General features: G+C 49.2%; 48 protein-coding genes, 17 tRNA genes, 1 rRNA gene and 1 pseudogene (2 of these 67 running past the window's edge). 15 read left to right on the top strand and 52 right to left on the bottom strand.

Annotated elements, in window-relative coordinates:
- The 6 genes and pseudogenes from PAE68_RS18830 to PAE68_RS18855 all read right to left on the bottom strand — a co-directional run.
- Positions 1 to 1,193 carry the 5' portion of an AAA family ATPase gene (locus PAE68_RS18830; RefSeq protein ID WP_281889543.1) on the bottom strand. 742 nt of this gene lie to the left of the window's left edge, so only the first 1,193 of its 1,935 coding nucleotides appear in the window; the start codon lies at positions 1,191 to 1,193; the stop codon falls past the left edge of the window.
- Between the two features lie 298 nt (positions 1,194 to 1,491).
- Positions 1,492 to 3,210 carry a nuclease-related domain-containing DEAD/DEAH box helicase gene (locus PAE68_RS18835; RefSeq protein WP_281889545.1) on the bottom strand — a complete coding sequence of 573 codons (1,719 nt, stop codon included), beginning with the start codon at positions 3,208 to 3,210 and terminating at the stop codon, positions 1,492 to 1,494.
- 4 nt (positions 3,211 to 3,214) lie between these two features.
- Positions 3,215 to 7,408, bottom strand: coding sequence for a sacsin N-terminal ATP-binding-like domain-containing protein (locus PAE68_RS18840; RefSeq protein ID WP_281889547.1), 4,194 nt, complete (start codon positions 7,406 to 7,408; stop codon positions 3,215 to 3,217).
- A 107-nt stretch (positions 7,409 to 7,515) separates the two neighbouring features.
- Positions 7,516 to 9,264 carry an ATP-dependent helicase gene (locus PAE68_RS18845; RefSeq protein ID WP_281889549.1) on the bottom strand — a complete coding sequence of 583 codons (1,749 nt, stop codon included), beginning with the start codon at positions 9,262 to 9,264 and terminating at the stop codon, positions 7,516 to 7,518.
- Positions 9,264 to 11,093, bottom strand: coding sequence for an ATP-dependent nuclease (locus PAE68_RS18850; protein WP_281889552.1), 1,830 nt, complete (start codon positions 11,091 to 11,093; stop codon positions 9,264 to 9,266). The genes PAE68_RS18845 and PAE68_RS18850 overlap by 1 nt, the downstream gene beginning before the upstream one ends.
- A gap of 189 nt (positions 11,094 to 11,282) precedes the next feature.
- Positions 11,283 to 11,630: pseudogene (locus tag PAE68_RS18855) on the bottom strand (IS66 family transposase); the annotation flags it as partial.
- Between the two features lie 162 nt (positions 11,631 to 11,792).
- On the opposite strand from PAE68_RS18855, the gene PAE68_RS18860 reads away from it, so the two are divergent.
- Complete coding sequence (locus tag PAE68_RS18860) at positions 11,793 to 12,296, top strand: hypothetical protein (protein ID WP_281889554.1); 504 nt, start codon at positions 11,793 to 11,795, stop codon at positions 12,294 to 12,296.
- A 52-nt stretch (positions 12,297 to 12,348) separates the two neighbouring features.
- Positions 12,349 to 12,540, top strand: coding sequence for a hypothetical protein (locus tag PAE68_RS18865; protein WP_281889557.1), 192 nt, complete (start codon positions 12,349 to 12,351; stop codon positions 12,538 to 12,540).
- A gap of 4 nt (positions 12,541 to 12,544) precedes the next feature.
- Here PAE68_RS18865 and PAE68_RS18870 read toward each other — a convergent pair whose 3' ends face one another.
- The 4 genes from PAE68_RS18870 to PAE68_RS18885 all read right to left on the bottom strand — a co-directional run bounded on the left by PAE68_RS18870 (position 12,545) and on the right by PAE68_RS18885 (position 14,917).
- Positions 12,545 to 12,733: a hypothetical protein gene (locus tag PAE68_RS18870; RefSeq protein ID WP_281889558.1), complete on the bottom strand. Its 189-nt coding sequence runs from the start codon at positions 12,731 to 12,733 to the stop codon at positions 12,545 to 12,547.
- Entirely contained in the window at positions 12,730 to 13,092 is a 363-nt protein-coding gene (locus tag PAE68_RS18875) for a helix-turn-helix domain-containing protein (RefSeq protein WP_281889561.1), read from the bottom strand. Before PAE68_RS18875 ends, PAE68_RS18870 begins: the two co-directional genes overlap by 4 nt.
- A 298-nt stretch (positions 13,093 to 13,390) precedes the next feature.
- The gene (locus tag PAE68_RS18880) at positions 13,391 to 14,221 is read right to left on the bottom strand and encodes a TrmH family RNA methyltransferase (RefSeq protein WP_281889564.1); all 831 of its coding nucleotides are present in this window, start codon (positions 14,219 to 14,221) and stop codon (positions 13,391 to 13,393) included.
- Between the two features lie 36 nt (positions 14,222 to 14,257).
- Positions 14,258 to 14,917 (bottom strand): potassium channel family protein, encoded by a 660-nt coding sequence (locus tag PAE68_RS18885; RefSeq protein WP_397379078.1) that lies wholly within the window; start codon positions 14,915 to 14,917, stop codon positions 14,258 to 14,260.
- A gap of 141 nt (positions 14,918 to 15,058) precedes the next feature.
- On the opposite strand from PAE68_RS18885, the gene sspI reads away from it, so the two are divergent.
- Entirely contained in the window at positions 15,059 to 15,262 is a 204-nt protein-coding gene (gene sspI, locus PAE68_RS18890) for a small acid-soluble spore protein SspI (protein WP_281889566.1), read from the top strand.
- A gap of 106 nt (positions 15,263 to 15,368) precedes the next feature.
- Here the strand turns inward: sspI and PAE68_RS18895 are convergent, their stop codons facing one another.
- From PAE68_RS18895 to PAE68_RS18930, 8 genes are all read right to left on the bottom strand, one after another.
- A complete protein-coding gene (locus tag PAE68_RS18895) occupies positions 15,369 to 16,445 on the bottom strand; it encodes a LacI family DNA-binding transcriptional regulator (protein WP_281889569.1) in 1,077 nt (358 codons plus the stop codon).
- Positions 16,446 to 16,501: 56 nt separating this feature from the next.
- Positions 16,502 to 17,281, bottom strand: a complete 780-nt coding sequence (locus PAE68_RS18900) for a YheC/YheD family protein (RefSeq protein ID WP_281889571.1) — start codon at positions 17,279 to 17,281, stop codon at positions 16,502 to 16,504.
- 66 nt (positions 17,282 to 17,347) lie between these two features.
- Entirely contained in the window at positions 17,348 to 18,493 is a 1,146-nt protein-coding gene (locus tag PAE68_RS18905; RefSeq protein ID WP_281889573.1) for a glycosyltransferase family 4 protein, read from the bottom strand.
- A gap of 209 nt (positions 18,494 to 18,702) precedes the next feature.
- Positions 18,703 to 20,289, bottom strand: a complete 1,587-nt coding sequence (locus PAE68_RS18910) for a peptide chain release factor 3 (protein ID WP_281889575.1) — start codon at positions 20,287 to 20,289, stop codon at positions 18,703 to 18,705.
- A 52-nt stretch (positions 20,290 to 20,341) separates the two neighbouring features.
- On the bottom strand, positions 20,342 to 21,403 hold the full coding sequence (locus PAE68_RS18915) for a metallophosphoesterase family protein (protein WP_281889577.1): 1,062 nt from the start codon (positions 21,401 to 21,403) through the stop codon (positions 20,342 to 20,344).
- A gap of 125 nt (positions 21,404 to 21,528) precedes the next feature.
- Positions 21,529 to 22,152 (bottom strand): cyclase family protein, encoded by a 624-nt coding sequence (locus tag PAE68_RS18920; RefSeq protein WP_281889578.1) that lies wholly within the window; start codon positions 22,150 to 22,152, stop codon positions 21,529 to 21,531.
- Positions 22,153 to 22,232: 80 nt separating this feature from the next.
- Entirely contained in the window at positions 22,233 to 23,753 is a 1,521-nt protein-coding gene (gene zwf / locus PAE68_RS18925) for a glucose-6-phosphate dehydrogenase (protein ID WP_281889580.1), read from the bottom strand.
- A 58-nt stretch (positions 23,754 to 23,811) separates the two neighbouring features.
- Positions 23,812 to 24,636, bottom strand: coding sequence for a YwmB family TATA-box binding protein (locus tag PAE68_RS18930; RefSeq protein ID WP_281889581.1), 825 nt, complete (start codon positions 24,634 to 24,636; stop codon positions 23,812 to 23,814).
- A 205-nt stretch (positions 24,637 to 24,841) separates the two neighbouring features.
- On the opposite strand from PAE68_RS18930, the gene PAE68_RS18935 reads away from it, so the two are divergent.
- Entirely contained in the window at positions 24,842 to 25,234 is a 393-nt protein-coding gene (locus PAE68_RS18935) for a hypothetical protein (RefSeq protein WP_281889583.1), read from the top strand.
- 80 nt (positions 25,235 to 25,314) lie between these two features.
- On the opposite strand, the gene PAE68_RS18940 is transcribed toward PAE68_RS18935, so the two are convergent.
- Positions 25,315 to 25,773 (bottom strand): GNAT family N-acetyltransferase, encoded by a 459-nt coding sequence (locus tag PAE68_RS18940; RefSeq protein WP_281889585.1) that lies wholly within the window; start codon positions 25,771 to 25,773, stop codon positions 25,315 to 25,317.
- A 331-nt stretch (positions 25,774 to 26,104) separates the two neighbouring features.
- Between PAE68_RS18940 and fliD the strand changes: the two genes are divergently transcribed.
- A complete protein-coding gene (fliD, locus tag PAE68_RS18945; RefSeq protein WP_281889587.1) occupies positions 26,105 to 26,797 on the top strand; it encodes a flagellar filament capping protein FliD in 693 nt (230 codons plus the stop codon).
- A gap of 203 nt (positions 26,798 to 27,000) precedes the next feature.
- Here the strand turns inward: fliD and PAE68_RS18950 are convergent, their stop codons facing one another.
- Together PAE68_RS18950 and PAE68_RS18955 are read right to left on the bottom strand one after the other, a co-directional pair.
- Positions 27,001 to 27,285 carry a hypothetical protein gene (locus tag PAE68_RS18950; protein WP_281889589.1) on the bottom strand — a complete coding sequence of 95 codons (285 nt, stop codon included), beginning with the start codon at positions 27,283 to 27,285 and terminating at the stop codon, positions 27,001 to 27,003.
- Between the two features lie 146 nt (positions 27,286 to 27,431).
- A complete protein-coding gene (locus PAE68_RS18955) occupies positions 27,432 to 27,971 on the bottom strand; it encodes a hypothetical protein (protein ID WP_281889591.1) in 540 nt (179 codons plus the stop codon).
- 172 nt (positions 27,972 to 28,143) lie between these two features.
- Here PAE68_RS18955 and PAE68_RS18960 point away from each other — a divergent pair, with 172 nt between their 5' ends.
- Positions 28,144 to 28,977, top strand: a complete 834-nt coding sequence (locus PAE68_RS18960) for an ATP-grasp fold amidoligase family protein (RefSeq protein ID WP_281889592.1) — start codon at positions 28,144 to 28,146, stop codon at positions 28,975 to 28,977.
- 290 nt (positions 28,978 to 29,267) lie between these two features.
- Here the strand turns inward: PAE68_RS18960 and PAE68_RS18965 are convergent, their stop codons facing one another.
- Positions 29,268 to 29,684 carry a hypothetical protein gene (locus PAE68_RS18965; RefSeq protein ID WP_281889593.1) on the bottom strand — a complete coding sequence of 139 codons (417 nt, stop codon included), beginning with the start codon at positions 29,682 to 29,684 and terminating at the stop codon, positions 29,268 to 29,270.
- A gap of 272 nt (positions 29,685 to 29,956) precedes the next feature.
- Between PAE68_RS18965 and PAE68_RS18970 the strand changes: the two genes are divergently transcribed.
- From PAE68_RS18970 to PAE68_RS18985, 4 genes are all read left to right on the top strand, one after another.
- Positions 29,957 to 30,511, top strand: coding sequence for a hypothetical protein (locus PAE68_RS18970; protein WP_281886586.1), 555 nt, complete (start codon positions 29,957 to 29,959; stop codon positions 30,509 to 30,511).
- A 71-nt stretch (positions 30,512 to 30,582) separates the two neighbouring features.
- Entirely contained in the window at positions 30,583 to 31,968 is a 1,386-nt protein-coding gene (locus PAE68_RS18975) for a DDE-type integrase/transposase/recombinase (protein WP_281889594.1), read from the top strand.
- Positions 31,965 to 32,756 (top strand): ExeA family protein, encoded by a 792-nt coding sequence (locus tag PAE68_RS18980; RefSeq protein ID WP_281886590.1) that lies wholly within the window; start codon positions 31,965 to 31,967, stop codon positions 32,754 to 32,756. Before PAE68_RS18975 ends, PAE68_RS18980 begins: the two co-directional genes overlap by 4 nt.
- Positions 32,757 to 33,271: 515 nt before the next feature.
- Positions 33,272 to 34,429 (top strand): IS4 family transposase, encoded by a 1,158-nt coding sequence (locus tag PAE68_RS18985; RefSeq protein WP_281882888.1) that lies wholly within the window; start codon positions 33,272 to 33,274, stop codon positions 34,427 to 34,429.
- A 148-nt stretch (positions 34,430 to 34,577) separates the two neighbouring features.
- Here the strand turns inward: PAE68_RS18985 and PAE68_RS18990 are convergent, their stop codons facing one another.
- The 9 genes from PAE68_RS18990 to PAE68_RS19030 all read right to left on the bottom strand — a co-directional run bounded on the left by PAE68_RS18990 (position 34,578) and on the right by PAE68_RS19030 (position 42,396).
- Positions 34,578 to 35,630, bottom strand: a complete 1,053-nt coding sequence (locus PAE68_RS18990; protein WP_281889595.1) for a P-loop NTPase fold protein — start codon at positions 35,628 to 35,630, stop codon at positions 34,578 to 34,580.
- A gap of 523 nt (positions 35,631 to 36,153) precedes the next feature.
- A complete protein-coding gene (locus PAE68_RS18995; RefSeq protein WP_281889596.1) occupies positions 36,154 to 36,801 on the bottom strand; it encodes a response regulator in 648 nt (215 codons plus the stop codon).
- Positions 36,782 to 37,858, bottom strand: a complete 1,077-nt coding sequence (locus tag PAE68_RS19000) for a HAMP domain-containing sensor histidine kinase (RefSeq protein WP_281889598.1) — start codon at positions 37,856 to 37,858, stop codon at positions 36,782 to 36,784. Before PAE68_RS19000 ends, PAE68_RS18995 begins: the two co-directional genes overlap by 20 nt.
- A 27-nt stretch (positions 37,859 to 37,885) precedes the next feature.
- A complete protein-coding gene (gene liaF, locus PAE68_RS19005) occupies positions 37,886 to 38,536 on the bottom strand; it encodes a cell wall-active antibiotics response protein LiaF (protein WP_281889600.1) in 651 nt (216 codons plus the stop codon).
- 165 nt (positions 38,537 to 38,701) lie between these two features.
- Complete coding sequence (locus PAE68_RS19010; protein ID WP_281889601.1) at positions 38,702 to 39,406, bottom strand: PspA/IM30 family protein; 705 nt, start codon at positions 39,404 to 39,406, stop codon at positions 38,702 to 38,704.
- Positions 39,407 to 39,408: 2 nt separating this feature from the next.
- Positions 39,409 to 39,933, bottom strand: a complete 525-nt coding sequence (locus PAE68_RS19015; protein WP_281889602.1) for a PspC domain-containing protein — start codon at positions 39,931 to 39,933, stop codon at positions 39,409 to 39,411.
- Positions 39,933 to 40,610: a PspA/IM30 family protein gene (locus tag PAE68_RS19020; RefSeq protein ID WP_281889603.1), complete on the bottom strand. Its 678-nt coding sequence runs from the start codon at positions 40,608 to 40,610 to the stop codon at positions 39,933 to 39,935. Before PAE68_RS19020 ends, PAE68_RS19015 begins: the two co-directional genes overlap by 1 nt.
- Positions 40,611 to 40,653: 43 nt before the next feature.
- Complete coding sequence (locus tag PAE68_RS19025; RefSeq protein ID WP_281889605.1) at positions 40,654 to 40,956, bottom strand: LiaF transmembrane domain-containing protein; 303 nt, start codon at positions 40,954 to 40,956, stop codon at positions 40,654 to 40,656.
- Positions 40,957 to 41,202: 246 nt separating this feature from the next.
- Positions 41,203 to 42,396 carry a GNAT family N-acetyltransferase gene (locus tag PAE68_RS19030; protein ID WP_281889607.1) on the bottom strand — a complete coding sequence of 398 codons (1,194 nt, stop codon included), beginning with the start codon at positions 42,394 to 42,396 and terminating at the stop codon, positions 41,203 to 41,205.
- 473 nt (positions 42,397 to 42,869) lie between these two features.
- On the opposite strand from PAE68_RS19030, the gene PAE68_RS19035 reads away from it, so the two are divergent.
- Complete coding sequence (locus PAE68_RS19035) at positions 42,870 to 44,084, top strand: C40 family peptidase (protein WP_281889609.1); 1,215 nt, start codon at positions 42,870 to 42,872, stop codon at positions 44,082 to 44,084.
- Between the two features lie 151 nt (positions 44,085 to 44,235).
- Positions 44,236 to 44,328: a YjcZ family sporulation protein gene (locus PAE68_RS19040; protein ID WP_281889611.1), complete on the top strand. Its 93-nt coding sequence runs from the start codon at positions 44,236 to 44,238 to the stop codon at positions 44,326 to 44,328.
- 60 nt (positions 44,329 to 44,388) lie between these two features.
- On the opposite strand, the gene moaA is transcribed toward PAE68_RS19040, so the two are convergent.
- The 3 genes from moaA to PAE68_RS19055 form a co-directional block, all read right to left on the bottom strand.
- Positions 44,389 to 45,396 carry a GTP 3',8-cyclase MoaA gene (gene moaA, locus PAE68_RS19045; RefSeq protein ID WP_281889613.1) on the bottom strand — a complete coding sequence of 336 codons (1,008 nt, stop codon included), beginning with the start codon at positions 45,394 to 45,396 and terminating at the stop codon, positions 44,389 to 44,391.
- 104 nt (positions 45,397 to 45,500) lie between these two features.
- Positions 45,501 to 46,307 (bottom strand): pyruvate, water dikinase regulatory protein, encoded by an 807-nt coding sequence (locus tag PAE68_RS19050; RefSeq protein WP_281889616.1) that lies wholly within the window; start codon positions 46,305 to 46,307, stop codon positions 45,501 to 45,503.
- 35 nt (positions 46,308 to 46,342) lie between these two features.
- Entirely contained in the window at positions 46,343 to 47,014 is a 672-nt protein-coding gene (locus PAE68_RS19055; protein WP_281889618.1) for a helix-turn-helix transcriptional regulator, read from the bottom strand.
- Positions 47,015 to 47,204: 190 nt separating this feature from the next.
- Between PAE68_RS19055 and glpX the strand changes: the two genes are divergently transcribed.
- The 3 genes from glpX to PAE68_RS19070 all read left to right on the top strand — a co-directional run bounded on the left by glpX (position 47,205) and on the right by PAE68_RS19070 (position 50,271).
- On the top strand, positions 47,205 to 48,182 hold the full coding sequence (gene glpX, locus PAE68_RS19060) for a class II fructose-bisphosphatase (RefSeq protein ID WP_281889620.1): 978 nt from the start codon (positions 47,205 to 47,207) through the stop codon (positions 48,180 to 48,182).
- Positions 48,183 to 48,249: 67 nt separating this feature from the next.
- Positions 48,250 to 49,068 (top strand): sulfite exporter TauE/SafE family protein, encoded by an 819-nt coding sequence (locus PAE68_RS19065; protein ID WP_281889622.1) that lies wholly within the window; start codon positions 48,250 to 48,252, stop codon positions 49,066 to 49,068.
- A 66-nt stretch (positions 49,069 to 49,134) separates the two neighbouring features.
- Positions 49,135 to 50,271 carry a polysaccharide deacetylase family protein gene (locus PAE68_RS19070; RefSeq protein ID WP_281889624.1) on the top strand — a complete coding sequence of 379 codons (1,137 nt, stop codon included), beginning with the start codon at positions 49,135 to 49,137 and terminating at the stop codon, positions 50,269 to 50,271.
- A 67-nt stretch (positions 50,272 to 50,338) separates the two neighbouring features.
- Here the strand turns inward: PAE68_RS19070 and PAE68_RS19075 are convergent.
- From PAE68_RS19075 to PAE68_RS19160, 18 genes are all read right to left on the bottom strand, one after another.
- Positions 50,339 to 50,418 (bottom strand) — tRNA-Leu (locus tag PAE68_RS19075).
- 3 nt (positions 50,419 to 50,421) lie between these two features.
- Positions 50,422 to 50,498: transfer RNA gene (locus tag PAE68_RS19080), tRNA-Arg, on the bottom strand.
- A 20-nt stretch (positions 50,499 to 50,518) separates the two neighbouring features.
- Positions 50,519 to 50,607: transfer RNA gene (locus tag PAE68_RS19085), tRNA-Leu, on the bottom strand.
- A 6-nt stretch (positions 50,608 to 50,613) separates the two neighbouring features.
- Positions 50,614 to 50,687, bottom strand: a tRNA-Cys gene (locus PAE68_RS19090).
- Positions 50,688 to 50,697: 10 nt separating this feature from the next.
- Positions 50,698 to 50,772, bottom strand: a tRNA-Gly gene (locus PAE68_RS19095).
- Positions 50,773 to 50,779: 7 nt separating this feature from the next.
- Positions 50,780 to 50,851: transfer RNA gene (locus tag PAE68_RS19100), tRNA-Gln, on the bottom strand.
- Between the two features lie 24 nt (positions 50,852 to 50,875).
- Positions 50,876 to 50,951: transfer RNA gene (locus tag PAE68_RS19105), tRNA-His, on the bottom strand.
- A 16-nt stretch (positions 50,952 to 50,967) separates the two neighbouring features.
- A tRNA-Trp gene (locus PAE68_RS19110) sits at positions 50,968 to 51,041 on the bottom strand.
- Positions 51,042 to 51,049: 8 nt separating this feature from the next.
- Positions 51,050 to 51,135: transfer RNA gene (locus tag PAE68_RS19115), tRNA-Tyr, on the bottom strand.
- Positions 51,136 to 51,144: 9 nt separating this feature from the next.
- Positions 51,145 to 51,220, bottom strand: a tRNA-Thr gene (locus PAE68_RS19120).
- A 7-nt stretch (positions 51,221 to 51,227) separates the two neighbouring features.
- Positions 51,228 to 51,303, bottom strand: a tRNA-Phe gene (locus PAE68_RS19125).
- 49 nt (positions 51,304 to 51,352) lie between these two features.
- Positions 51,353 to 51,429, bottom strand: a tRNA-Asp gene (locus PAE68_RS19130).
- 38 nt (positions 51,430 to 51,467) lie between these two features.
- A tRNA-Met gene (locus PAE68_RS19135) sits at positions 51,468 to 51,544 on the bottom strand.
- 9 nt (positions 51,545 to 51,553) lie between these two features.
- Positions 51,554 to 51,629, bottom strand: a tRNA-Val gene (locus PAE68_RS19140).
- Positions 51,630 to 51,633: 4 nt separating this feature from the next.
- Positions 51,634 to 51,708 (bottom strand) — tRNA-Glu (locus PAE68_RS19145).
- Positions 51,709 to 51,718: 10 nt separating this feature from the next.
- Positions 51,719 to 51,806 (bottom strand) — tRNA-Ser (locus PAE68_RS19150).
- Positions 51,807 to 51,809: 3 nt separating this feature from the next.
- A tRNA-Asn gene (locus PAE68_RS19155) sits at positions 51,810 to 51,885 on the bottom strand.
- Between the two features lie 104 nt (positions 51,886 to 51,989).
- Positions 51,990 to 54,780: ribosomal RNA gene (locus tag PAE68_RS19160) — 23S ribosomal RNA — on the bottom strand; it runs 121 nt beyond the window's last position.

Raw genomic sequence — 54,780 nt, forward strand, 5'->3', positions numbered from 1 at the left:
GCGTCATCCATACCCGTGCTGACAAGGACCACCACTTCCGCACCGGATATATAATAGGTGGCCTCTAGCTCTTCGAACGCAACCTTCATTGCTTTGTAAATGTTGGGGTCGAAATTAATGCCTTCTTTTTCCTGCAGCTTCGGAAGTAGCCACTCCCCCAACAAGTCCAGTAAATCGAAAAGATACTTGATTCGGGTCGAATAATCATCCGTATCATATGCGATTCCGTTGATCCGATCGATGTATTCCTGCTCCTCCTCTTTGCTAAGATCGCCTAGCAGGGAATTAAGCCACAGATCCATAACGACAGCTTCCAGGTAGGAAATGATAAACCTGTCCTTGAGACTCCATGGGCTGGGTTGCCTTTTCTTCTTAGGCAATATAGGTAACTTATCGTTCTCGAAAAATAAAACGTTACCTTTGCCTTGATAGAACCGGAAGCCAAGCATCTCAAGCTTATCCTCTTGTGTTGTAAAGTCCGGGAAAATCTTATCGCGCCTTCGAAACTCGCAAACCGCTCTATCGATCGTAAATACGTTCTCCAACTTCTTGTATTCCGCACTCATGAACCGATAAATGCCGGCAAATAACGTATTGTCCAAATATACGCGTTGATAGCCGATAAACGTATCCTGTGCCCCTATATCCTTTACCTGCCGGAACCAGCTCCGTGTGGGAGCCTTCGATTGGTACAAGTAAATAAGTCTTTCGTTTTCAGCCGTTCGGCGGCCGTCATGAAATTCACCCGAGGTGTTTCCCTGAACGGTTATTTGCTGCCGCTCATAACTGAAAGAGATGCACACGCTATAATCCGTGATTCCCTCCGGTAAAACTCGCGCAACATTCTCCAGTAAACCAGGATTCCGGCCCTCGATGACAAATGTATCATCTTCGAGATGATAAACAGCAAACCATTGGGCATGTTCGAAAAATTGATTTCTCTGATACTGTTTCATGCCTAGCAGATCCAGCACCGTTGACTTACCCGAACCGTTCTTTCCGACAATAAGGTTGATATTGCTTATATGGTCTCCCCATAATCCAGCGTACGGATTAGTCCTATTCTTCGTAAGGCTCAACTTCCTATGATGATGGTCATAGTTGATGCGGAAATCGTTTGTGAAAGTAAACTGCTGCTGCCGGAAGCATCTGCCGATTTCGTGAATGTAAAGATACGCTAAAGTCGGGTGCATGTTCTTCTACTCCTTTGGAGGGCATGCCTGCTTGACAAATAACATCATTATAAGACACAAAAAGTAGGCTGACAATTGCTGTCAGTCACTAAAAAGTCAATCTATCGGATTCCGTTTGCTATCTTCCCCGAAAAACGCAAGTTCTAAGTCATCTCCCTTGTTCGACCCCATTCTACAGGTTAGTTCTTCAAATCATTCGTTGTTTTAAGGAATAATAAAAACATCTTTATACTCCTTTTAGATAGATTTGTACGCAAAATGAACACCTCCCAAAAGGTACTCATTTGAGAAATGAAAATTATTCAGTTTGAAAATATGAACAGGTTTGTTTATTTCCAAAAATAACCAGTATAGACTTCGCTCGACTTAAGCCAACATATAATTGTTCTCTGTGTTCCTGAATATCAATAGAATCCATTCCCCATAAAAAAACTATCTCAGACTCTAATCCCTTAAATCTATTAACTGTTGTTACTAACACTGAACTATCATTCCTTTGTTCAATATCTGAAAAGTGATGTCCTCTGGGTAGCGGCTGTTTCTCAAGAGCTTGTAAATATCCCCTTTTGTTTTTAGCATCTACAATTAATATTGCAATTTTACTAGAGTCAACCTGCTCCTCTAATAATAATTTTTGAATTCTAGAATGAATCTTGTTCGCTTGATTATTTATATTCATTGCAACTTCAAACTGCGGTTCTAATCCATCTAAATTAGAATGTTCAACGGGGTCACCATTATAATATCTATATGAAGCCTTATGAATTTGAACAGTGTTTCTACAGTTTCTTGAAAGTGGATATATTTCATCTTCACCTATTGGGAATGTACTCACACGGGAATATAGATTTTGATTATCATCATAAAAGATATAGAAAGGACTAGACTTTTCATCAGACAGCATTAATTCAAGGGGCAACCAGTATTCTTCTCTAAAGTCTTGGCCCTCATCACATACTATTGCATCATATCTATCAGCAATAATATCCAGAGAGCATGCAAGAGCATTTGGAAGTTGCACATCGAACTCATCTTCACCAGGATATGTTTTTTTTGCATCCTCTAATAAGTCAATACCGCTCATTTCTTTTGCTTCTTTGATCTTTGTATGACAAAGTTGATGAAAGCTCATAACAGTTAATCCATTAGTATTTTTACAGATTTCAGACAAATGGTCTGCAAGTGGACGATTATAACATGTTAATAGTGTTGAAAACCCTTCGCTAGCTAATCGTTTCGCCTTTTCCACAGCAAGTATAGTTTTCCCAGTTCCTGCACCACCACTAACTACAACCCGTCGTTTCTTCCTTAATATATCCAACAACTTAACTTGTTCGTTTGTTAGGAGTATCCTTGCTTCTTCTTCAGTTTTTAAACTGTTTGAGATTAGGGGGGTGATAAAGAATGATTTTGCGAAAACCTTTTTAAAGATATCTAGCCCCTTATGCCCAATAGGAGTTGTCATTTGATCATCATCAGTCCAAAAATCCACACAACCTTCTACCCACTTTTTTATATCCGTTAAGTGATTATTTGTTCCAATTAAAACTGCCGGCATGTCTGGCCTCTCTAAAAGTTTTGAATCCCTAATATCCGGGAAAAACACTGCATGTCCGTAGGTGATTTTTTTGACTCCAAATAGTTTCCACTCTTCGGTTTCAAAAAGTTTTGTTCGGATAGAATACTTTGCTTTTAGTGCTTGCCTTATTGGATCTTTTATTAAATTTTTCTGTCCGTAACGATCTGTAGAGAACCATTGATTAGTAGCAGCGTCAAAAGAAAGCCCCCCACCCTTTACTTCTATACACAAGTATCCAAAATTAGGATGCACAATAACAAAATCAGTTTCTCCATCTTTTGCTTCATCATTTTCTCGTTTAAGAATCCATGCAACTTGAGAAAAAACAAAATAACTATTAGGTAATCCTTCTTTTAAAGCTTTATATACCTGAACCTCAGCTTTTGATTCAATCTCAGAAAGTTGTGATTCAGTCAAATCCGGTATCATATTAGCCATTTACTTAATCCTCCAAAATATCCATTTGAGTTACATTAATTGGAATTTTCTTTTCACCGCTTTCAAAATCAACAATTAATAGCTTTAGTTTGCCTTTAATAACTTCACCTTTAATAACTCCTATTCCATGTGTGTGATGATTTATTTTTGTACCTAAAATTAACTTATCTATTGGATTATTTGCTTCTGCTATTGCCCTCCAACCGTAATCAAAAACATAATTTGTAATTTTATTATAAGGATCCTGTATTCGGTTAATTCGAACATGTTGTTCATCCCCGACGAACTCCAAAATGTATAGCCAATATCTATCTGCAAGAACCTTTGCCTTTTTCATTTGGGAGCTTGAAAGTAACACACCATAATTATTCCATTCTCCAGAAAAACCGAATACTTTTATATACCTATTTATTTCCTCAGAATCGCCACTACATGAAATAACGTCATAGTCTTCTTCCATTTCAGATGATAGAGTTGGATTTCTCCCTGTTTTCTCCTCATAATTCAATGTAAGCCTTCTAGATAATAATCGTAATTGTATCTCTTCTTCCCTTTCGACCATTTGCAAAGAAGGTTCAATTAGATCACTTGAAACATATGAGATCAAACGTTTTTTTTGATTATTAGAAATTAAATTATCTACTTTTGTTAGTGAGCCATTAGATGGCTCGTAATTATATGCTTCATCAAAATCATCAAAGTTAACTTTATTAGAATTGCTGTCCTCTTTATAACTTCCTTTTGTAAAATTGAAACTTATGGTTCCATTTTGTCTATTAAGAGCATGCACAATCGCACTATCTTCACCATCTTCTACTTGTATCTCCAAATTACTTCCTTCATCAAGTTGAGGCCAATTCTCATAAAAATAATCTTCGCTGATATTTTCATCATCCCTAAAATCTTCGTAGGACTCATACTGAATAACAGTATATCCCTTCGAATATAACCAGCTTTCAATATCAGCACTAGAAAGTTGTAGTAATAGACCAATCTCTCTATCTTTTCCTTCCATTTCAAAGAGAGAACCTAAAGAACTACTTAAATTATAGAGAGTCAATGGATTTTTAAAATGCCCAACATAATACAAAGAATTCGTGGACACTTCATAATATGAATCAACATTTTGATTGTATATTATAGTGCCGTAATCATCTGCAAAAGATAAAGATAACGAGTCAGCTTTATAAAAGCTAACTTCATTAAGTTTTTTAATAAACTTAGCAAATGTATCGCTTGGATGTTCAGCTTTAATATTTGATAGAAGTGTAGCAAAGTAATTTGCTTTTTTTTGCAAAGCATTTAGTAGCTCAGTATCATGCTCTGCATCTATTACGTTTAGTTTAAGATTATCGTTCTGAATAATTTTAATGTCGAAATAATCAAATAAAATTTCTTTATCCTTTAGTGAATCTGATATTTTCAGAAAATATTTTGAATTAGCGGGCGGTAGATATCCTAAAACGTTAAAAAAGTATAGTGAAGAATTAGATTGAAAAGAATCATCGGTTGCTAATAATTTCATAGTAACACCATTGCGTTCGCCTACCGGCTTATTGCTTATAATTTGTTTGTATATAGCTTCGATCTGCTTAAATGTATTTTTATCAACTGTGCAGTCCTCAATTTTTTTAAGTAAATATACACAATCTTGAAGAGTAACTACTCTTTTAATCCCCAAAAAGTTTTCCTGTTCTTTATTAAAATTGAGAGATTCATGAACAGTGGGATAGTAGTCTCTAACAATACTCCTCAAATTTTCTGAATATACCTCAGTAGATTTGTAACACTGTTTGTTATTAGTAGGTATACTAGGATGATTTTGAACAAAGTATTGGAAATAAGAAACTACCGCTTTTGAACCAACATAAGTATAATAGGTTGTTTTATTGCAATTTGAATGAATCACATCCCATTTTTCACAAATCAATTTCCAATATGATATAGAGAAACTAAAATTATTAGTATACTCTAAATAATCAATGAATAACGCATTTTGCAATCCATGCTGCCCAGAAGATTTATAACGACTAGTTATACTTTCATAATAACTCCCATCATTATCTATATGGTCGAAATACACCTTCATTAAGGGATATTTCCTAATCGCTTCTGTTCTTTCGATTCTTGATACAACATTATATTTTATTTTTTCTTTAACCCCTATTCTAACCATCAAGGATTTCCATCGATAAATTTCCTTTTCATTATCCACGTATCCATTTGTTACGTACTTTCCTTCGGGAAGTATTTCTTCGATTTTTAGCTCTGGATCATAAAAATTAGATAAATAACATTCACTTGGTAACTCTAAAGTTCCTTTTGTGGTTACCAACTTTAATGCTAACAAATTTCTGTAGTCATTATCATCTAGTTTGCCTTGCTGATAAACTTTGAATATAAACCTTCCGATAGGTAATGCATTATTAATGTTTATAAGATTGTTTTTTATCATTTCAACAATTGACTTACGTATTATTTCTATGTCAGAAGGCTCTCTTACTCCTAATATTTTCAACCATTCTAATAACTCTTTGTTACTTTTAAAGGCTTCAAATAATCCTTCATTTATACATGCTAGTCCAACTATATTGTTTATTTCATTATCTCCTTCAGATATCGGAAAATATAAATTTTCTGGAGAGTTTAGCTTATTACTATCACTTAATAAAAATGCTGACGACCTCAGTGTTCGTGACCAATCAAACTTTTGTTTATAAGAATCCTTTTTAAACAGAAACTGAACAAGATTAATATTGAACTCTAAATTAGAATTACATAATTCTATAAACCGAGCAGATTTAAAAATCTCGCATAAATCCTTGATTTCAATCTTCTTTACTCCCAAAACTGACAATTTATTCGGATTAATAATTTCACAAGCAGCAACTTCATAATTATTATTGTAGTGATTTTTAATTATAGAAGTGTTAAACTCTCCACAAAATCCTGTTGTATCCAAAATACTCTGATTAACTTTTAGCAAACCATCTTTATCATGTTTTGGTATAAATGCTGTCTTAGCGATTGCTGCATCTAATCCATCGTTATACGCTTGTTTTAGTTCTGATGATCCGACGGATGTATAATGGGGTTTAATCAACTTTGTAAATTCATATACAAATTTATTATCTTCAACCAATTCAGAGATCCATTGTACTTTGCAAATCGCTATTTGTTTAAAAATAAAGTTATTCCATGCATTCTCAAGTATTTGAGTTCTTTCAGCATTAGTAATAAAGTCACCATTAATCAAAAAGTTGAATTCACTTTTGGCCTTTGTTGGTAAATACGAATAAAATAAAGCATTAGATATTTCTTGTAATTCATCATTTAAGACACAGGCTGAAAAAATTATTTTTGTTTTCGTTGAAAATTTCAATTTATCAGGGCAAACGGTAGAATCAAGAAGCATAACTTTATCTTTCGTTTCTTTATCAACAGGGACAACAAATTCTTTATAAATCCATTTGCTTTTTATTTGTCCACTAACTGATATTTCCTTTGAATCATTCCCAATTTTCTCACAGCTAATTTTCTTTTCTTCTTTATTCTTATCAAAGAATGTGATCTTTTTAACATGGCGCAAAAACAGCATGATTCTTGGGTCCTCTAATACGCTAAGTATCTCCTTCTTTATCTTTTCTCTGTTACTTACCGCAATAATCGTAGTAACATAAGAACTATTAAATTCATTACTTAGTTCACTTTCCAACTCAGTTTTCTCAAACCATATAGGAATTATCTGCCATGGATACTCTTGTGTATTTCTCCACTGATCAAAGTATCTATCGAACTTAAAGGTGAACTTATTTGATATAATAAATACTTGATCACATGTTCCAAAAATCGATTTAAACCCTATCCCTTTATATCCAGTTTTCTCAATATCTTTCGTTTTACCACTGTCACCACTACCTACATTTGATATCCCTCTTACATCTTCTTTTGTAAAGTGCTTTCCATTATGGCTAAATATTAAATAGTTATCTAGAAGTTTTAATTCAATTTCTACATCTCCATGAATATTTGCTCCTGGAGAATCGTCAGCATTCTGAATTAATTCAAAAATAAATCGATTTGCATCTCCAAATACTGTTTTTGTAAGTATATTCAGAAGACTAGCAAGTGATTTCGAATTACTATCATTTTTAGTTTTATCATCATATAGATCTTGTACGAATTTTTTCTCTTCCATGGTGATAATTACTCCTACTTTATATTGAAATAATGAATTTAATCTTCCTTTTAGAAACTTGTCGCCCTGCCGCGGCATCTTCATGCGACTCACGATTCGAGATGTGCTCATTTATCCGGAACATCTAAGCTGCTGAGTTTAGCTAACTCAGTTATACCTGGGCACCAAACACAAAGGAACCTTCTTGCTCTGGTAAAAGCTACAAATCCTACACGGGCCTCTTCTTTATCATTTATTTTAAGCCATCCTTCAAGTTCCTTTAAATCTTCAGCAATAACTAGGATGGAGGTAGCCTCTCTTCCTTTGGCACTGTGTATTGTTGATAGATAGGCTCTTTCAGCCTCATTCGGATCTAGGATGATTTGATCCATTACTTGTTGTACTGTTATCTTTTTGATTTCCCTCTTTTGGCTTGGCCAGTCGTAATCAAGGCTCTTAAGTTTAATACCTATTTTAATCCCTAATCTCTTCTCAGAAAAATCCTTTAGATGCCCCTTTAATGCTTTAAAAAAGCTATCTATAGTCATTACATTGAAATCTTGAGCATTTAACCAAGCAAATACTCCTACCTGTAGTTTCCTCCATACCATGCGATCATACTTTATTTCAGAAAGATTAATAAAATTGGGATTCTTGTTGAATATTACACGAGCCAATGCAAATTCAATTGCTTCAATACTTTTGCCATATTCCTGAGAATGGTTCAAGAGTACTGCTTTCAATAATTGATTAATGATTTCGTATCGTCTATAATCAATTTCTTTTAATTTATTAAGAAATGGAGCCTGTTCGATCTCATGTCCATTAATCTTATGTTGAATTTCTGTAAGCATTTCATGTTTCCTAGACAGAATTAAAAATGGAATATGCTCTTGTTCCGAACCAACTTTTAACCTAAGCTCATGAAAAGCTTCAATGGCTTGTTTTGTATTAGCTTTATCCATAAGAAGAATAACGTCTTGATGTATGCCCGCGTTACTTCCGTTTGCAAATTGCTTAAAAGTAGCTTTCTTGTTATTGAAATCAACAATTGCCGTAGTACTGCGGAAATTATTTGTGAGAGTATATTTCTTAAATGTACCGGGGTTGCTTAACCTACTTTCAAATATTGTTGGTTCAGCCCCCGTAAAACTAAATATCGACTGGTTAGGATCTCCAACAAAAAAGAAGGACGTACTATCTAATAATCGAAATATCTGATCCTGGTAATAAGTTACGTCCTGATATTCGTCAACTAAAATCGCTGAAAAGCGGGAAGTTAGTGCAGCTTTAAGATGTGGGAACTTTGATAAAAGTTGAAATGCAAAATATATTGTATCTTGTTGGTCAATCTTATGATCATCATGTATCAATTTTTTTAATATTGACATTTCACCTTCTGTAATTTTGTTTGACCTATAACAAATTAAATCACCGGATTTATCATATCCGATTGATTCTAGTGCAATAACGTTATCTGGTATTTTAAATTTTCTTGAATCAGAGACACTATTAACATAATATTTAGAGAAACCACGAGGTAACAATTCATAGGTTTGTCCAACTTGCGAAAGTAGATAGCTATAGGGAGCTATCAAATACTCATTTAAAAATGAATGTATTGTCCCAATGAAAGTACCCTGCGGTAAGGAGAACTCATTTTCTTTTTGAAGACGTTCAAGTATTTCATCTTTTGCCGCATTTGTATACGTAATACAAGCAATATTAGAATTAGGTCTGATTGTGTGCTTGCACAAATAAACGAGGCGATCTATTAGTAGCTTTGTTTTCCCGCTCCCGGGACCAGCCGCGACAATAATACTCTCAGTTACAGGAAGAGTAGCAATTTCTTTTCTCAGTTCTTTGGAATCTTTCATTAATCCTCCGAAAGAATATCCAAAATATCTGTAATATATTTTGGAATTTTTATTTCTTCACCTAATATTAATTCATCTAGTACATATTGAGCGGCTTCTCCTTTAGTCTCGGCGACAATGAGGAAAGCCTCCCTTTCAAATTCATGGCCAGTTAATGTTGCAATTTTTTCTCTTTCATCCTTGGTGCCTAATTCGTATTTAGCTATTAGATTTTTGAAAAAGCTATGATTCTCAAGTATAAGGTCATATTCAAATGTTTTTAGGTTTGTTTGTATGAATACGTGAGGTAATCCTTTAAAATCATTTATTAAGTTAGTAGTTCTAGAGCAAGGGCTGGCAGGATTCTGTTTAGTCGGGAACACATCGACCTTGAGTTTTTCATTAGATACTGGATCAATTATCTCACGTTTTTCTGGATCACTATCAGTCAATACTGCACATTTTTGGTTAAGACCAGTTTGTCCAAAAAGATGTAAGAATGGTCGGAAAGCGACTCCATCGACAGATATAATTGATACCCCATAGCCTTCTAATGTTTTTATTGGCTCGTTTTTCTTCCTTCCCTTATTCCAATATATTTCTGCCATTTTGGGAATAAGCAATCTTTCAGCAATACCCTCTACCAAAAGGGTTTTTCTCCCAAAAAATATATTGGATTTTGTAGCATCTAGCCATCTTTCAAGGTGGCGTTTATATTGTTCTGTCTTTTTATCAAAGATACTGCCTATTTGTTTTGACTGTATTTTTTCGCCTTCTCTATACATCAGAATTAATGAATTTAAATTAACGGATGATGAGATGTGGGTCGAATGGGAAGTTACAAGAATTTGGCCAGCTAAAGACTCCTTGAAGAAGTAGTTGCTTAAATACCTTTGTAAATGGGTATGCAAATGCGCTTCAGGTTCTTCAACTGTTAAAATTGGAAATGTATAATCAATGCCCTTTTTATCTTTTTTATTAAAGTATTGCGCCAGCAATAGACTAATAAAAAGCAAATTATTATATCCTAATCCGTTAGTTTCTACTGAGTGGACGTTACCATTATTGGGCCCTATTAAGACTTTTAAATTCTTAAGTAATTGCTCGTAACTACTTTCTGCCATCTGAATTTCAGTACGTTGGTGTAAATGACCTGTTATTTGTTTTAGATAATCATTAATCGTTGTTTTCGCTTTATCTATTTCACTGGATAACTTTATCTGTTTATTTAACTCTTGAATTTTCCTAATCACTTCATCTTTATTTATTTCGTCTTGGTCGTAGGAGCTAATAATTTTATGTAACTTACTTGAGGATCTACTTAAATCGGATGTAGCATCTCTTAAAGCATCCACACTTTCAAAAGTGAATCGTTGAAGCATCTGATGATCAAATATATCATTTGTTTCCTTTTCACCACCAAAAATAACCCATTCATATTGATCAATAGGTATTTTTAAATCTTTAATTAAAGTAGGATTGACTGGTGGTGTTTTTTTACAGTTGCCTTTTGGCCTAAAAATATATGTTAATTTAGCTTGCCCTGGTTCCTTAGTTAGCCACTTATAAGCAAGTGCCATTTCATCTTCAGTAATTATTTCAGATAATGTAACCTCAACTTTAATCGAAGGCCATACTCCATGAACTACTATTTCATTATTAAAATCATCTTGAGTTAATTGTCGGCGTCTCCAACCGTTGTTCGATATAAAAATGAGGGACAATGCATCTAGCATATTTGATTTACCAATATTGTTCTCGCCAATTATCACTGACAGTCCCTGGTTGAATTCTATTGTAAAGTCCACAAAAGATTTATAGTTCTGAATACTCAGCTTAGATATGTACATTCGTTACCCTCCTGCCGGTCCATTTTAATTAAAGAGCTTCTTCCTACAATTTTACACTAAAGCCCTTTGTCTTTCTGTCGATTTTTGTAACCTAATAGAGAATTTTGTTAGTATAGCGCTCAAAGTAATAAAGGTGAGCGTCAAATAGTCCCCACCTAGCGGTGGGAGCGAACCTGATGTATGCTACGATTACTTCTTATTCATACTGCATTCAGCCGGGAGCGATCCCGACCATGGCATGAATGAATCGAGTGTTGATTCATCAAGCGGATCAGGCAACTGAGGCAACTGCTCGAATAGATACTTCAAGTAGTTGTACGGATGCAGTCCGTTTTCCTTGGCTGTCTCAATCACGCTATAGATGACAGCGCTCGCCTTCGCTCCTCGCGGCGTGTTCGCGAACAGCCAGTTCTTCCGGCCGATCACAAACGGTTTAATGGAGCGTTCACTTCGATTGTTGTCGATCTCCAGCCATCCATCTTCCATGAAGGCCGTCAACTTCTCCCACTGGTTCAAGCTGTAGGCGATCGCCTGTCCATATGCCACCCTGTTTCTTTTCTATATTATTGAGTAATTCGACAGAATAGGCTTTGTTTCCTTGTCCCGAGACAACTTAAAATCTATATAGAAGGATTTCCTAAATATTGTGTCGAAGCAAGTATCGTTCAACTGATCGTTTTGAGAATGAGGAGGATTGACATGAATACACAATCCCTTAACCCTTCATTTGAATTTCTTTTTTCATCCGTCTTTCACGATGAAATTGTTCAAGCTGTAATAAAATTGAGGCAACGATATACCTATACTCCAAATAAGTACTTAACTATTAAGGAAGTCTCTTCGATAACTGGAATCGGAACCTATACTTTAAGACAGCTTACTTATGCTAGAGCGATGCCTCATAGGCTTGTTAAGTCTCGGATCATGTTTGTTGAAAATGAAATAAAGGCAACAATTGATTGTTATAAGGATAATGGCTGGGCTGACCCCAATCATGATTGGGATGTCAAAGAAGCTCAAAATGAGATTAATACTTTTCAAAAGTCAAAGGAGGGATCTATTTTGATTGAGGAAATAATCAGGAAGATAATAAGGGAAGAATTAAATAGTTTCTTACGGGAAATTCAGAGCACCAAAAAAAAACGGAGAAAATTTTTATGGAAGAACGATTCTAACTATAAAAGAATCTGCACAGCATTTTAGAACAAGTCCATCGACAATTTATAGTTTAATTAAAGAGGATGGAATGCCTCATTTGAAATTACAGAGCAGGTTCTACGTTGTACTTGAGGAAGCCGAGGCATTTATATGGCGAGAAACGGCGAAATCTTATGCAATTAAAGGGAACATATACTGGCAGAGGATTTTACAAAGACTTGATTGGGAAGAAAAAGAGCGTGAAAATGCATATACAAAAGCTTTGAAAAGACTTGAGGAAGGAATCTAATGGTTCAATCAAGCATCTTTTTCTCAAAATCAAGGCTTATTCGGTATATACCGTAAATTAATGTGCCTATTAAAAAACTTTCAACTTCATGCAAATATTCTCCGGAAAGAATTGACCCTGTTCCCCATCCGACGAATATGACAGTTATTATTTTTAAGATCACTCCTTCATTCTTATCTAACCATCCCATCATTTAGAATCCCTACTCCTCTTCTGTAATTTATAGTCGACAAATTCTACAACACGTTCTTGCTCGTCTAAATTCAACTTTTTAAACATTGACATAAGTTTAATCTCTGCTGAAGTTAGTGAAAAGGCATACTCACCCTCAGGTCGTAATGGATCAGACGACTTTTGAACTCCCTCGATCAACAACCAATTAAGATCAAACCCATATTTGTTTCTCAACGCAATTAAAGTATCGGCGGATGGCTTGCTGTTACCTTTTTCTATTTCATTTAGATTACCTTGTGATATACCAAGAGCTGTTGAAAATTCAACATGGCTTAAATTATGTAATTTTCGAAAAGCCTTTATTTTTTCACCGATCATGATAGGCTCATCCTTTCTTATTCTTTTCCCAAACTAATGGTGAATAATCCTCGTCGAAAATGGAAATGGTTCCTACGGTTTGTCCGAATTATGGATATAAAATTTTACCAGGTCTAAAAGTACCACTTTTTTATCATTCATCTTAGAATTTTTTAAGCTCATGTATAAACCAAATGGCAGCAAATCCTTGTATTACAAGGTTTTTGATGCCATCTGGTTGTCTCGTTTTGATGTTATAAACAATCTCAAACTATCTTATAACCAGTCTCAATTTACGTTATAACTAACAGCTACATGTTCAACTACGTTGGATTCCCCGCTGCCGCATCGCCTCAAACAGCACCACCGTCGCGGCCATCGCTGCATTCAGCGACTCGGCGCGGCCCGCCATCGGGATGAGCACGCGCTTGCTTGCGAGCTGGTCGACCTCGATCGATACGCCTTGTCCCTCGTTACCGATCACGAACCACGTCGACGGTCGCAGGTCGCACGCATACAGCGGCTCAGCTCCGTCCAGACTCATGCTTACGATCTGAATGCCCTGCGCCGCTGCCTCTGGCAAGCATGCCGCCAGCTCCGCCTGCGTGACGATCGGCAGATGGAACAGCGAGCCCATCGTCGAGCGCACCGTCTTCGGATTGTACAGGTCAACGGTCCCCTTGCCGAGCACGACGCCGCTCGCCCCGACCGCGTCGGCGCTGCGAATGATCGTGCCGAGGTTGCCCGGGTCCTGCAGGCCGTCGACGACGACGACGAGCCCGCCCTGCGTGCTGCGCTTCAGCACGTCGCCAAGCTGCCACGGCAGCTTCGGCACGATCGCGAACACCGGCTGCGGCGTCAGCGTGTCTGTACACTTCGCGAGCACCTGCTCGCTAACGGGCACGCACTCGATGCCCAGCTCCCGCGCTTCAGCCAGCACCGCGGCGCATGCGGCCGCCTTCTCCTCTGCGTACACGACCGTCTCGGGCTGCAGCTCCGAGCGGAGCGCCTCCTCGACCAGGTGCAGCCCTTCGATCAGGAAGCGGCCTGTTTTTTCTCTACCTTTGCGGCTGAGCAGCTCCGTCCATTGCTTCACGCGCGGATTTTGCAGCGAGCGGATCGGCTCAGCCTGTTTACCTCTAGCATCCATCAATGTAGCTTCCTCAATTCTGTCATATTCAGCACCTTACTCCGCGAACGTCTTCTCGAACGTCTCCAGATCCTCATTCTTCCCGACGATAACGAGCACGTCGTTCTCCTTGATCAGATCCTCTGCGTAAGGCGCAATATTCATCTTATCTCCGGTCTTGATGCCCATCACGTTGCACCCGAATCTCGCGCGGATGTCCAGCTGTCTTAAGCTGCGCCCGACCATCGGCCTCGACGCCCGAATCTCGACGATGCTGTAATCGTCGGACAATTCGATATGGTCAATAATGTTGGACGAGATCAGGTTGTGGGCAACCCGTGTACCCATATCCCGCTCTGGGAAAATCACCTTGTCCGCGCCTACCTTGCGCAGCACCTTGCCGTGCAGCTCATTCTGCGCCTTGACGATCACCTTCGGCACGCCGATCTCCTTCACGATAATCGTCGTCAGAATGCTTGCCTGTATATCTTGCCCAATCGCTACGACGACGACGTCAAAGTTACGCAGTCCGAGCGAGCGCAGCGTCTCCTCATCCGTCGAATCCGCCTGCACGACATGCGTGACAATATACGATACCTCTTGAATGCGATGCTCGTCACTATCAATGGCAAGCACCTCAAAGCCCATATTCGACAGCGTCTTCGCTACACTGGAGCCGAATCGGCCCATACCGATTACCGCGTACTGCTTCTTCATGAATGCTGCGCCTCCCACTCCCTTGGGTGTTATTTCCATTATATAAGGCAGCTCGCCTTGCGTCCAATAGTTCAGCATGAAATCGAGCAGCCATGCACATACTACAACAGGTACGAATGCCGAGAATCGGAGGTAATAATCATGAACTTAAACTTAAGACAAGCTATTGTTCAGCGTATGCATGATAAGAATGACGAAGAATTGTTCGGCGTCATCGCAGACTCGATCGGTGCCGAGGAACGGGTGCTACCTGGCCTTGGCGTCCTGTTCGAAATTATATGGCAGCACAGCGAGGCAGAGCAGCAGTCGCAGATGGTCACAACGTTGAAGGAGCATCTGCACTAGTTCAGCGTTACGGGAACCTACTACTTGCTTTTCACCAGAACGCACTAGATTCGAACCAACCCCAACCGGCAGCTCACTTCCATCTGGAGGCTGGGCTGCCCTTTCCTCACCTAGTAACATCCGTAGCGCTTGACGCCCTGACGACCAGCTTCGTCTGCAGCCTCTCGTCTATATGTCCATCTGACAGGCTGTCATCCTCTTGGCCGATCCGCTCCAGCACGCGCCTTGCCGCTAGTCGCCCCATCTCATAGAACGGTACCATCACACTGCTCAGCGGCGGGTCCGTCACTCGGGCCGCGTCGGAATTGTCATAGCCGATGATCGCATAGTCGTGTCCTGGAAAATATCCCTGCTCCCGCAAGCCTTGGATGAGCCCGATCGCCATACGATCGTTCGAGGCGAACACCGCATCCAGCTCTTGAATATAAGTCGCCATCTGCGTGGCCGCCCGATAGCCGCTCGTTCGACTGTAATTGCCCTCGTAATACAGCCCCTCGGGCATCTGCGTGTAATCCTCGACATGAGCTTCCAGCAGACCCGCTTCCTTCATCGCCCGCACGTAGCCGCGGAACCGGTCTGCGCTGTTCGAATACTCAGCCGAGCCGTTCAAGAAGGCAATGCGCCTAGCGCCTTGCTCTATTAATGCTCGCACCGCGTCATAGCTGCCTGCCTCATGATCGGCTTCAACCACATGGAAGCGCTCCCCGACGAAGCGCTGATTCACCAGACAGTACGGATAACCGCCCTCGTGCAGACTACGAATCGCTGCTCTCTCGGGGGGCGTATCAGTAGCGCCGAGAATGAGACATGCATCCATCTTGTACGAGCGGAAGAAGGCGCTATAGTTGCTCTCCTCACCCGGCGAGCGGAACATGAGCAGCATATCGTAGCCGGATTCCTTCGACTGTTCGCCGATCCCGCTCAGCACCTCGGAGAAATAATAGGTTGAAAAAATGTGCACCTTCGGCACATACGGCAGCACGACGCCAATATTGCCGCTGCGCCGCCTTGCGAAGCTCTGCGCAATGGCGTTCGGATGGTAATGCAGCTCCTCCGCCGCCTTCATGACGCGTTGCTTGGTCGATTCACGCATCGGGCCGACTCCGTTGAACACACGGGATACCGTCGCCTCCGATACTCCGGCCAATGCGGCCACTTCTTTACGAGTTACGATCGCTCGCACCTCACTTTCATTGTTAAGTAGAGCCTGTCCCCTACAGCGGATGGAAAGGACGGCTGCTAGAGCCGTCCATATGCCTTGGCGTACCGGCTGATGCGCCGGAATACGCTCTTATCTTTAATTTTACGGAATATATAAGGATCGGGGCACGTGTTAACCTCCAAAATCCACGGATACAAGCTCTCATCCAGAGCGATGTCGAGCCCGACCTCCTTCACACCCGGGTACCGCATCTGCATACGTTGTCCAACCTCTACCCCGAGCAGCCGAAGTCTGCGCGTAAGCTGGCTGCGCGCCGCACTGCTTGCATAGGTGCCCAGTAGCTCGTGTAGATCCTTCACCGTGCCGCCGTTATGCACATTCGTGACTGCTTTATCGGGTGCCGCGACACGTCCGGCGATGCCAGTCGTCTCCCATTTGTTCGCAGGCGACTTCTGCGCCATCACTCGCAGGTCGAAGCGGCGTCCTTTATATTTTAACAGATGTATCCCCTTCTGAGCTAAATATTTACGCTTTTTGATCAGCTGAAACAACGAATCGCGTAATTCATCGAACGATTTGAACGTTCGTACGGTCGTACCGGCATGATACGAGTATTCGGCGCGATCGAGATGGTGCTCAATGCGAATGACCCCATCACCGAACATGCCCCGATTCGGCTTAATGTAGATCATCTTGTACTGCTTCAGCATGCTCTGCAGCGTGCCCGGCGTTAAGATTCTCGTATCCGGAACATGCCTTGCAATGGAGCTCTTCTTCATCAGTGCTTGCGTCTTTGACCACTTGCTGGACACATATCGGCAACAACGTATTTTTTTATTTGCTGACTTTCGCTTCACTGTTGACCCGAACCACCTTTCGCTTCATGTACACGTTCGTCTGATTAAGCGAGGCCGACGCCTCACTCAACGCTTCGCCCGGCTGCCCCGCTCCCGGTACAGCTCTGCCAGTCGGCTAGCGGTCAGCTCCCAGCTGAAGCGACTCTTCACCGTACGCCGCCCCGCCTTCGCAAGACGTGCGGCGAGCCTAGGCGACCGCTGCAGCTTCCGGATCGCCGAAGCATACGCCTTAGGCGAGCGGTACTTCGTCACGAGCAGCCCGTTCTGACGATGCTGCACGATCTCGCGGATGCCGCCATTCGCAGCGGCAATGACCGGCACGCCCGATGCCATCGCCTCAACGTTCACGAGGCCGAACGCCTCGTGGCCTTGCGACGGACAGACGAGGCAGTCCGCCTCGCGGTAGACGTCCGGCATCCTCTTATGTGGCACCGAGCCGAGGAATTGCACACGTAGCCGAAGACTTGCGGCGAGCCGCTTGAGCCTTGCGGCATATGGACCCGTTACCGGTCCGCCTGCGATTGTCAGCGACAGGCTCCGTCCTACGCTTGCCGCCTCCGCCTGCTTGACGGCCTTCATCAGCACAGGAATGCCCTTCTGCCGCACGAGCCGCCCGGCATACAGGACGCGGAAGGCGGCCGACCGTGCTGCAGAACGACGTTTCGCCTGGCGGAATGCCTCCGTATCGACGCCGAGCCATACCTCGCGAATGCGCCTTGCGACAGACGGGAACCGCGCCGACAGCTTCTCCCGAAGCGATGCGCTGTTCGCGACGATGCCATGGACCGCCGACAGACAGGCGGAGGCGTTCTTGCGTTTGATTTTGCGAGGCGAGACGAAGGTGAGGGAATGAAGGAACAGCCATACGGGCGTGCCGGGCAGCGCTCGCTGTACAGCGGCAGCCAGCTTCGGTCGATTGTCGACCTGCACGGCATCGAAGCGTCCACCACGGTGAGCACGCTGCTGCAGCGACTGCACCGCCTTCAGCACCGCCTTCTGGTACTCCCCCTCTGAGCCCGACGGCACGCGAACAATGGTCAAGCGGCTGGACATCTCGGACCTGTTCGGATATTTCGGGTGTCTGCGGCTGATGACCGTCACCTCGTGCTTCTTCGCTAGTCTGTTTGCGATTGCCCAGATGCATATTTCGACCGACCCTCCGAGAAGCGGAGGCACCGGAATTTGCTCAGGCGCTATAATTAAGATCCTCACGGGAATGCTCCCTGCCCTTCTGAGGCTGACATACGCTCATCATGATATTGCCCTTAGTATCGTATGCCTGCAGTCGTCTTGGCGTCCGTGTCGTGCGTCTAGATGGGCGCACAAAAAGCCTTCACCACCCGCCCTGAAGGGCGAAAGCAGCGAAGGCTGTTGCAATACGTCATCGAATACTCAGGTCACCACAGTACAGTCGACTCGACTTAAGGCGCCGTCTCTAGAAACTTCAGCGTCGGGTTCTTCTCCGTCGACGTGCGCAGCGCATACTCGTTCTCGAACAGCGCCACGTAGTTGTCGTTCTTGTCCTTCACGAGCTGCGAATTGATGCGGAACTTCGAAGGGTCGATGTCGTCGCCGACGAGCCAGCGGGCGAATTGGTACGTCATGCGCGACAGCTGCACATCGACGCCGTATTCCCCCTTCATCCGGTACTCGAACACCTCGAACTGGAGCTGACCGACGACACCGAGAATGAGATCCTCGAAGCCGATCGTCTTGAAGACCTGAATCGTGCCCTCCTCCGTCAGCTGGTCAACACCCTTCTGGAACTGCTTATGCTTCAGCGCGTTCTTGACCGTCACCTTGGAGAACAGCTCTGGCGAGAACGTCGGCAGCTCGTCGAACTCGAGCACGCCCGCTTGGCTGAGCGTATCGCCGATGCGGAAGATGCCCGGATCGAACAGACCGATGATGTCGCCCGGGAACGCCTCGTCCACGATGTCGCGATCCTGCGCGAGAAACTGCTGCGGCTGCGACAGCTTGATGTCCTTGCCCGCACGCACGTGCTTCACGCTCATGCCGCGCTCGAACTTCCCCGAGCAGATGCGCAGGAACGCGAGACGGTCGCGGTGAGCCGGGTTCATGTTCGCCTGAATCTTGAACACGTAGCCCGTGAACTTCTCATTGAGCGGCTCGATGATGCTACCGTCGCTGGTCTTGCGTGATGTCGGCGCAGGCGCGAGCTGCAGGAAGTTCTCGAGGAACGTCTGCACGCCGAAGTTGTTGATCGCACTGCCGAAGAACACTGGCGTCAGCTCTCCGGTACGCACCTTCTCATAATCGAACTCGTCACCCGCCACGTCGAGCAGCTCCAGATCCTGCACGAGCTGATCGTAGAAGAACTCGCCTGCAATCTCCTTCACGATCGGGTCCTCATAGCCGCTGACCTTCTTCACCTTAATCTCGCGGTGGTCGTCGCCCTGGAACAGCTCCACCTGCGTCAGCTTGCGGTCGTACACGCCGCAGAACTGCTTGCCCATGCCGATCGGCCAGTTCATCGGGTACGAGCGGATGCCGAGCAAGTTCTCCAGCTCCTCCAGCAGCTCGAACGGATTACGTCCCTCACGGTCCAGCTTGTTAATGAAGGTGAAGATCGGAATGCCGCGCATCCGGCACACCTGGAACAGCTTCTTCGTCTGTGCCTCGACACCCTTCGCCGAGTCGATCAGCATGACCGCGCTATCCGCCGCTGTCAGCGTCCGGTACGTGTCCTCACTGAAGTCCTGATGACCCGGTGTATCGAGAATGTTCACCCGATGTCCGTTGTAATCGAACTGCATCACGCTGGACGTAACCGAGATTCCGCGCTGCTTCTCGATCTCCATCCAGTCGCTCGTCGCGTGACGGCTCGCCTTGCGTCCCTTCACCGTACCCGCCAGACGAATCGCGCCTCCGAACAGCAGCAGCTTCTCGGTGAGTGTCGTTTTTCCCGCATCCGGGTGAGAAATAATGGCGAACGTTCTGCGCTTCTGAACCTCTTCAGACAGCTTCTTGCTTATATCTGTACTCATAGTCGGTCTAGTTCCTTCCTTGGCCTTAAGTTTATTTATGAATCAACGAGTGTTAGGCGAACGGGACTGTCCAGTCCGCTTCCTTCACCCACTTACGCGAAGCGAATTCCCGGCCTCTCAGCCTGACCCGATCCGCGAACACCTCGACGTACATCCCTTGCGCCTTCTCCTTCGCCACATGCTCATACTTCTCATTCAGCACGCGGCCAACCGACGAGTTGTGGAAGTAATGGAACCCTTCCTTCACATAATGCTCGCCCTTCCCTGCAAAATCCTGATGCCGATGTCCGCAGAACACGAACACGTTCTTGTACGGCTTCAAAATCGCGCGCAGCCGCTGCGCCGGGATCAGCTGGTGACTCTTGCCGTCCTGACCAGCAGGCGGCAGCGGCTGGTGCGTCAGAATGAACACCGGACTACCGTCCTTGTGCGGAGCGAGCTGCTGCTCCAGCCAGCGAAGCTGCTCCTCGGAGTACCAGGCGCCCTCGCCCACCTCCGGCCGCTCCTGCACGTACGTCTCTTGCGACAGCGCGATCAGATGATGTCCATTCACCCATGCGTCATGATAAGGCTTCTTCAGGCCAAAAAACTGCTGGAACCGCTCCCGAGACTGCCAATCCGTCTTGCCATGCGGCATCGTCTTCGGATTGAACTGCCCGCTCCGGTCCAGCCAGACGTGGTAATAGTCGTGGTTACCCATATTGGCGTACACTGGCGGCAGCTTGTAGGCCGCTAGCAGCTTGCGCAGCTCCCCGTACTCCTCATCCGTACCGTATTCGGTCAAGTCACCCGTAAGCGCAATCGCACCTACTCTCGTATCCATCTGCTCGATGTCGGTCAGTGCCTGCTTCAGATGCCGGATCGTGCCGGGGTCGTGCTTCGATATATGAAGATCGCTGAGTACCATGAAGGCGAATAACGGCACCGCCTCGGCCTCTTGCCGCGGCTCGCGCTGTTCTGCGCGAGCTCCGTCCGCCGCCTGCGATCGTGCGCCTCCATCCAGCAGTCGGCTCGACCGGCCCATACGCTCCATCAGCTCCAAGAAGCCGACGACCAGCGCCGCCCCCCATGCCAGAAGGCCAAGCAGCCAGACGACGAATGCTCGCCTCGTCATATGTGCTCCCTCCCTGCTCGCTGAGGCTTACACTCCATCATACCATATTTGTGAGAATGAAAAAAAGAGACTGTCCAGCAGCAGCCAACAGCCGCCCCCGAACAATCTCTCTATGCTACTCAAACCTAAGAGCCAAGCAGGAACGCTCTCGCCGGAGCCGCCTCAATGCCCTCCAGCTTCAGCGGAGCGAGCACGAAGAAGTACGTGCCAGCCGGCACGTCCGCGAGCCGCAGCCCCTCGAGAATGAGCACGTTATTACGCATCAGCGTACGGTGTGTGCCGTACTCCGGCTGCGAGCGCTCGATGCCGAGCGCATCCGTGCCAACGCCCTTAATCCCGAGCTCGGCCAAATATTGCGCCCCGTCCTCCTTCAGGAAGATGAAGTCCAGCTCGAACTTATCGGTGAACGAATTGCTTGTCTTGAATAGAATCCATTCGCCCTTCTGAATCGCCAATGGCTCCAGGTCCGCCTTCGTCACGCCGTCCACGACATGCGTCAGGTCGAGCACACGCGCCGTTCCGATCAAGTCCTGCAGCGGGATCGTCTCAATCGTCGCCCCGTCCTTGAGCATGTGCAGCGGCGCATCCAGATGCGTGCCCGTATGCGCGTCAAGACTGATGCGCGTCTCGTACGTTTGGCCCGTCTCGTGATTGCCTGTATTCTCGAAGCTAGGGCGCTTCGCATCCCTATCCTTCCACACCATCATGTCACGATGAATTGTCATCGAGATATCGTACAGCTTGAACATCGTCCGCACCCTCCTTATTGAACCGCTAGTCTTCGCTTAGCGCTGCATAGACTCCTACGTCGTCAGTTCTTACATGAAGCTTAGCGCTGCGTGAACTCCCACGCCACCTCGTTCTCGTCCTGCCCGTTCACCGGCCACCACTTGAAGCCGTCCTGCGTCACGAGCTTCTGCCCGCGCTCCGGTCCCCATGTGCCTGCTGCGTACGTCTGGAGATCGTCTGCGCCTTCCTTCCACGCCGACTCGATCTGGTCGACATACTTCCACGCCAGTGCAACCTCGTCCCATCGGGTGAAATACGTCGAGTCGCCGCGCGCCGCATCGTAGAGCAGCCGCTCGTACGCCTCAGGCGTGTTCAGTCCGACCTGGCAGCTCTGGCAGAAGTCCATCGCCACCGGCACGATCACACCCTCAGAGCCCGGCTGCTTCGCATTCATCTTGAAGTAGATGCCCTCCATCGGGTTGACGCGGAAGACGAGCAGGTTCGGCTCGAGCTTATGCTTCGTCGACAAGTACACGTTGTTCGGCACGTTCTTGAACTCCACCACGACCTCGGTCGTCTTCACCGGCAGCCGCTTGCCTGTCCGAATGTAGAACGGTACGCCAGCCCAGCGGAAGTTATCCACGAATACCCGCGCGGCAAAATACGTCTCCGTCGCCGACTCCGGATTCACCTTGTCCTCCTGACGATACCCCGGCACCTGCTGCCCCTTCATCGTGCCTTGCGAATATTGACCGCGAACGGTGTTCGCCCGCACATCCGCAGCGCTCTCGAAGCCGCGCAGACTGCGCAGCACCTTCACCTTCTCATCGCGGATATCCTCCGGATGCATCCGGCTTGGCGGCTCCATCGCCATAATTGCGAGCATCTGCAGCATATGGTTCTGACCCATATCGCGCAGCGCGCCCGAGCGGTCGTAGTAGCCGCCGCGCTCCTCGACGCCGACCGTTTCACTCAGCGTAATCTGAATGTTGCTAATATATTTGTTGTTCCACAGCGGCTCGAAGAACGCATTCGCGAAGCGTACAACGTTGATGTTCTGCACCATTTCTTTGCCGAGATAATGGTCAATGCGGTATATATCCTGCTCCTCGAACACTTGGCGAATCTCCGCATTCAGCTTCTCAGCCGACTTCAGATCATAGCCGAATGGCTTCTCAATAACGACGCGGTGCCAGCCCTCCGTCTCGAGCAGCCCGCCTGCCTTCAGGTTGTGCGACACAGGACCGAACAGCTCTGGCGCGAGCGCGAGGTAGGACAGCTTGTTGCCGCCCGCATCGAACTTCTCGTCGAGCCGATCCGTCAGCGCCTTCAGCTCACGGAAGCTGTTCACATCGTTAATATCTAATGACATGTATTCAAAATGGTCAGCGAACGACTCCCACCGCTCGTCCTTGGTGACGTTGTAACGCGCGAACTCTTTAATAGACTCCAGCACGTCCTCGCGGAACTCCTCATTCGTGCGCGAACGACGGGCAAGGCCGACGACGGCGAACTTCTCTCCGAGCTTACGTTCGCGGTACAAGCTGTAGAACGCCGGGAACAGCTTGCGGCGTGCCAGATCCCCTGTAGCTCCGAATATTAGAAACACAGCATTGGTCATAATTTCCCTCATTCTCTCTCATCATTTTCCTTAAGCATAACGAAAATGAGACACAGTTTCAATACTCCGTTGTAATAAGCGGTGCTCCGATCGTCAGCCTGCTCTTGCCTGTCCGCGAATCGCGATGCTGCGCCGTCTGGAAGCTCAGCTTATTCGCCCCGCTGCTCGCGTAGCCCCGCAGCTCCTGCGACCCGTAGGAGACGCTGACCGTTCCGACGTCCTCATAGCGCTCAAGCTCGCTACCGCCAAGCTTGGCGGCAACCGCGCCTAAGATCGCCTCAGCCTCGTGCTCTTGCTTGTGCTCCTGCCCATGCTCTGGCTCCTGTCCACGCTCCAGCTCGCGGCCATCCAGCTCTCCCTGGATCATCACGTTCCAGCTCGCCTGCCAGCCAAGTCCGGCCATCGCCTCATCCACCCGCGCTTGTAGTGCCACGACCGCGTCCGACCGCTCCAGCGGGAACGACTCGCACTCCAGCTTCACGATGCCGTACAGCTCACCTGGCTGCAGCTCGGTCAGCAGCAGCGTCTGCATGCAGCCGCGCAGCTCCTCTGTCAGCGCACCGCTCTGGCGGTATACCGGATGTCCGGACTGCTCACCCCCTTCGCCAGCTGCTGTTAGGCCGAGCTGCTCCCCCCATTTCTCACCTAATAACAGCAGTCCTCCCACATGCTCCATATCGTTCACCTGAATGGGACCGGTCTTCTTCAGCGTCAGCCTGACAGCGGCGTCTTGACCGAATGCCTCTCTCGCAGCCGCCAGCAGCTTCTTCGTATCCTCATGTGCTCCCTCTGCACGAGCCGAGGCTTGTACCTGTACCGCCGCCCACACACTAATTACGAGCACCATAGCCAGCACAGCCGCCATCATCGAACGCTTCGTCATCACCAGATCCCATCCTCTCAAGCCGAATCTATCACTCTAGCAATCAGCTTGCCCGGATTCGTATCGAGTTATACGGTGCGTTACAGCTTACTCCACATTTAGGCGCATTCACCTGGGCATTCGTCCATAACACAAGGGCGGATGCCGCATAGTCTGAAGTGTAGGCTATTACTCAATCGAACTTACGACGGAGGTGATTTCGATCATGAAACGCATTTACCCGATCTGCGAGGCAGAATGCGCGCCTCATTACGGCAAGCCGGTATGTGTCATTCTTCGTGACGGAACCGAAGTGATGGGCGTCATGTCCTGCATCGAGAACGGCAAGCTGATCCTCGGTACAGACAACACGGCTGAGGCTGAAGTCGAGGCGCTAACGAATGCTGCACTGCCAGCAGCGAAGCGCTCCAAGCGTTCCTCTAAGCTCAGAACGTCCTCTTCCAAGCTGAAGCGCGCAGCTTCGAGCAAGGCACGCAAGCAGCAGGTTACGACATCTGCATACCCTTACGGTCCATACCCCTATCCGTATCCAGGCTTCCGCGCAGGACGCATCGCTCTCGACCTTGCGCTCATCACCCTGCTACTCATTCTGATCTAGAAGAATTACCAAAAAACCAAGTCCCTTGCGGCGCTATTTGTCGCCCGAGGTACTTGGTTTTTTTTCATCCACATAGCCATCTATTCAAGTATACCGCTCTGCAAGCTCTTCACCATCAGCATACATCTCAAGTTACGGTCGTAGTAAGCCGGACGATAGCCAAGACGCTCATAGAACATTCTCGCCTTCCCGTTCGCCTCATCGACCCACAGCGCCGCTTCCTTCAGCCCCTTCACCTGCGCCTTCCGCTCGGCCAGCTGCATCATCCGCTTGCCGATGCCCTTCCCTTGGTATCTCGGATGCACCGCCAGCAGATCGACCGTTACCCGCTCCCGGTCCAGTTTCAGCGTAATGAACCCTGCCGCCTGCCGCCCTGCCGTCACCTCGACATACGTCTCGGCTCTTCTTAGCCGCTTGCGCAGCTCCGGACGTGTCAGCTTCAAGCCCGGCTTCGTTAGTCTCGCATAGGGAAGCAGCTCCTCCTCCACTAGCTGAAAAATGACGCTGTCATCCTTCGATGGTACTCGTTTGCGCAGCATTGCAGCCGACCGCCTTTCACCCGCTTCGTAAGCTTTTCCTATAGCTTATGAGCGACAAGGGCGAAATGGCAGGGTAACCGCCTTATTTTTTATATTTTTTCGCGACAAATTGCATGAAGGCTACACAGATCACCAACACACCGGAAATGACGATGATTTGAACCCAGTTCATCAGAGGTAAGCTCCTTTACGTTCAATGGTCGATAGAACATCATACCGAATTGTTGCGATGAGTGTCAAGTGCCAACTATTTACGAACGGCTGTCGCTCGCGTATAATGTTGGTAAGGGAAGAAGCTACAGCCAATTCGCAATTGAAGGAGGGGGAACACATGTTCATTACACCGATCAGTAACGCATTCCGTTCGTATGAGGTGCACACGCAATGGGTAGCCCTCGACCAGGCGAAGCAGGCTCGGGCCGTCGGACCTGTACGCTCGAAGCAGCCCGGACTGCCGATCATGCCAGAGCTGACCTACAAGCACGATCACTTCGCCAAGCAGACCGCTCAAGAGCTGTCCGGCGTTATAGATAAAGGCGAGCAGCTGAAGCAAGCCGCTCAAGCTGCAGCCAAGCGCACACCAACGGACGACGCCCAGCTAGCCGAGACTGCCGAGCAGGTCGTTCAGAGCTACAACAAGCTCGCTTCCGCTCTATCGGAAGCCGGTCCGCTCCTGCGCCCAGCGGCGAAGAAGCTAGGTGCTAAGCTATCTGACGAGACGCTGCGCGATATCGGCATTGAGCGGCAGCAGGACGGCACGCTTCAAGTCGATCAACAGCGGCTGCGGGAGGCGGTAAGCGACTCGCCCGAGCAAGCCAAGGAGCTGCTTCAAGGACCGAACGGACTGCTTGCGCAGCTGGTCGATGCCGCTGAGTCGTTCAGCTCGTCATCCGCAGCTTCTCTGATCGACACGAGTCACGCTGCCTACCGTTCGCACACCAACTACACCGCAAGCGCCGTGTACGGCCTCCAGACGTATTTGGCCTCACCGATGCGCGGCACACTGCTGGATGTGCTCATGTAGCGTATGTCTGCTGGATATTGGCAGACGTTCATATGGATGATAAAAGCGGCCGAGCTCGGCCGCTTTTATGTTTCTGTCCGAGTAGGACGTAGCGCTCTGATCTGCCTTCTCATCAACAGGTACACATAGTATGAGCAACTCCTCGCAGCCGTCCTGTTTTCTCGTCATCTGGCTGCGAGCAGCTCCTCTCACTGGCTCTGCCACTACGTCAGCAGGCTGCGACGAACGAGCAGCGACTGCCTCATCGCCTCGCGCTTCACCTGGGCAGTCTGTGGATCAGTCTCCAGCTGAAACCAGCTGTCTGATCGATACAACTCCAGCAGCGTTCGTTCGGCTGCCAGCCGAGCTGCACCTTCATTTTGCAGCAAGTAGAAAGCGATCTGGTAGCTGTAGGTCTCATACCGCCTCAAGCAGTCTGTCTTATCGCTGAAGCTCAGCCTCGATCTCGTCCTCGGCTCCCTCTTTTCTCGCCGCAACAAGCCTAACATTTCCATATTCCCCCTCACGTCCCAATACGTGCTTGCTCTTATACACCATTAGACGACGTAAGCAGGTGAAACCACTCGGTGCTTTATAAAATTTCACAAATAACCAATGGTTGATAAACGAAGGCTGGCTGTGGTCTACTTACCTATTACAGAGTAAGCTTGATCGTCCGAATGACCTCGCCAGACTTATCGAGAAAATGAACATAAGACGGCTGCTTCAACGCTTCTTCCTGAATCTGCACTTTGACTATGAAATATTCGCTCTCAGGGAATTCCAGCTCGGGATGATCGTCGTTCACCGAAGCTACCGCTTGGTGTATTCCCAACGTATTGCGCCCTGACAGAAACAGATAACTCACATTGTTCGTATCTACCTTGCGAATGTCGATCCAGCTCGTTCCGGTGCTGGCAGAGTGTAGCTTGTAGCGACCATTCCATCCCTCCTCGAACTCAGCCAGTCCCACGTAATTCCACGCCCGATACAGCACGTGGAGCTTATGACCCGTCTGTTCGACCAGCTTCAGGTCGATCTCTGCATGCTCTGCGTGCAGTCGAGTGGCAATGGCAGCTCGAAGCTCGGAGTGATGGTCGCGCGTTGGGTAATGCTTTAGACCCATCAAGTAAGTTACAGCCATCCCCGCTACAATCAACATAGACATCACGAGCATTGTGCTATAGCGCTTCATAACGTATTCTCCAGACACTCATTTTGTTTGCCTCCCCCACTACATTACCATTCACACTTCACCCCTGTAAATGATTACCTCCCGCTTCAATACATTCTCCTTCTATGCCTAATTCCTCGGATTATAGTACAATAGATTCCAACAATCGAACTTATCCGAAGGAGTCCTTCCGGTGCAAGACCAAATCCAAGCTCTCATTCAGCGCTTCATGCACTATCACGGCTACACCCCTGACCTCGTGACGCCTCGCACGTTCAGCGAGAAGCTGCAGTGGATCAAGCTGCACGGCCAGCTCGAGCGGTTCGCACCCTATGCAGACAAATACGAGGTGCGCGAATATGTAGCGCGGACGATTGGCGAGCCCCATCTCATCCCGCTCATAGGCGTGTACGAGCGCACACAGGACGTCGACCTCGACAGCCTGCCCAGCGCCTTCATCATGAAGGCAACGCACGGCTCCGGCTGGAACCGGATCGTCCACGATAAGCAGACCGTCGATTGGGCAGACACATGTGCCCAGCTGGATCAATGGCTCGCGACGAGCTTCGGCGAGCAATCAGGGGAAGCGTGCTACACGCCAATACGCGGTCGAGTCGTCATCGAGGAGCTCATCACCGATCCGCTTGGTGATCTCAAGGATTACAAGCTCTTCTGCTTCCACGGCAAGGTGAGAATGATTCAGGTCGATGCGGAGCGGTACGGCGATCATAAGCGTAACTTATATGACGCGGAGTGGACCCAGCTTCCGGCTCGGCTGCGCTTCGATAACATCACCGAGCCTGTCGAGAAGCCTGCGCAGCTCGATGAGTTGATCGCCATCGCCGAGAGGCTGGCGGAGCCGTTCCCATTCGTTCGCGTTGACCTGTATTATACGAGCGGCCGCATCTACTTCGGAGAGCTGACGTTCGCACCTGGAAATGGCTTCCTTAAGTTCGAGCCGTTCGCTTACGACCAGCTGCTCGGAGAGTGGCTGGATTTGAGTAAGTGTCAAATTCATCACACCTAGGACGTGTCTGAAAACTATCGAATAAAGTGGTTAGAAATAAACGATGAACAGTGGGAACAAATTAAAGACATGTTCCCGCCCTATCGAACAGGACCAAATTAAGTGATCGAACTATGTTTAAGGCCATTCTTTGGATCAAGTCATTGCTGGCGTTTGTTTATGATGCGTCCATCTTCAGGTTTAACTCAATAATGAGTTTTCAGACATCGCCTATATAGATGCATCTTGCTGCAGAGCTTGTAGCACGGTTATTTATTTCACTAACCTTCATACCACATGTCCTCAATATTCTATTCGTATTCGCTATCAAAATTTAAATATTGATAATCATTAATTTCATCTAATTCATTTAATAACTTTCTATATTTCAACTGGACGGACTTTTCTGGTCTCGCCTCTAACTTAGTTTCTATGAAATTTCTTACATATTCACTCGCTTGCGTATTAATTATTGAATGAATAAATCTCCATATTTCTTCTTCATAACAATATGATATTTTTTCGAAAGCTAAATCGAACATTTTCTCGAAAGTTAATGTGTCTGCTACGGGTCTCTCTTTTATTAACTCGTATAATTTTGATATATTTTTATCTGTGATAGCTTTATCATATTCCAACAATATATACTCATCAAATTTTTGGTTATTATAGGAGTTAATCATCTTAATAAACTTCGAAGTGTTTTTATTTTCAACTTCATTACCCATAAAATCATAGTCATGCTGTCGTCGCTCACTTCCAATGTCGGAAGATGGGCGGCTATTTCTCATATACGCTGACGGTACAGCAAGGATATAATTGGCGGAGGGGCAGCCTGAATGTGCCGACAATCATAAGGAGTTAAGGCGATTGACAAAAAAACAGGGAGACGTCAAGGTTTGGCGGCCTCGTCTCCCTGTTCACCACAGCTTTCGCCTCTATTATCGTAGTGGATTGGGACATCGATGTAAAGAGCTATTTATTACGATGCGAGGACGGCTTGCCGGAAGCCGACCGGCCTGTCGGATGCAAGCACTGTCACTCCGAGCGCAAGCCGCATCGGCACGGGAAGTTTACGCGTATGCTGTACACGCTGGAGGAGGCGCTCTCCATCCCTATATTCCGTTTTCGATGTCCAGACTGCGAGCGTGCGATTAGCATCGTGCCTTCTTTCGTGGAGCGGCATCATCAGGCAGCGGTCGATGTCAAGGAGACCGTCGTCCTCGCGGGAGAGGATGGCTTGAGCTTGTCTGAGATCGCAGCAGAAAGCCAGGCGTATGCGGGCGGACCCTACGCCGAGAAGACGCTATGGCGATGGCGTCGATGCTGGGAGCAGCGTCGAATTGCGCAAGAAGCTCGGGTGTGGGCAACGCTTTTTCATGAAGGCATGGATGCGGCCTTACCTCGCGAACGCCGCTCTGCCTGGAAGGCGCTGTGGGCCGCTTGGCGTCAGCTTGAACGCCCGGGCAGGCTCCTTTCTGTCTTCTTGCGAATGGAGCGCTCATTTCAGGTGACGGTAGGCCCACTTCATCCCACAAAAGCTGGGTATGGCTGAGGGTGCCTCTTTCCCCTCACAATGGACGGAGGATACCCTGTACCCATGAACATGCTGAAGGAGGATGAACCATGTCTCATCAGATTACAAAGGAACAGATTGCCCTAGCGCGGTATGCGCTTATTGCCCCCATCGTCAGCCGTCAAACCCCGCTTGCGCCGGGGGAGCTGGGAGCGTGGCTTCGCGAAACCGCAAGCCGCATGTACGAGCTTCCCGGAAGTCGTCGTCAGCAGGTCAGCGTTCGGACGCTGGAACGGTACCTAGAAGCGTACCGCAAGGGGGGATGGGAGGCGCTGATGCCGCGCGAGCGAGCAACAGACGGACGTACCCGGCTGGCTCCAAGCTTACTGCAGCAAGCCATTGAGCTGCGACGGCAACGGCCAGCTCGCAGCGTGGAGCAGCTGATCTTCCTGCTCGAAGAGAGCGGAGCAGCCGCCCCGGGCCAAATCGCCGTTAGCACATTAGCCAGGCACCTCAGACGAGCTGGCGTCAGCCGCGGACAAGTCATAGAAGCGAGTTCGGCTCAGACGTTTCGCCGCTTTGAGGCGGAAGATATATTAGAGCTGCTGCAGGCAGACTTCAAGCACTTCGTCTACTTGCCTGATCCGAAGGAGCCGAAGAAGAAGCGAAAGACCATTCTGCTGGCCATCCTCGATGACTACAGCCGATACGTGGTGCAGGCTCAAATCTATTGGGACGAGCAACTGCCTCGGCTAGAGGACAGCTTGAAAAAAGCAATCCTCCGTCACGGCATTCCGGAGATGTTCTATTGTGACAACGGCTCCGCTTTCTCGGCTCACCATTTAGCCCGTATTTGCGGGCGGCTCGGCATTGAGCTTCGGCATAGTAGACCTTACCGGCCTCAAGGTCGTGGGAAGGTAGAGCGTCTGTTCCAGTTTGTCGATAGCAGCTTCCGCCCCGAGGTGCAGGCGCTCATCGACCGGGGAGAAGTGACGACGCTGGAGGACGTAAACCAAGCGCTTCGCAGCTGGCTGGATGGTTACTACCATCTCCGCGTGCACAGCAGCACGAAACAGACGCCGCATGAACGCTTCGAGGCAAGCACGAAGGCGCGCAAGCGCAGGCCGCTTACCGAGTTGAATGAGATGTTCCTATGGGAAGAGGAGCGCACCGTAGACAAAACCGGCTGTATCCAGCTGTCCGGTAACACCTATGAGGTCGACAGCGAGCTTGCCCGTAAGCGAATCGCGCTTCGATACGATCCGTACGACTTGACAGAGCTGCAGGTCTGGTTCGAGGGCAAGCGATACGCCGATGCGGTGCCGATCGATCTGAAAAAGCGTCGCAAGCGCAAGCCGGATGAAGTGAAGCCTGTAGAGGTCGAGACGTCGGCGGAGACATTGTCGTTCGTTGAGCTTGCCGAGAAGAAGCGTCAGGCGCAGTGGGAGCAAGATGAAGTGAGCTATGCACAGCGTCAAGGTGGTGAGGTGCGATGACACGACGTCCCTTTACGCGCGAGGTGGAGCCGTGCTACGAGTTTCAAGGACACCGGGAAGCGTACGCCCGACTAAGCATGGCGGTCGAGAACCGGCTGCTCGGTGTCTTGACCGGTGAAGTGGGCAGCGGAAAATCCGCTCTATTGCGGCGTTTATTCCGATCGCTGGACACGATGCGCACACATCCGATCTACATCAGCATGGCGGACCTGAAGCCAAGAGACTTTTACGGACAGCTTCTGGCGCACGTCGATGAAGAGGCCCCTTACTCCGTCGCGAAGGCGCGTCGGTTGTGGGGCGAGGTGATGTCTCGGCGGGAGGCGCAGGGAGAGCGCAACATTCTCGTCGTCATCGACGAAGCTCACGAAATGAACGAAGCGATGCTGCTGGAGCTGCGCTTTGTGATGAGTCACCAGATGGATGCGAGGTCGCTATTCCCTGTACTGCTTGCGGGTCAGCCGGAGCTACGGAAGAAGCTACGCTTGAAGAAGTATGAGTCGATTAGCCAGCGCATCGGCATCCAGTACCATCTAAGCGGGATGAGCCGTGAGGAGACGGCGGGCTACGTCCGTCATCATATGGGAGCGGCTGAGCTGCAGCGGCCTGTGTTTTCCGACAGTGCGATCCAGATGCTGCACGCAGCAAGCCAGGGCATCCCACGAGTGGTGAACCAAATTTGCAGCCAAGCGCTCTATGACGTCGAGCGTTCGGACGCCGAAGTAGTCGAGGATGGGCACATTGGGCGTGTGCTGTCTGATATGGACCGACAGCGAGGGACGGCGGGATAACCGCCGTTTTTCCGCTACTGCGATGATTGGCGTTAGCATTCTCAATGGAGTGACGTGGCTGACGCACAAACGCTCACGTCATTGGCGGTGATGATTGCACCGACAAATTACGTGAGCGTTGACAGTCATGCCAATCTTCACTATTCAAGATATTATCTCTATTATCCACATTAGGTGTATAGAGTGAAATTGAGAGTTTCAGAAGCTTGTCTCCCATATCTGATAGCTCACCGATTTTGTCCAAAGCATCGAATAAAGAGACAACTAAGTTTTGTTCCTTAAAGTAAGATCTGTTTTCTGTATCAATGTTTTGTGATATTTTTTTTAATAGTTCACTTAGTTCTGCCTCATTTAATCTATAACCTGAATCAGTAGCGTTGCATAAAAACTAACACGCGAACAGATTGGACAAATTGTGCTATTATTGTAATAAATAGGTCGTACTCTGTAACAAAAAACTCCTAAAATTAGGGTAACAGGTAGCCCTGTCCAAATCCCTAACTTAGGAGATACGCATGGACAAGGATACACTATTTTCTGCATTTGGTAAATGGGTTGCACCAATAAATCCAAACATCATCCCGAATTGGCAAAGCACGACTACGCTCGACCGTTATGTGAAAAAGCTCGACACCTTAGTCTTTCTGTACATCTTCATCGAAGCACAGTTAGAGAAGCGAAAGGGTCTTCGTTCCATCATGCGAAAGCTGGAGCACGACGAGGAATTTCAAAAGCAACTCGGCATTGCTTCGATCAGTGCATCCCAGTTGTCCCGTAAAAATAATCAACTGGACCCAGAAGTACTTCAAGCCATCCTTTGTAATCTCATTACACAGTTGCATCGAGATGCTAGGCCGATATCAGGGCGCATCGGAACGGTCAAGATTATAGACTCTTCTACGATCAGCGTTTGCCTACAGCGGTATAAATGGGCGACTTTCCGAAAAACGAAAGCAGGCGTGAAACTGCACCTGCGAGTGGCATTTGCTGACCCCGACCATGTTTATCCGGATAAGGCAGTGGTTACGCCTGCAAGGCCCGCAGACCGCAGCCAAATGGACGTCCTGATCGATGAGTCGGACGTCACGTATCTGATGGACCGCGGGTATCTGGACTACGGCAAATACGACAGTTACTGCGAGCGTGGCATTCGATTCGTATCACGATTAAAGGACAATGCTGTTGTCGAAGAAGTGGAAGAACTTTCGGTGAACACAGATTCAGACATCATCCGCGATGTCAAAGTCGTGCTAGGCAAAGCTCACAAGCGCATGCAGCACCCCCTTCGTATGATCGTCACCACAGACGGTCGCGGTAATGAGGTCCGTATCATTACGAATCGGTTCGACCTGACGGCAGAAGAGCTTGGTGACCTGTATCGTAGCCGCTGGCAGATCGAGATGTTCTTCCGGTGGGTCAAGCAGAACCTGAAGCTAACCTGTTTTTACGGTGACAGCGAGAACGCAGTGATGAATCAGATTTGGATCTGTTTAATTGCATACTGCTTGCTGCTGCTTATGAAGCTAGAACTGGGAACGAGTCGAACGTTAACGGAACTCATTGAGGCTTTGAAAGAACTCATGTGGCAACCGTGGCTGAGGATGGTCGCAGCAGTAGAGCGAAAACCAAGTCGAACTTCGAGAGGGCGACAGAAGAAACAGAAAGACCAGTAAGTCGCCTAAGTCGAAAAAAAACCAATCATCAACTTGAAAAGGATGAATATTACAAATGGACAGCAACTGCCTGTTTCAGGGGTACCCCGTAAGTTTTTGGCCCTTGGAATTTGAAAACTAATTTCTGAATATTCCACCATTTTAGATGTCATGATTTATGCAACGCTACTGAACCTGAATATAGTTTCCTAACGTCTTTGCTAATTTCACTATTTTGAATAAGGTAATCCTGTAATACTGTATCATCGTATGGTTCAAACAAGAAAATTGAGCGAAATGCATCATACATAGCTTTCTTATAATTTGTAGTCAGCCAGTTCTTCTTTGTATCTTCTGGACTTGAATGGAAATATTCATCAATAACTTTCATACAAAGTATCACTATATCTTCGTCTATAACAAAACTATCATTTGGATGTTTCATTTCTACAACAACATCACTGATTCGTTGTATTAATTCTATACATTTTCTAAACTGTCTGATGTTGTTCAACCGTTTTCCTTGATTAAGCTCGTCATTCAAATTATTTAAATATATTCGGGATATTGATTTTTGAATTTCGATGCTCAAGCCGTTACTGCCTAAATGTGCAACTTTTTCGAGTGTTTCTAAATCGATTTGATTTATCGTAAATTGAAAATCTATCAGTTTTTCTTTATATTCATTTAATGTTTCTCTATCATCATGGTCAAATTTAGCTGAATTAGCAATAAAAATAACACTGTAATTTGTAGATGCCCTTTCAATTAACCCTAGTAAATCCTTAATCTCAACATTAGGGGACTTTCTTTCTAAATCATCAATGCATAATACTACTCTTTCACCAAATTTTGGGCCGATATTCTCAATTCTCAAGTTGTTTAGTAAGTCGCTAAAGTTTACATCTATACCACCTATTTTTAGAGCCTCAGTAACAATGTTCCCAAATAGTTTAATTGTATTGTTATCTTTAATCTTATTCATTTTGTTGGTTATAGTCAGTAACTGCATAATTAAGTCTTTTTCAATTTGTTCGAGTTCATTCTTACCAAAAACTGAAACATATTTAAATTTGATTTCTTCATTTTCTTCTTCTTTTAAGCTATTAATACTATATGTTTTACCAACACCCCAATCCCCATCAATAAATATACAAGGATTATTATCAGCATTCTCTTCATAGATTAGTTTTAAAATATTTACAACTTCTTTTTGGTTCATTGCTACCTCCACACTAAACATATTAAAGAAAAAAGAGTCGCAGAGATGCTTACTCATACGACTCAAATATTTTATATTATTTATCAAAATTTGTAAACGGGAGGGAGTTTCAATAAACTACGCTCATATCATGAACTAGGTTTATAGAGGCAAGTATCCTTTACCTTCTTATTATCATATATGGGTTATGGACCTTTTAGTTCCTATGTGGGCGTCGAATTCTCCACACCTGCTACGGTAAGTCTTTTATGAGAAGTTGCAACCATTCGAATCAAATCCTCATGACAAGAAACCCCCGTCTTATTGAAGGGAGTGGATGCTCGCCATCATTTTGAGAACTGGCGGCAAATATGAAGAAATAATCGCGTTTGTTCTAGCCCCTTTTTCGAGCGCTATTCTTTCGAAATGTACTGGATATATTCGTGCCACCGCCACAACACAACAAGGACGATACCGCACAAGCCGAAGCTTTCTGCGTATCGTCCTTCCTTTTTCACCAACAACGACCGAGCCTTACAGCTGCCTACTCCACCAAGCCCTGCTTGAACGCGTAGATCGCAGCCTGTGTCCGATCCTCCACGCCCAGCTTCGCGAGAATGTTCGTGACGTGGAACTTCACCGTCTTGACGCCGATGAACAGCTCGTCCGCCACGTCCTGATTGGACTTGCCGGAGGCAATGAGCCGCAGCACCTCCATCTCGCGGTCGGTGAGCTCCTCGTGCGGCATCGCCTCCTGCTTCGGCTGGCGGAACCGATTCATTAGCTTCGAGGCGACCTGCGGCTCGAGCACGGATTGTCCGCGCACGGCAGAGCGTATCGCTTGCGCGATCTCGGCAGCGCGGGACGTCTTCAGCAAATAGCTGAACGCTCCCGCTTCGATGACAGGGTAAATCTTCGCATCGTCTATGAAGCTCGTCAGCACGATCACCTTGCAGTCAGGATGCTGCTCGAGCAATCGGCGCGTCGTCTCGATCCCGTCCATCCCTTCCATGACGAGATCCATCAGCACGACGTCAGGACGGTACTCCAGCGCGAGCCGAATGCCCTCCTGACCGCCGCTCGCCTCGCCCACCACCTCAATATCGTCCTCGGTACCGAGTACGGCAGCAAGGCCAATACGCACCATCTCGTGGTCGTCCACGAGCAGCACCTTAATCTTCATCTCTTCCATGCTCGGACTCTCCTTCCTCCAGAATCGGGACACGAATGTCGATCCGCGTTCCTTTGCCTGGAGCTGTAATCAGGTTCATCGACCCACCGATCTCGTTCACCCGCTCCCGCATCGTCACGATGCCGTATGACGCCTGCTTCTTCGTATCGAGATCGAAGCCGATCCCGTCGTCACGGATGAGCAGCCTGACCATATCCGATGACGAATTCGATAGCCGCAGCTCCAGCCTCGACGCCTTCGAATGGCGCAGCGCATTCGACATCGCCTCTTGGGCGATCCGGAACAGATGATCCTCGATCCCCTTCGGCAGCCGTATATCATCAGCCATCTCCCAGTCGATCTGCATCGGCACCTTGGCGGCCAGCTCCTGCATCAGCTCGACGAGCCCCTGCGACAATCGCTTGCCCTCCAGATGAACCGGACGCAGATGCAGCAGCAGCGCGCGCATCTCGGACTGCGCCACCGACGCCATCTCCTCGATCAGATGAATTTGACGCTGCGCCTTATCAAAGTCCTTGTCCAGCGTCCGCCCGACCGCCGTCGCCGTCATCGAGATCGCGAACAGCTGCTGGCTCACCGCATCGTGCAGCTCCCGCGCGAGCCGCTGCCGCTCCTCGACGATCGCCGAATATTTCGCCTTCTGCGCCAGCTGCGCGTTGCTGCTGGACAGACGCTGCAGCGACGACACCTGCTCCTCCCACTTCTTCGTAATCCGGTTCAGCTGCTCACCTAGCCGCCCGACTTCATCCTCGCCAAGCGGCGGTACGGTGCGGCTCAGGTTGCCCTTCTCCAGCAGCAGCATCGCCTCGCGAAGCTGCTCAAGACGCCGCTTGATACGTCCAGCCGACCATAGCCCGTACACCGCTCCGATCAGCACCGTAATCATAATGAGGGTCAAGCTCAGCATAACCCCCTCCAGCCACGACTGGAACGGGCGCAAGTACCCCTTCGCCTGGAGGAAGTAGACGATGACCGCAAACAAAATAAGGCTGAGCCCCATCGACTCCGCCATACTTCGCCATATCATGTTGGTCAACCGCTTCTCATGGCCGTCCATTGTAGACTCCTCCAGCTCGCTCTATATTTACACAATCTTAATATCTACATCTGCAACGACGTAGGACAGCTCCAGCTTCACCTGCCGGTCCGCGGTCCAATAGTTGGGCGACTGCCAGACGAGGCGATTCATGACGCCCGCCTCTTTATCATAGCCTATGCTCGTTTGTCCGATAAAGACCGATGCCGTGACCGACAAGCCGACATCCTCCGGCACGATCACATCGAGATCGCCCACGATGCCCTGCAGCACGATCGTCGTCTCCTTCTGCTCCGGTATCGCATAGGTCAAGTCCATCTGTATCTCAGCCAGCACGTTCCAGACTGACATATTGCGCAATATCCACGGCTCCCGGCCCCAGCGGATGCTGTCGATCAGACTTTGCTTGCGATAATGATTGTCATCCTGATGCAGCTTGCGCGTCTTATTGTAGAACAGACCTAATGAGATCAAGACGATAGAGATCATGAGCGGCACGTTCCCACCGACTAGCAGCAGCAGACCGATTAGCATGAACACATATCCTTTGCGTCCAGTACCAGCTCTAATTTGATACACACCATATATAAGTAGAGAGAGGGCGACGATTGTCAGGAAGCTGAGATGATCGTTCGCCAGCAAAAAAATGCCGACACCAATAAGCACCAGCCCCATATTCCGGTTCCGTTTACGTTCCATGCTGCCGCCCCCCTTCAACCCCATCCTCGTATGGCAACAAAAGCCATAGCGGCTGTTTGTACAGACCGTATGGCTTTTTGCCCATTTTTGCCTTACTTAGCATAACATATCCGCGTGATGGCCTCCAGCTGCTTTTTGCACGATCACACAGGCCTGCGTCCGCTGTTAAGCTTCCTTCTGCTCCGTCGACGCAAGCTTCTCCTTGAGCAGATTGAGCTGCTCGTCGAGCTTCTGCTGCTTCGCCGGGTCCTGCACAGCGCCGTAGCCATATACAGTACCCGCATAGCCAGGGCTGACGTACGACTTGCGTGCGACCTCCGCCTCCGCCTCAAGCGTCATGATCTTCTCCTCCATACGGCGGAAGCCCTTCACCGCATGACCGCCCTCGATCACGTTGCTCGTTGTCACCTCAGCCATCTGCTTCTTCGCCTTCGCCAGCTGAGCACGGTTGATCAGCTCGCTGCGCTTGTTGCGCATCTGATAGAACGAATCCTTCATCTCATGCAGCTGAGCGACGAGCTCGGCCGCCTGCGCCTTCGCCTGCTCATGCATTTCGCTGTACTCCGTAATCTTCGCTTCATAATGAAGCTTCTGCTCCAGCGCCTGGCGCGCCGCCAGCTCCTGACCGCTCTTGAGCGCCTCTGCCGCCTGCGCCTCGTACTGTGCTGTCAAGCGGATTGCTTCCTCAAGACGCTCCTTCAGCTTGCGCTCGCTCGCCATCTGACGGGCAACCGTTACCTCGGCCTTTGCAATCTCTTCCTCCATATCACGAATGTACTGGTTGAGCATGATGATCGGGTCCTCTACCTTATCCAGCAGCTCGTGCATCGACGCCTTCGTCATATCCTTCAATCTCGAAAAAACTCCCATGATTAGATCGCTCCCTTATTATTGTTATTGTTCTGATCCAGCTCTTGCTCATACCGCTTCACCTTGGCGCGCAGCTCCTCGATCTCCTTCTGCATCGCCTTCTTCTCGATATCCTTCATCATGTCGTCCAGCTCGCTCGTCGGCTCACCAGCCGCACCTGCAGACGGTCCTGCCTGCGAAAATCCCGAAGGTCCGGCTCCCCAGCCGTACTTCTGCGCCTTGCGGTAATGCTTCTCTGCACGCTTGTAATCTTTCCAGCTGTCATATTGCTGGTCCCATCGGACGCCGTTAGGCCCTTGTGCACCTGCGCCTTGGCCTCCGGCGTAAGCGCCGCCGTCCGTCCAAGGCTCGCTCGGAATGACGAGCGCGGCCAATACGTAGATGAAGATCACAATGCCGCTGGTGAACACTGCAGTAATAGCGACTATGAGTCGGAGCAGCGTCGCGTCGAAGCCCAACATATCGGCCAAGCCGCCGCATAGTCCGGTAATTTTACGATCCGTACGAGAACGATACAGTTTAGTCATCAGCGATTCCAGCCCTCCTGCTTTAATTTATGTCGCAGCTTCTCCAGCTCTTGCTCGAGCGCATCCGCCGCTGCGTTGCCGGCATGGCTCCATGCATCCCGCAGCTGACCGCGAACCTCGCGAAGCGTGCGAGCGTTCAGCTCCATATCCGACACCCGCTCCTCCAGACGATCGAACATTCGCGGCGTTGGACCTGCGCCCATCGAGCGCATTCGCTCGTTCATCCGCTGCTGCAGACGAACCGATTCGAGCCTTGCCACATAGTAGCTGCGCTTCGAGGCGATCTCGTCGAAGTCGGCCTTCAGCTGCTGAATCTGCTCCTCCAGCTCGACGATGCCGAGCTTGCTCTGCTCATACAGCTCCTTGTACTGCGCCGCCTTCTCCTCCTGCTGCAGCTTCTCCTGCAGCGCCATCCGGGCGATGTGCTCCTCGCCCGCTCTCATCGCCAGCACCGCTTGCTGGTCGCGCCGCTCTCGCAGCTGCTCAGCCGACGTATACTGCTGGCGAAGCGATGCCGCATGCGTCAAGCATTGCTGCAGCAGCCGCTCCGACTCGCGAATGTGCTCCGACTGGGAGCCTAAGTATTTATCGATGAGACGTACCGGGTCTTCTGAATGCTCGAGCATTTCGTTGAAATGGGCGACGGTGATGTCGCGGAATCGTTTCCCTAAGCTCATGCCTGCTCTACCACCTTTTCTACATAGATTATTGTGACGCTCGTTAGTACACCGACTTCTCCTTGCGAATGATCGACACGCCGTAGGCGATCAGTCCGACCGCAAGAACTAGCCCGATGAAGCCGGACATCTTGCACAGAAGAATGATACCGCCGATCAGCATCAACCCTCCGCCGATGATTCTCTTGCCGTTCCTCAGACCGAGGTAGCCGAATCCGAGCATCAGCGCCGGGAACAAGACACCTGCGACCGAGTGCCACACATCAAGCCCCATTCGGTTCAAGAGAATCATCGTGCCGACCACAATGAGGGCCAGCGCTACACCTGTATGCTTCGTGAATCTCATTTATTCATGTTCACCGCCTTTCGTTTCGTCGTCGCTTCCTTATGTCCTTATTCTAGGTGAAATCGTCCTCGTTCAAAACGAACCAACGGCCAGTTTTGCAGCCCGACTAAAGTCCAGTCCCTCCCCGTCCGAAGACGTGAACAAGACCCCGCCCATGCCGATCGCACATGCGAAAAAGCCCCAGCACCTGATGACAGGCACTGAGGCTATATATATGATGTTCATGATTGCACGTAGCCAGTTAGGTTAGAAGAAGTCTGCGATATACGTCTTCCGAGTGGGCAGCAGTCGATCCAGCTGCTCCACCGCCTCTGGGGTCCCATGCAGCAGGCCCAGCTCATGGAAGAACGACGGACGGCGATAGCCCATGAAGATCGCAGCAAGCACCGGCGGCTCGCAATGAACGATCGGCATATCACTCGGCGTCTCGGCACTCTCCTGCCGCTTCACCGCTGCTGTACCCGCTTCATCGACGGCAATGCGCCATACGCCTGTATTCCACGATGCTTGCCGGTCCTCCACACCTACATAGAGGGAGCTCTCTACACCCGAGACGAATGGAAACTTCGTCCAGAACCACTCCACGTCGACGATCCGGGCCATGAAGGTCGGGACGAACTCCTGCTTAATACGCGGATTGTCCAGCAAGAACGGAAGCGGGTCATCAGTCGGCACCTCGATCGTCAGACGATCCAGCATCGAGTCGTGATCCGCGAGGAACCGCCACAGCCCGAGCCTTGCCTCGTGAGTGAGCGCAACCAGCTCATGCACCTTCATCAGTCGCTCCCTCACCTGATACAGCACATAGCCTGCAGGAGCGCCTTGCTCGTTATAATAGACGGCAGCTGTACCCGCCTTCATTGTGAACACACGGTGCGTCCACCAGCTCTCATCTCGAACCAGCATGCCGTTATAGGTCGAAGCATATGCCGCGTAGATCGGCTGCAGCAGCTCCCATTCGTGTCCGATACGCCGGACACATCCTGAAGGCATGCTCCATCTCGGCAAGAGAGCAACCGGAATTTCATACTGCTTCTTCTCTGCACACATCCCCCACCCGTACTTGCGGTAGAAGCCGAACTCGAACGGATACAGGAACGAGATCGATTGACCGTTCGCCCGCATCGTCTCAAGCGCCTGGTGCATCAATCTACCGACGAGTCCCCCACGCCGATATTCCGGCCAGGATGCCACTCCGGCAATGCCGCCCATTGCCAGCCGCTTGCCTTGCACCCAAGCTTCGAGCTTGTAGATCATCAGCTTCGCGGCGAGCTTTCCTTCTATATAAGCCCCGTACTGCTCATGCAGCGCCATGAGCGCCCTTCGCTGCGTCCTCTCCGCTTCGGACATCTGCATCTGGAACGCGAACTCCGACAATGCCAGCGACTCCCCGTAATGCTCCTCCGGTATGCGTGATAGCTCCGCACGATCTACCTTCATCCCCCATCCTCCCCTTAGACCCTAGCCTAGCCTTACATCATTACAGTCACAACACACTACGAGCATCTATCTCCCATTTCCACTGTAGCCCAATTTCATCATACACTCCATGAGGCAGGAAAGCACATATATAACCAATATCTCTCCATTATTCCAAAAAGTTTATAGCTGAGCACAGCAAGCTCTTCATTTTCGTCCGTGACTTTTGTTCTATTTTTTTACGCTTCTTCTTCAACACAGCCAGCATTCTCAATACAATCCTGACTCATTTTTCATTAAACATTCATACATAACGATCTTGCTTATTAAATATTAACATAAACTACAAGAACACAAGATTCAAAAGAACTATTATTCTCAAGCTCACATAAAGCGCATGTAAGCTTTTTCCTCTAAAATCCGACAACATCCTATGCTATCATCTAGTTAAGCAAGCGACCATTAATAACCTTACTTGCCAGGAGGAATACACGATGAAGAAGAAGCTACTCTCTGTGATCTTAAGCGCTGCCATTGCTTTCGCAGCCGTTCCCTTCCAAGCAACAGCCTATTATGTCGAGGTTCCGAGGATGGAGGTCGTGCAGGGTGTCAACTTCCGTACTCAGCCTACTACCACCAGCGAGCGCATTCGCTTCCTGAAGACAGGCGAACAGCTCGAGCTCGTGAATACATACAATTCGTATTGGCTGGAGGTTCGCGATGCAGCAGGCGTCACAGGCTTCGTATCCTCCTCAGACAAATATGTCAAGTCGATCGTAGTGAAGGAAGCGGTACAGCCGAATGCGACGATCGTCAGCTCCGTCTCGTTCCGGACAGGCCCTTCAACGAGTGATGCCAGACTTCGCTACTTGAGCGAGGGTGAGCAGGTGCTCGTGCTGGAGCAGGTGAACAGCTATTGGTACAAGGTGATGGATGCAAGCGACGTCATCGGGTATGTGAGCTCCAGTGAGCGGTATATCGAGACGACATTCAACAACGGCGCTAGCGTAGAGGTTGAGCAGGAGGAGATATTATTCCCGGAGCCGCCGAATGCAACCGCAGTAAGCTCTGTCTCCTTCCGGACCGAACCGACGACAGACAGCACTCGTATTCGTTACATATCGAAGGGTGAGGAGCTGCTCGTGCTGGACAAGTATAACCAGTATTGGTTCAGCGTACAGGATAAGAACGGCGACATCGGCTACGTCAGCACGAGCTCCAAATACATAAGCACCACCTATGTTGAGCCATACAAATCTTTAACACGTGCGGCCGCAGTTCAGCAAGTGATCGATACCGGAATGAAATATGTAGGCGTGCCGTATGAATTCGGCTCTAGCCGTACCGACACGACCACCTTCGACTGCTCGGACTTCGTCCGCCAAGCGTTCATGGAAGGGATCGGGCAGCAGCTGCCGAGCAACTCCCGCACGCAAGGCTCTCACGTGAAGGCGGTCGGCAAGACGTCTACCGACTGGAGCAAGCTGCGCAAGGGAGATCTCTTGTTCTTCATGTCGTATAAGGGCAATTCAGCCTCCAAGTATGCTGGCATCGACAAGTCGAAGGAGACGATTACCCACGTCGGCATCTACCTCGGCGACGGCACGATGCTTCACACGTACTCGGAGGAATCCGGCGGCGTTCGAATCGACCGCATCGCTGGCACTTCATGGGAGCACCGATTCCTCTTTGGCGGAGCTACTTATTAATCAGGTATTTCTAACCTTTACATATCCTCGACTTGACGTTTGTCTTCCTCTGGAAGACAGACGTTTTTTTTATACGAATCGGGCGATCGTCTATACGTGGGGCTACTGTCGTTCATATTCTGTATTATGAAACTGGAAAGGGGGATGTCACATGAGCGCTGTAGGCGGACTGTACACAACTACTGGTGTTATCCTTGTTCTCTTTATCCTGCTTGTTATCGTTTCCCGCACTTTCTTGGTGTAATGTATAGCTAAGGCCAAAACCCCCTTCGAGCTGCTGCCAGCTTGAAGGGGGTTTTCCTTGCTATCCGCCGATCTGCGACATTCTGCGCTCGGTCGGCTTGTGACTCTGCGACTCGTCGGCGAGCGCCTTCGCCATCTCGTGGCTCTCCGGCTTCACATCCAGCGCCCGGAAGAACAGCTCCGCCAGCGCCTTGTCATCGCCGATGGCCTTCCGCACGTTGAACTCGTCCGACCAGTATAGACAAGGCTTAATGTTCCCGTCCGCCGTCAGTCTGAGCCGATTGCACGTCTGGCAGAAGTGGTCGCTGACCGGATGGATCAGCCCGAAGGAGCCCGCGGCGCCCTCCAGCTTATAGTTCCGCGATGGACCGTTGCCGCGTACAGCGTCCGTAAGCTCCTGCACCGCCCATCCGTTATGTGAGCAACGATCATGAACCTCCGACAAGGGCACGTACCGGCTCCGCCACCCTTGATCATCGTGACCGATCGGCATATATTCAATGAAGCGCACGTGCAGCTCCTTGTCCTGCGTCAGCCTAAGGAAATCGTCGATCTCATCGTCGTTCAAGCCCTTCATCAATACAACGTTCAGCTTAATCGGCGATAGCCCGACACGCCTCGCCGCGTCTATAGACTGCAGCACCTTGCTCACATCTCCGCCCCTTGTAATGAAGGAGAACCGATCCGATCGAAGTGAATCGAGACTTATATTAATCCGGGTCAAGCCAGCCGCACGAAGCGCCTCTGCTCTCGAAGCGAAGTAGATACCGTTCGTCGTCAGCGCGATATCCTCGATTCCGGGAATCTGATTCAGCATCGCGACGAGCTTCTCTACATTTTTACGAACAAGCGGCTCACCGCCTGTCAATCTTAGCTTACGAACGCCATAGCTAGCTAGAACCCGAACCACCTCAGCAATCTCCTCGAAGGTGAGAATATTCGCCTCCGGCTCGAACTCCATTCCTTCCTCCGGCATACAGTATACGCAGCGTAAGTTACACCGATCCGTCACTGATATGCGGAGATAATCATGCACCCGTCCATAACGATCGACCAAGCGCTGCGACATTGCGGCCACCTCCTGCATACTGACTCCCTTAATCCTCTAACTATATAGCAAAAAGAACCGAGATGTCTACACCTTCCCGATTCTTTCTTCCGTTTCCTGTTAGATTATCTCACATAACCCATGATGATGCCGGCCGTTTCCTCAATCGCCTTATCTGTCACATTAATGACCAGGCAGCCGAGCTGCTTCATCAGCGAGTTCGCATAGGTGAGCTCCTCTTGAATGCGCTCAATCGTCGCGTATTTCGCTCCGAACGGAAGACCGACAGCCTTCAGCCGCTCCTCGCGAATTTTGTACATCTTATCGGCGTCCATCGTCAGGCCGACAATGCGGCTGCCCGGCACCAGGAACAGCTCCTTAGGCGGCTTTACCTCCGGCACGAGCGGTAGATTGCACACCTTAATCCCTTTATGCGCGAGAAAAATGCTCAGCGGCGTCTTCGACGTCCGCGATACGCCCACCAGCACGAGTCCAGCCTTCAGCAGAGAGCTCGTATCTCGTCCGTCATCGCACTTCACCGCGAACTCAACAGCCTCGACACGCTTGAAATAATCTTCATCCAGCCTGTGCAGAAGACCTGGCTCCCGCTTCGGTGCATCGTTGAACGTATCGACGAACGCCTCCATCATCGGACCCATTATATCAACTGCGCGAACACCGAGCCGCAGCGCCTCCTCCTTCATCGTTTCCCGAAGCTCCGGCTGCACTAACGTATAGGCGATGAAGCCTCCTCGTTTGGCGGCCTCCTCGACGATGCTGCGAATTTCGTCTTCATTTTTGATATGGCCAATTCGCTTGGTCGTCACTTGATGGGCATCGAACTGACGGATCGTCGCCTTCACGACACCCTCAGCCGTCTCGCCTACCGAATCGGAGCATATCGTAATTTGATAATGCTGATCTTCCCTCATACGCTTGTTCTCCTTATCGTCTACTTCCGATCTCGTTATCTGTCTGTCGCCAGATCTAATAAGATGCTGGTCATGATCGTTTTCGTTATACGTCCGACGATTTCCCAGCGTGTTCGGCCGCTGCTCCCACTGAGCTTGGCCGGCACCACGACCGGCAGGCTGTCGATCTGATGATGGATCATTTTGCGTGCGGCTTCGATTACCGCTTCATCAGGTATCACATGTATCACATTCGGCTCGCGCGTCATCACCATACTTACCGGCATGACGGCTGTATTAGAATTGCCAAGCGTAAACTTCAATAAATCTTTACGAGAAATGACGCCTGACAAGAAACCATCGTCATCGACCACCATTAAGCTCCCTACATTTTCCATAAAAAGGGTAACGACCGCATCATGCACCGATGCCTGCTCCTTAATAATAATCGGCATCGATTGTACATCGCTCACCTTCAGCTCCATGAGCTTCCTGGCCGCATGAGCGCCCGGATTCATAGAGGTGCCTGGCGTGTAGCCCACCTTCGGCTTGGCATCAATGTAACCGAGCATGACGAGCAGCGCCAAATCCGAACGCAGCGTAGGTCTGCTGAGTCCGAGCAGCTCTGCTATCTGTTCGCCGGTAATCGGCGCGTTCGCCTTCACGAGTTCAACAATTTGTAATTGGCGCGCAGTTAATTCGATGACCGGTCCCTCCTTCGTATACAAGCAACGTCTGTATTGTTCGATTGTACCAAATTTAGCCGAAAACTCATAGCCAATCTTCGTCCTCTTATTGAATAAAGTAATCATCACAATAAAGAAAATTAATATTAATAGTACATAACATTCAATAATAAATGTGTTATAGTACTTCATATAAACGCTAAAAGATAACGGTAATGGAGGATTGTGACGTATGGAGAGAGAATTAGCACTGGAAATTGTACGAGTCACGGAGCTTGCTGCACTTGCAGCTGCCAGCTGGATGGGCCGCGGCAACAAATACGAGGCGGATGGTGCTGCGACAACAGCTATGCGGGCCATGTTCGACTCCGTCGCCATTCGCGGTACAGTCGTCATCGGAGAAGGTGAAATGGATGAAGCTCCGATGCTCTACATAGGCGAAGCTGTAGGCAATGGACAAGGTCCTGAGGTGGATGTTGCGGTTGACCCGCTAGAGGGCACCGAGCTCGTCGCGAAGGGCTTGAACAATGCACTTGCTGTAATCGCCATAGCTGGCAAAGGACAGCTGCTGCACGCGCCGGATATGTACATGGAGAAGCTCGCTGTAGGTCCTGCGTTGACAGGCAAGCTACAGCTCGATGATCCTCTTGAGATCACTTTGCAAAAGGCCGCAGACGCTCTAGGTAAGCCCTTGAGCAACTTGACCGTCATGATCCTTGATCGTGAGCGTCATCAGAAGCAAATTGCTACTCTGCGCGAGGTCGGAGTACGCATCAAGCTTCTAAGTGATGGCGATGTGGCTGGAGCTATCGCGCCTGCTCTGTCCGAATCAGGCATTGACCTGTATGTAGGCTCTGGCGGAGCCCCTGAAGGCGTTCTGGCCGCCGCTGCGCTGCGCTGTTTGGGAGGCGAGCTAATCGGACGTCTGCTCCCTGGCAATGAAGAGGAGATTGAGCGCTGCAAGCAGATGGGCATTGAGGACCCTCACCGGATCTTGTCCATGGACGACATGATCGGCACGGGAGACGTTATATTCGCGGCAACAGGCATTACGCCTGGTGAGTTCTTGAGCGGTGTTCGTTACACATCCGATCATCGTGCAGACACCCACTCCATCGTGATGCGCGCCAAAACACGGACAATTCGCTTCATTCAGTCGAGTCACTATTTGCCGAATAAGCAACTGCTCCAGGAAATCTTATCGAAGTAACATTGATCTTAAGCCTCTCTGTGTTAATATTTAATAAGAACCTATACGAACACAGAGGAAGGTTAACATGAGCATATTGTTCTATACCGCAGTAGGTCTTGTAGCAGCGACGTTCGGCAGCTTAGTCGGTCTTGGGGGAGGCATTATCATTGTTCCAGCCCTCGTTTATTTAGGACCGCTTTTCGTAGGAGAATCGATCACGATCTCCACAGCTGTCGGGACGTCGCTTGCTGTTCTTATTTTTACCGCACTGTCCTCCACAGCCGCCTTCATGCGGCAGCAACGTGTCGACTTTCGCAGCGGCTGGCTCTTCTTCACGACGAGCGGTCCGGCTGCCATGCTCGGCTCTTACATGACGCACTTCATCGACGCCCAGTCGTTTCAGCTCGGCTTTGGCCTGTTCATGCTGTGTATGTCCATGTTGCTCATCTTCCGTGATCGAATCCCCCCGCTACGGGTCAACTGGAGCATCAAGCGCACATACGTTGACTCCAACGGTCATAAGCATGTGTACGGGTACAGCATTCCGACGGCGCTGTTACTCGGCTTTTTGGTTGGCGCCATCTCCGGCTTATTCGGTATCGGCGGCGGATCTCTTTTTGTACCGGCCATGGTGCTGCTCTATCGTTATCCTCCCCATATGGCAACAGCTACATCCATGTTTGTCATCCTGCTATCCTCCATTACGGGAACAGTGATGCACGCAAGCTTAGGCGAGGTCGATTACGGCATGGTTCTATACCTAGCCCCGACAGCCATTATTGGCGGCCTCCTGGGCGCCAAGATCGCGAGCAAGCTAAGCAGCACGAAGCTGCTATGGGTACTTCGAATTTCATTCCTGCTCATCGCTTGTAAAATGATATTTGAAGGTTCTGGACTCACCTAACCTCAAGCATAAATCTGCCCCCCTTACTCCAAACTAAGCACAACTACGAGCTAAGGGGGAATCCGTATGTCTTCTTACACAAGAGGCCTCCTCATATGGACCGGAGCGATCGGCATATTACTCAGCTCCTGTTCCTACAGTAATCATTCTTCTGTCCCGTCACCTGATTCACCGCCTTCAGCAAATAATTCTCCAGCAACTGAAGCAGCGGATTCTAGTCAAGAGGTATTAAACAAGGGTGAAGATCAAGAGCGGAAGCTTGCCATTGAGCCGAATGGACCGCCTCATCGCAAATTAACTGCACATGATTCTAATGTAAATGCAGCAACCCAGCCTCCAGCAGCCATACCTACACCGACTAAGCAGGAGGACGTTTCAACCACCCCAGTAGCTGAAGAAGCATCGCATTCTAAAGGCTCATCCGAAGCTCACGAGGCGGCAAAGAAGTCAACGAACAGCAAGCTCACAACAGCCACCAAAGCCAAACAGAAATCAGCTCAAGAGGCGGAGGCAGCCCGTAAAACAGCTGCTACTACGAATAAGCAGCTAAGCTTAGCGCAGCTCGTCCGTAAGTATCCTGCATTTATCAAGCTGCAAGGCTCATCGAACTCCAAGCAGGTTGCATTAACGTTTGACGATGCACCTGACCTTAAGTATACGGCACAAGTTCTAGATATTTTGAAAACCTACAAGGTCAAAGCGACCTTTTTCCTTCTCGGCAATCAAGCTGAAAAGTACCCACAGCTCGTCAAGCGCATGATAGACGAAGGTCATGTCATAGGGAACCACTCGTATTCTCATCAATTGTTTACGAAGCTGTCGGACGAAAGCTTTGCAGCTCAAGTGAATCAAACCGAGGATGTATTGTCGCCCATGATCGGCTACGCTCCTAAGCTCATTCGTCCACCCTATGGTGAAATAACAGAAAGTCAGCTGCTGTGGGCGAAGAACAATGGATACTTAGTTGTGAACTGGAATGTAGATTCATTGGATTGGAAGCAGCTTAAAGCGGAGCAAGTATCGGCTAACATATTGAAGCGCGTGAAATCTGGAGCTATCATATTACAGCACTCTGGAGGCGGCCCTAAGCAAGATCTGAGTGGCACGGTGAAAGCTTTGCCACGCATTATTGAAAAGCTGCAAGATGATGGCTATGAACTCGTGCCACTAACAAAGCTATTGGATGTTGCGAAGTCGAAGTAACAACAACTATATATGTCACTAATATTAAAAAGCTCATCAACGTTATTACGTTGATGAGCTTTTATAATGCCGGTAGAGGGACTTGAACCCCCACGGTTTCCCTCACGATTTTGAGTCGCGCGCGTCTGCCAGTTCCGCCATACCGGCTAGTGGCGTGCCCTAAGAGATTCGAACTCCTGACCTTTTGATTCGTAGTCAAACGCTCTATCCAGCTGAGCTAAGGGCACATATTATAATCAATTTGGAGTGGTGCCGAAGACCAGACTTGAACTGGTACGGTAGTCACCTACCGCAGGATTTTAAGTCCTGTGCGTCTGCCGATTCCGCCACTCCGGCAAAGAATGGAGGCGCCACCCAGACTCGAACTGGGGGTAAAGCTTTTGCAGAGCTCTGCCTTACCACTTGGCTATGGCGCCATGTCTAATATGGAGCGGAAGACGGGAATCGAACCCGCGACCCTCGCCTTGGCAAGGCGATGCTCTACCGCTGAGCCACTTCCGCATATAAACTGGGGATCTAGGATTCGAACCTAGGCATGACGGAGTCAAAGTCCGTTGCCTTACCGCTTGGCTAATCCCCATTATGGTACACTAGTAAGTAAGTATGGGGCGATCGAAGGGAATTGAACCCTCGAATGTCGGAGCCACAATCCGATGCGTTAGCCACTTCGCCACGACCGCCATAATACTATTTAATTGGCAGGGGCAGCAGGAATCGAACCCACACTAACGGTTTTGGAGACCGCTGTTCTACCCTTAAACTATGCCCCTAAAAAAAGTGGTGGAGGCTGATGGATTCGAACCACCGAACTCGTCAGAGAACAGATTTACAGTCTGCTGCGTTTGGCCACTTCGCTAAGCCTCCGTATGAAGCTGGTGCCGCCGAGAGGACTTGAACCCCCAACCTACTGATTACAAGTCAGTTGCTCTACCAATTGAGCTACAGCGGCATAATGGTGGTGGCTCGGGACGGAATCGAACCGCCGACACGAGGATTTTCAGTCCTCTGCTCTACCATCTGAGCTACCGAGCCGTACACTTGATACTAAAACATTTTTTACAAAAAGTAAAGAGTTAATTAATGGCGGAGCCGACGGGATTCGAACCCGCGGTCTCCTGCGTGACAGGCAGGCATGTTAGGCCTCTACACCACGGCTCCGCGATAATATACTTTCTGAATATTCATCCAGAGAAGTTTGGTTGCGGGGGCAGGATTTGAACCTGCGGCCTTCGGGTTATGAGCCCGACGAGCTACCGAGCTGCTCCACCCCGCGATATTAGTATGGTGGAGGCTGACGGGATCGAACCGCCGACCCTCTGCTTGTAAGGCAGATGCTCTCCCAGCTGAGCTAAGCCTCCATACTGGTGACCCGTAGGGGATTCGAACCCCTGTTACCTCCGTGAAAGGGAGGTGTCTTAACCCCTTGACCAACGGGCCTTACTTGCTACGGAGAGAGAGGGATTCGAACCCTCGAGACGCTTGTGACGCCTACACGATTTCCAATCGTGCTCCTTCGGCCACTCGGACACCTCTCCATATGGCTCCCCGAACAGGACTCGAACCTGTGACAACTCGATTAACAGTCGAGTGCTCTACCAACTGAGCTATCAGGGAACATTGTTTCAAGACTTGCGCCTTGAAAACTGGATACGAAACTAAGCACGCTGATGCTCATTATTAGCATTTGCTTACGAAGTACGTTTACTTCGTAAACGTTGTAGGATAAGCCCTCGACCGATTAGTATTCGTCAGCTACACACGTTACCGCGCTTACACCCCGAACCTATCAACCTCGTCGTCTACAAGGGGTCTTACGAATTGGGAAATCTCATCTTGAGGGGGGCTTCACGCTTAGATGCTTTCAGCGCTTATCCCGTCCGTACTTGGCTATCCAGCCGTGCTCCTGGCGGAACAACTGGTACACCAGCGGTACGTCCATCCCGGTCCTCTCGTACTAAGGACAGCTCCTCTCAAATTTCCTACGCCCGCGACAGATAGGGACCGAACTGTCTCACGACGTTCTGAACCCAGCTCGCGTACCGCTTTAATGGGCGAACAGCCCAACCCTTGGGACCTACTTCAGCCCCAGGATGCGATGAGCCGACATCGAGGTGCCAAACCTCCCCGTCGATGTGGACTCTTGGGGGAGATAAGCCTGTTATCCCCAGGGTAGCTTTTATCCGTTGAGCGATGGCCCTTCCATACGGTACCACCGGATCACTAAGCCCGACTTTCGTCCCTGCTCGACCTGTTTGTCTCGCAGTCAAGCTCCCTTATGCCTTTGCACTCTGCGAATGATTTCCAACCATTCTGAGGGAACCTTAGGGCGCCTCCGTTACATTTTAGGAGGCGACCGCCCCAGTCAAACTGCCCACCTGACACTGTCCCCATACCGGTTCACGGTACCAGGTTAGAACTCCGATACGATCAGGGTGGTATCCCAACGGCGCCTCCACCGAAGCTGGCGCTCCGGCTTCTCAGGCTCCCACCTATCCTGTACAGATCGTACCAAAGTCCAATATCAAGCTGCAGTAAAGCTCCATGGGGTCTTTCCGTCTTGTCGCGGGTAACCTGCATCTTCACAGGTATTAAAATTTCACCGGATCTCTCGTCGAGACAGCGCCCAAGTCGTTACGCCATTCGTGCGGGTCAGAATTTACCTGACAAGGAATTTCGCTACCTTAGGACCGTTATAGTTACGGCCGCCGTTTACTGGGGCTTCGGTTCACAGCTTCGGATTACTCCTAACCGCTCCCCTTAACCTTCCAGCACCGGGCAGGCGTCAGCCCGTATACTTCGCCTTGCGGCTTCGCACAGACCTGTGTTTTTGCTAAACAGTCGCTTGGGCCTTTTCACTGCGGCCCCCTCGGGCTATTCACCCTACCGAGGCACCCCTTCTCCCGAAGTTACGGGGTCATTTTGCCGAGTTCCTTAACGAGAGTTCTTCCGCGCGCCTTAGCATGCTCTGCTCGCCTACCTGTGTCGGTTTGCGGTACGGGCACCTTCTCCCTGGCTAGAGGCTTTTCTTGGCAGCTTGAACTCATGACCTTCGGTACTTTTATTTCCCTCCCCATCACAGCTCAGCCTTACGGTTAGCGGATTTGCCTACTAACCAGCCTTGCTGCTTGGACGGACATCCATCAGTCCGCGTCACTATCCTTCTGCGTCACCCCATTGCTCATAACGGTTCACGGTGGTACAGGAATTTCAACCTGTTGTCCTTCGACTACGCCTTTCGGCCTCGCCTTAGGTCCCGACTTACCCTGAGCGGACGAGCCTTCCTCAGGAACCCTTAGGCTTACGGCGGATCAGATTCTCACTGATCTTTTCGTTACTCATACCGGCATTCTCACTTGTATGCAGTCCACCAGTCCTCACGATCTAGCTTCAACCCGCATACAACGCTCCCCTACTGCCCTTAATGGACCCATAGCTTCGGTGGTGTGTTTAGCCCCGTTACATTTTCGGCGCAGAGTCACTCGACCAGTGAGCTATTACGCACTCTTTAAATGGTGGCTGCTTCTAAGCCAACATCCTGGTTGTCTGTGCAACTCCACATCCTTTCCCACTTAACACACACTTGGGGACCTTAGCTGATGATCTGGGCTGTTTCCCTCTTGACAATGGATCTTAGCACTCACTGTCTGACTCCCGGGTATACGTATGCGGCATTCAGAGTTTGACTGGACTTGGTAACCCTTGGCGGGCCCCGCACCCAATCAGTGCTTTACCTCCGCTACGCTAATCCCGAGGCTAGCCCTAAAGCTATTTCGGGGAGAACCAGCTATCTCCGAGTTCGATTGGAATTTCTCCCCTACCCCCACCTCATCCCCGAATTTTTCAACATTCGTGGGTTCGGGCCTCCAGTGCGTGTTACCGCACCTTCACCCTGGACAGGGGTAGATCACACGGTTTCGGGTCTACGTCTACAAACTCATTCGCCCTATTCAGACTCGCTTTCGCTATGGCTCCGGCTTCTCACCTTAACCTCGCTTGCAAACGTAACTCGCCGGTTCATTCTACAAAAGGCACGCCATCACTCATTAACGAGCTCTGACTTCTTGTAAGCACACGGTTTCAGGTTCTTTTTCACTCCGCTCCCGCGGTTCTTTTCACCTTTCCCTCACGGTACTGCTTCACTATCGGTCACCAGGGAGTATTTAGCCTTGGCAGATGGTCCTGCCGGATTCCGACGGGGTTTCACGTGTCCCGCCGTACTCAGGATCCCTCTAGGCATACGCTCGCTTTTGGCTACAGGGGTTTTACCTACTGTGCCGGGCCTTTCCAGACCGCTTCGCCTAACAAGCTTTTGCCACATCGAGGTCCTACAACCCCTAGCGATATAATCGCTAAGTTTGGGCTAATCCGCTTTCGCTCGCCGCTACTGACGGAATCACTTTTGTTTTCTTTTCCTGAGGGTACTTAGATGTTTCAGTTCCCCTCGTCTGCCTCCAATGTAGCTATGTATTCACTACATGGTACGTGAGTATTACCTCACGCGGGTTCCCC

The organism is Paenibacillus sp. YYML68 (assembly GCF_027923405.1).
In the GTDB taxonomy this organism is placed as follows: Bacteria; Bacillota; Bacilli; order Paenibacillales; family NBRC-103111; genus Paenibacillus_G.

What these genes read in the sequence shown, in the direction of transcription:
- PAE68_RS18835 (WP_281889545.1), bottom strand. Translation starts at nt 3,210, where the DNA reads ATGGCTAATATGATACCGGATTTGACTGAATCACAACTTTCTGAGATT.
- PAE68_RS18840 (WP_281889547.1), bottom strand. Translation starts at nt 7,408, where the DNA reads ATGGAAGAGAAAAAATTCGTACAAGATCTATATGATGATAAAACTAAA.
- PAE68_RS18845 (WP_281889549.1), bottom strand. Translation starts at nt 9,264, where the DNA reads ATGAAAGATTCCAAAGAACTGAGAAAAGAAATTGCTACTCTTCCTGTA.
- PAE68_RS18850 (WP_281889552.1), bottom strand. Translation starts at nt 11,093, where the DNA reads ATGTACATATCTAAGCTGAGTATTCAGAACTATAAATCTTTTGTGGAC.
- PAE68_RS18860 (WP_281889554.1), top strand. Translation starts at nt 11,793, where the DNA reads ATGAATACACAATCCCTTAACCCTTCATTTGAATTTCTTTTTTCATCC.
- PAE68_RS18870 (WP_281889558.1), bottom strand. Translation starts at nt 12,733, where the DNA reads ATGATGGGATGGTTAGATAAGAATGAAGGAGTGATCTTAAAAATAATA.
- PAE68_RS18875 (WP_281889561.1), bottom strand. Translation starts at nt 13,092, where the DNA reads ATGATCGGTGAAAAAATAAAGGCTTTTCGAAAATTACATAATTTAAGC.
- PAE68_RS18880 (WP_281889564.1), bottom strand. Translation starts at nt 14,221, where the DNA reads ATGGATGCTAGAGGTAAACAGGCTGAGCCGATCCGCTCGCTGCAAAAT.
- PAE68_RS18885 (WP_397379078.1), bottom strand. Translation starts at nt 14,917, where the DNA reads ATGAAGAAGCAGTACGCGGTAATCGGTATGGGCCGATTCGGCTCCAGT.
- sspI (WP_281889566.1), top strand. Translation starts at nt 15,059, where the DNA reads ATGAACTTAAACTTAAGACAAGCTATTGTTCAGCGTATGCATGATAAG.
- PAE68_RS18910 (WP_281889575.1), bottom strand. Translation starts at nt 20,289, where the DNA reads ATGAGTACAGATATAAGCAAGAAGCTGTCTGAAGAGGTTCAGAAGCGC.
- PAE68_RS18915 (WP_281889577.1), bottom strand. Translation starts at nt 21,403, where the DNA reads ATGACGAGGCGAGCATTCGTCGTCTGGCTGCTTGGCCTTCTGGCATGG.
- PAE68_RS18920 (WP_281889578.1), bottom strand. Translation starts at nt 22,152, where the DNA reads ATGTTCAAGCTGTACGATATCTCGATGACAATTCATCGTGACATGATG.
- zwf (WP_281889580.1), bottom strand. Translation starts at nt 23,753, where the DNA reads ATGACCAATGCTGTGTTTCTAATATTCGGAGCTACAGGGGATCTGGCA.
- PAE68_RS18930 (WP_281889581.1), bottom strand. Translation starts at nt 24,636, where the DNA reads ATGACGAAGCGTTCGATGATGGCGGCTGTGCTGGCTATGGTGCTCGTA.
- PAE68_RS18935 (WP_281889583.1), top strand. Translation starts at nt 24,842, where the DNA reads ATGAAACGCATTTACCCGATCTGCGAGGCAGAATGCGCGCCTCATTAC.
- PAE68_RS18940 (WP_281889585.1), bottom strand. Translation starts at nt 25,773, where the DNA reads ATGCTGCGCAAACGAGTACCATCGAAGGATGACAGCGTCATTTTTCAG.
- fliD (WP_281889587.1), top strand. Translation starts at nt 26,105, where the DNA reads ATGTTCATTACACCGATCAGTAACGCATTCCGTTCGTATGAGGTGCAC.
- PAE68_RS18950 (WP_281889589.1), bottom strand. Translation starts at nt 27,285, where the DNA reads ATGTTAGGCTTGTTGCGGCGAGAAAAGAGGGAGCCGAGGACGAGATCG.
- PAE68_RS18955 (WP_281889591.1), bottom strand. Translation starts at nt 27,971, where the DNA reads ATGAAGCGCTATAGCACAATGCTCGTGATGTCTATGTTGATTGTAGCG.
- PAE68_RS18965 (WP_281889593.1), bottom strand. Translation starts at nt 29,684, where the DNA reads ATGGGTAATGAAGTTGAAAATAAAAACACTTCGAAGTTTATTAAGATG.
- PAE68_RS18975 (WP_281889594.1), top strand. Translation starts at nt 30,583, where the DNA reads ATGTCTCATCAGATTACAAAGGAACAGATTGCCCTAGCGCGGTATGCG.
- PAE68_RS18980 (WP_281886590.1), top strand. Translation starts at nt 31,965, where the DNA reads ATGACACGACGTCCCTTTACGCGCGAGGTGGAGCCGTGCTACGAGTTT.
- PAE68_RS18985 (WP_281882888.1), top strand. Translation starts at nt 33,272, where the DNA reads ATGGACAAGGATACACTATTTTCTGCATTTGGTAAATGGGTTGCACCA.
- PAE68_RS18990 (WP_281889595.1), bottom strand. Translation starts at nt 35,630, where the DNA reads ATGAACCAAAAAGAAGTTGTAAATATTTTAAAACTAATCTATGAAGAG.
- PAE68_RS18995 (WP_281889596.1), bottom strand. Translation starts at nt 36,801, where the DNA reads ATGGAAGAGATGAAGATTAAGGTGCTGCTCGTGGACGACCACGAGATG.
- PAE68_RS19000 (WP_281889598.1), bottom strand. Translation starts at nt 37,858, where the DNA reads ATGGACGGCCATGAGAAGCGGTTGACCAACATGATATGGCGAAGTATG.
- liaF (WP_281889600.1), bottom strand. Translation starts at nt 38,536, where the DNA reads ATGGAACGTAAACGGAACCGGAATATGGGGCTGGTGCTTATTGGTGTC.
- PAE68_RS19010 (WP_281889601.1), bottom strand. Translation starts at nt 39,406, where the DNA reads ATGGGAGTTTTTTCGAGATTGAAGGATATGACGAAGGCGTCGATGCAC.
- PAE68_RS19015 (WP_281889602.1), bottom strand. Translation starts at nt 39,933, where the DNA reads ATGACTAAACTGTATCGTTCTCGTACGGATCGTAAAATTACCGGACTA.
- PAE68_RS19020 (WP_281889603.1), bottom strand. Translation starts at nt 40,610, where the DNA reads ATGAGCTTAGGGAAACGATTCCGCGACATCACCGTCGCCCATTTCAAC.
- PAE68_RS19025 (WP_281889605.1), bottom strand. Translation starts at nt 40,956, where the DNA reads ATGAGATTCACGAAGCATACAGGTGTAGCGCTGGCCCTCATTGTGGTC.
- PAE68_RS19030 (WP_281889607.1), bottom strand. Translation starts at nt 42,396, where the DNA reads ATGAAGGTAGATCGTGCGGAGCTATCACGCATACCGGAGGAGCATTAC.
- PAE68_RS19035 (WP_281889609.1), top strand. Translation starts at nt 42,870, where the DNA reads ATGAAGAAGAAGCTACTCTCTGTGATCTTAAGCGCTGCCATTGCTTTC.
- PAE68_RS19040 (WP_281889611.1), top strand. Translation starts at nt 44,236, where the DNA reads ATGAGCGCTGTAGGCGGACTGTACACAACTACTGGTGTTATCCTTGTT.
- moaA (WP_281889613.1), bottom strand. Translation starts at nt 45,396, where the DNA reads ATGTCGCAGCGCTTGGTCGATCGTTATGGACGGGTGCATGATTATCTC.
- PAE68_RS19050 (WP_281889616.1), bottom strand. Translation starts at nt 46,307, where the DNA reads ATGAGGGAAGATCAGCATTATCAAATTACGATATGCTCCGATTCGGTA.
- glpX (WP_281889620.1), top strand. Translation starts at nt 47,205, where the DNA reads ATGGAGAGAGAATTAGCACTGGAAATTGTACGAGTCACGGAGCTTGCT.
- PAE68_RS19065 (WP_281889622.1), top strand. Translation starts at nt 48,250, where the DNA reads ATGAGCATATTGTTCTATACCGCAGTAGGTCTTGTAGCAGCGACGTTC.
- PAE68_RS19070 (WP_281889624.1), top strand. Translation starts at nt 49,135, where the DNA reads ATGTCTTCTTACACAAGAGGCCTCCTCATATGGACCGGAGCGATCGGC.